This is a genomic window from Candidatus Pantoea communis (assembly GCF_011752685.1).
Lineage (GTDB): Bacteria > Pseudomonadota > Gammaproteobacteria > Enterobacterales > Enterobacteriaceae > Pantoea > Pantoea communis.
Map to the genome: position 1 here is coordinate 57,672 of NZ_VWXC01000020.1, position 51,125 is coordinate 108,796.

Sequence of the window (51,125 nt, forward strand, 5' to 3'; positions counted from 1 at the left end):
GGCGGCGTCAGATGGGAACTACTTTACGTACTGCCAGACGTGCTTTGGTATGCGGTCAAACAGTTTGCCTGCGGCGAGTTCGGCCTTTCGATGGTCATAAGCCGACGTCATCGCAAATTCTTCATCGGGGTTACCGGTGTAGCTAAGGTGCTCGAAAACCTTCTCCAGCGTTTCCAAGTTCTGGTATCGCCGAAACTTCAGAAGCCATTCGGTACGGTTCATCCACATTCCATAGGTTAATTAAGCGTCAGCGAAGGGACCGGATAATGAGGTAATCCGGAAATAAACTGGCAATAAACTGATTTACTTTACTTTTTCGATAAGCAGCGTCTGTACTCAGCGGTAAATAATTCAACAGCCGCCGCGGAAAACATCAGCTGACTGCCGTAAGATTTGACCGCCAACGGCAGGGCAATGCCCCGGAGAAGTTTTCCGGAACTGGCGGCCTGCCAGAGCGCCAGGGGCGCGATACCGGCATGACGGGCAAATGCTTCCAGTGACATGAGCGGCTCACCGGCATCCGGAACCGGAGGTTCAGATGAACGCATCTGCCACTGCTTTAGGAAGGCGACAGCCTCATCCTGAAGGAACATTACGGCAGCGCCGCGCACCTGACGACGTCGAGGGAGATTAAAGCCTGCCAGCATCCCGTCCGTGCACGTTGCCTGCAGCAGGTCGCCAGGCCGGATGCCGAGCATCTCGGCAAAGAGATCCAGTCGAATATACATGTCTTACCTCTTTCTGGTGTATGTAAGGCAGTCCATCGCGGGTCCCGGGCATAAATGCTGCGGTGACTGAGAATAATCCTGGAGGGAGAGTATAGATGCCACAGGTGGAACCGCCAGACCAGCACGTGAATGTCACACAACGTAACAAGACTTCAGTTGTTAGGCAGACAGCACAAGCCGTAAACAACGCCAGCACACAGCAGGGGGCGCAAAGTACTACGAGGTGCAAGGCAGGTGGACCCGCCATAATCCCTGCTTAAAATTTCGTCGTCCATTGTTTAAATTACTGTGGCTGAATATTCAAATCAGCTACGAATACTCCCGCCTCTTCAGTTAATAACTCATTGATATTTAGTTTATTTTAAGAATAAATATCACCACGGCGGTAGGAGCCAAATCCGTACAAGTAAAACATTGCAGTATGGCTGGTAAAGACTGCCTATCAGGAGGGTGATTGTTGTGCTGGATGTCTCCGTCCCGATTGCGACCCTGACGTGAGTACACAGTCGTCGCAGGTATTTGCACGATGTGGAGTGCCGAAGTAATAAATACTACGTTTTGAGTGAGCGTGAAGAAGCCTCCAGAAAGCCCGCACTTATACGACGACGGGCAAAGCGGTCAGGCTGAGGCGTACCGCAGCGGTGCGAGGAAAGAACAGCCTGAGCGGCATGGGCGTCATGAAGTAAAGGTTCTGGCGGAACTGCCGATACTTATCATACGGCCGGCGACTCCACTCGCCGGACCGCTTTGATGAATCCATTTTCCCGGCCCTAAGCCGGGATTTTTTTGCTTAGGGTTAATGAGCCTTGCCGGATGCACGTTTAATCGCCTGCTGCAGCACCTGTTCACTGACCACGCCCGGGATGAAGGTGGTGTTGTCTGCCGTGGCATTTTCAGCCGGCATCACGATAATGCCCGGCGTACCCGTCAGCCCCAGCATCTCCGCCAGCGCGTCGTTGTTTTCGATCAGACGATCGGAGGCGGCACTGTCATCTCCTGAAGCATCCCCTGCACCGGCGGCCGCAGCCACCTTCTCAATGTCTTCCGCCGTCAGCTTGCCTTCGTTGTGGCCGGTACGGTAAATCCCGTTGTGGTACTCCATATAGGCATCCGCGCCCTGCTTCCTGTAAATACCCAGCCCGCGGTGCGAGGCCTGCGTTGATTCCGGATAGCGGGCGGCAAAAATGGTCCAGTCGCGGAAGGCAAAGCGAACACCGGCGTTAGCGGCCATCACTTTTTCCATCACCGGCGCCATCATGCTGCAGGCGATGCATTCATAGTCAAAGAACTCAGTCACAATGACCTTCGAATCCCCCGGCCCTTTAACCGGCACGCCACCTAGCTGCATCAGCAGACGGTGCGCCTTCAGCGCGGACTGCACGTAAGCCTGCTGCGGCTGCGCCTGCTGGCGCGCCTGCAGCTTTTTGCTCACCTCAATCAGTACGTCGGGGTGCGCCACCAGGTAGTCGGCTGCAATTTCGCCGATGCGGGCCTGCTGTGCCGGGGTAAAGTCTGGAATCTCCGCCGCATTTGATGCTGCTGAGGGCAAAGCGGTGCTCATGGCCAGCGCAAGGGCGGCCATCTTCAGGGTATGTTTCATGATTAATCTCGTATGCCTGCGTTGTGCAGGTTGAAAGTGAGGCGGTCGCACAGGGCGTGCCGCAGTCATTAACGTTCTTTCTGGATATGGCGGGTGATCTCTGGCGCCGGCAGCTCCCTGTCCGGCTCGCGCCCGCGCGGTTCCGGGGGAAGCGTAATTTGGCTCTGCCGTTCGATTTCGCGGGCAACATCTGCCAGCGCTGAAGCCCGAATATCCGGTTGCGCAGTTTTATCTGCGGTACGCGCGGGGGTAAGTTCTTCCTGAATCCGGCGGATCACGCTAGCCGGGACCGCACCGTCACTGCCGGCGGTAGCGGTTAACCTGATGCTCTCCGGTATGCCACCGGCTGACAGCGCACTGAGCACTGCGCGTAAGGCCGCATCCGCGGACACTTCCGGCGTGTCCGATAAAGCCTTAGAGGCCTGACGGATAAGCGCGCTATAGTCCGGCGAAGATTCGCCCGGCAGGCGTGGCAGCTTCTCCTGCATAACCTCTGCCACGCGTGCAACAAGCTGCGCGGTGAGCGCTATCTTATCCATTCCGTCATGGGAAGGGGGCGCGACTGGCAGACTGATTTTATCCATCAGGCCCCCGTTGCTGACAGACCTTAGCGCTTCACGCAGGGCATCCCGCTCATCCTGGTGTTTCTCTGTGCGCGGCAGAACGATAAGCATTTCCTGAAGCTCTGCTTTGACCAGGCCCAACAGCGTCGAATCCGTACGGCGCAATTGATCTGGCTGACCACCCGCCACCTTCAGCAGCTGCACGGACGGCGGCTGCCGCCCTTTAACGAGCAGAACCCCTGACTCCGGCTTTTCTCGCGCGGCCGTGAGCCCCTGCGCGAGGTCGCTGACCAGCAAAACCTCGCCATTGCGGCTTTTCTGCAGCATGGATGCCTGCGCGCCTTCCGTGGTCAGCTGGCGCGCAGGGCCCGGCGTGATGGTGCCCTTTCCGTGATGCAGCGGAACCAGCGTGACCCCGGCAGCCTTGCCGTTCGCATCATAAGCCGGCAGCGCCAGGTGCGGCTCCGGATACTTACGCGTGGGCGGGATGATGCGCGCCGAGATCGGCATCCCGCCGAGCCCGTTACCGTTGAGAAAGGCACGGCCGATGGCGGTTTTCCCCACCGGCTGCCCCATCGCCCAGATGGCCCTGGCCTGTTTACGCTCCGCCTCCGGCGACAGGGCATCATGGGCGGTTTTGAAGCCTTTTTCCTCCCGGACCAGCGCCTCTTTCCAGCGCTGAACGTTGTCGGTGTAAACCTGCACGTGCTCTTTCGCCCTCGACAGGCTGATATAAAACGCGCGCATGCCGCTCATCACGCCGCGCCGGCCCGTCGCACTTTCCAGCGCGATAACAAAGCGGCTGCTCGCCGCCTGCGCGCCGTGGCCGGTCACGGCCCACGCGTAATCAATGTGGCGGTCCGCCTGCGTGTCGCCGGGCGATATCACCTTTTCACCCGCGGCGCCCTGCAGCACGACCTCACCGTTGTCGCGCAGCGCCGAAACCCGGTACTGATCGTGCGCCGCGTGGCCCGCCTGCCGCTGGGTTTTGTTCATGCGGATGCTGTCGCCGGTGCGCAGCTCCAGCGTTTCCTTGCGGAAAACCTCAATTTCAGTGGCGTTCAGTTCGGCCGGCGAGTAGTAACGCATCCGCCCGTCCTCGTCCCGCAGCAGCACGTTCTGCGTGCCGCGGTCCACGCCGGTGACGCTCAGGTAGCGATCGCCGCTCAGCACCACCTGACCGGCCTGCCACGACTCAATGCGGTTAAAGTCGTGGCGTCCGCCGCTGATGCGCTCCAGCACCGGTACGGTAACGGGTTTTTCGCCCAGCTCCTTCGCCTCCACCATGGCCTGGTGAATGCCGGCGTTCACCGCGCGCCGGTCGTCGTTGAGCGACACCACGATAAGCGTCTCCGACCGCGCGGCGGGCGTGCGGCTCATGTAATCGGCCACGATAAAATCAATGACGCCGGGTGCCTGCCCGCCGTCGGGGCCGGGCAGCGGCTGACCGCTCTCATCTTTCGGCGGCGGCGGGACCTCCGTCACCGATCGCGCAGGCGCCTGCGCCCCCGCCTGCCGCGGCACCACCGACGGCGATACGCGGTCGATCTTCTCCAGCGCCGCGGCGGCCTTGTTCTCGATGACGCTGTACACCGCGCCGCGCAGGTCGTCGCTGAGCTGGCGCTTAATTTCCTTCATCACCGCGACGTCGATCGGGCTGCGCTCCTGCAGCAGGCGGAACGGGGCGCCGCTTTCCGGCGACTCAAGCTGGGCAACGTCACCCACCATCACCGCCCGGCCGTTGCCTGCCGCGATGGCGCGCAGCGCCTCCGCCGTGTCCTGGTTGCCGAGCATGGAGGCCTCGTCGATCAGGAACAGCGTGTTGGCATAGCTGACCTTTTCGCCCGCGGCGGTGCGCTGCTGCCAGTCAACGAGGAAAGACTTCATGGTCTGGCCCTCGATGCCGATGCTGCGCATCTCTTTGACCGCACGGTGCGTGGGACCTAAACCTCTGACGGCCGGGCGCACGCTATCCGGCAGTGTGTCGATCGCGGTCTTCACGGCATCGAACTGGGTGGTTTTCCCCACCCCCGCATAGCCCTGCACCGCGGTGAAGCGGTCGGTGCTCTGCAGAATAAGCCCGGAGGCCGCGCGCTGGCCGGCGGTAAGGCTGGCAGACAGCACGGTGGAGGGATCTGCCAGCAGGGGCGTCTGCGTGTTTTTACCCGCCTCCACCTCCCGGATGATGGCCTTCTCCATTTCCCACGTGGCGCGGGCCACGTAGCGCACCTCGCCGCCGTAGAGCACCTTAATCAGGTCGCCCGCCTGCTCCAGCCGGGTGATTTCGCCGCGGACCCCCTGCAGACTGCCGAGGAACTCCGCCGCCTTTTCGGTAAGCTGTGCAAACGGAAACGCCACCTCGCGCATGTTGGCCACCGCGCGCGACACCGCCTTCTGCGCGTCATGCTGCAGACCGGCCTTCAGCGCGTCTATCGCCTCACCGGCCTCTTCGCGTCCGCCGAGCTGGCGGACCAGCTCCAGGGCCGTGCGGTTGCCGCGCAGGCGGCCGAGCTTCTCTTCCGCGCGGCTCAGCGCCTCGCCGGTGTAGATTTCGGCCTGGCTTCCGGACTGCGACAGCGCGTTCATCATGTTGGCGGACAGGTCACGGGCGCCGAGCGAGGCCAGAACCGTACCGGACTCCGCGTCCCGGCTGCCCGGCGCGCTGACGTAGTCGTGGGAGACGTACAGCGGCGCGTCCGCGCTGAGACGAAGGGGGCGCTTCTGGCCTGCGCGCTGTACCGTGAGCACGCCGCTTTCCACCGCCGTGACCGTCAGGCGATCGCGCGCTTTCAGCCCCGCCTCTTTATCAGCCGCCAGCGCGAACAGCTGCTCGCCCTGCGCCACGCTCAGGGTTTCGCGCGTGAACAGGCGCCAGTCGCCGTTCAGGGACGCCATCTTCACCCGGCTCAGCACGCCGTCGCCGTCAATCAGGGACAGCATGCGCGTGTCCGCATGCACGCGGTCGATGACGTAGTGGCGCGTTTCCTCCTTCTCCGTGCGGTCTTCCAGCACCATCCCCGGACGGTACGTGCCCGGAAGCCGGCGCGCTTTTGCCGTGGCAAACACCGGCGTGCGCGCCTCAATGTCCACCGTGTCGCGCCCGAGCTTGCCGGCGTTCTGCAGCGCGTCGCGGATCACGCCGGTGAGCTGCTGCTGCTCGCGGACTCCCACCACCACGGCGGTGACCGGAGTCTCACCTCCGCTGAGTTCCGCGTAGCGGTCGGCCAGCACCTGATAGCGCTCGCGCTTATCCTGAATGCTCAGCACCTGTGCAGACATCTCCGCCGCCGGCGTGGTCAGCGTCAGGCGCTCCGCGCCCGCTGAGGCCAGTACGGAGAGGGCGTTTGCATTTGACTGCCGGCCGGCGCTGTCCAGAAACAGCAGCTGCGCGTTCTTCTCCCGCGCCTCGCCGGTCAGTACCAGCATCTCTTTGAGGCCGAGCTTTTCCGCCCCTTCGACGATGAGCGTGCTCTGCACCCCGAGGCTGAACGTGCTGTCCAGCACGCGGCTGCGCGACAGCAGGTCGTTCTTCAGCAGCGGGGATTTGCCCAGGCTCAGGGCGCGCTCCGCGGAGCTGGTCAGCACCTTCACGTCACGGCCCTGTTCTCGTGACATTGTCACCAGCTCCTCGGTGGTTTCGCGCAGCCGCTGCAGGGAAGCGGGCGCATTCAGGATAGCCACCGGCGCCCGGGCGGCTTTTTCCAGATGCGGCGCCGGCGTTTTAGAAAACACGCGCAGGTTCGCGACCTTATTTTCCTTCAGGATGTCGGCCGTCAGCGACTGCACGGAGAGTTCATCGAGCAGATGAATGTGCGAGGTAAACACGCCTTTCTCCCCGTCCAGCGGCGTCAGCAGGTCTTCACCGATGGCCTGGTCGATGGCCCGGCGCAGCTCAGGCAGCGCCTGCTGTGTCTCCCCCGCCTCATGGGCGGTGAGCAGCAGATCTCCGTAGGTAAACCGGGTCCGGCTGTCGCTCAGCACCGAAATCGCGGTGCGCACCGCGTCCATGGCTTCCGTTAAGGCGGGTTCGGCTTCTCCCGGGGCGGGAAGCCGGGCTTCGCGGACCTTTGCCTCGCTGATGACGGCGCCGATATCAAAACCGACGTCGTCCATCTGACGCTGCCAGCGCTCCTGCAGGCGCGCCCGGCCGTCAGCGGTTTCGGGCTTCACGATCGGCGCTTCGTTATCCTGCATTGCCGGCGAAGCGGACGATGCAGGCTCCGCGTTCAGCATCGCTTTATCCTGTACGGACGGCGCTGAGGTCCCTTCCCCTGCGGTCGCTGGCGCATTCTCCGCTGCCGCTGCTGAGCGGTCCGGAACCGGTAGATCCCTCGCCGGGGACAGCTCAGGCTGCGGGCGGACAGGCGCGGGCTCCTCGCCGCCGTAACGACTGATATCCTGCTTGCGCTGGCGGGTATCGAGCGCCGCCACGTCGCGGCTTTTCAGCGAAGCGCCTTCACCCGCGCCCGCCACAATCTCACGATGCCGTGACGAAAACTCTTCAATTACCTCACGTGAGAAACCTTTTACTTCCCACAAATCATGGCGTCCGCCGGTCAGCTCTGTTTCATAACCCAGGCTCTCCGTTTTCCCCTTCATCAGATTGCGGTAAATTTTTCCAAAAGTGACCTGATGCCGGTAGACCGTTTCAATGAATCCCGCGCCGTGAATAGCATCGGTGGCCAGTGCCTTCCACTTGCCGTCCAGCTCCGTGACGTTGGCCATGACGACGTGGGTATGCACGTCAGGATCGAGATTCCGAGACGTATCATGCGTGAAAAGCGCAGCCACCATTTTGCCGGTTGTCGCTATGCGGGTAACGCCCTCCTTTGTATCCCGCGCGCTGACCGTCTGCTCCATGATGACCATGGTTTCACGGACGGACTGAAGATGGGCATCAAGAAGGCGTTTATCTCCGCCGGCAAGGATAAGCATCGAGATGCTTTTGGGCGCCGAAAAGGTAAAGTCGTGGCCCGGGCGGTGCACGTGCGCGCCCTGCACCTCTTTACCGAGCTTCACGCCGTTCGGCAGGCTGCCGTGCAGAATGCCCGTGAACGTATCGAGGTCAACCGGCCCCTCAAGGCCCAGCTCCCGCGCGCCCTCGCCCAGCCACTGCGTGGGCATGTCATCCAGGAAGTAATAGTTATCTTTGCTGCTGTAATAGCCGGCAGCGTCGGCGGCGGAGGCCACCGGAGCAACGGTCATCATCGTTCATACCCTCCCGGGTCAAGGCTGTCACTCATCTCCTGGTACGCCTCGTAGTCGTCGCGGTGTCGCAGGATGTTCTTTTCGTCGTCGGCCATGCGCGCGTTGGCATCGCCGCGCTGAGCGGCACGCTCGTCCTCGCGCTGCTGTTCGGTTTTCCGCGGGCTGATGTGCCGCACGGTAAGGCGGCCGCCGTCCTCTTTTTCTATCTGCATGTGCAGCTCCGGGGCTTCCCCCTGCGCCGCCCCCTCCTGCGGAGCGGCCTCCCCGGCGGCGCCTTCACCGCCTTCCGGTACGCCGGCTCGATGCTTACGGCGTGCCAGCATCTCGAGCGCGCTCGGACCGGCTGGTTTTGACTTCATGACGGGGCGTATTACGGGACGTATTGCAGCGACCGGCGGCACTTCAGCAGGGGAGGACGCCGTAACCGGTACCGGCCGGGGGACTGGCGTTTCGGCTGATGCATCAGAAGCGGGCGGATTTGCCAGCGGGGGCTCTGCGGCCACCCTGTTCACCGGTGCCGGCACCAGGCGCAGCGGGGACGGACGCACGCTGGAGGCAGGCGGCGTCTCACTGACTGACTCTGATGCAGGCGGTACGGTAATATCGGGTGCAGCGGTAGCGGGCACTGCAGGCTGGTCTGGGACCACGGACAGCCTCGCCTCTCGTACTGCAGCCGGTTCCGGTTTCATCGCGGGGGCGCCAGTTATTGCCGGCGCGGCAGACGATGAGGCAGATGCAGGTTCAACCGGTGCGGGCTCGGGGTTGCGGTCATCCTCCTCCATCAGCTCCTCTCCGGTCGGGAACGTAATGTCCGCCGCCCGGGCGCTGCGCTCGTTGCTCTCAATGATGCGCTCGAGCTCCGGGCTCAGCCGGTCGCGGAAGTCGCGATCCATCAGCGCAGGGTGATACTTCTTCTGTTTCCGGTACTTCAGGCTCAGCTTCACCACCGGATATTCGCCCGGCAGGCGCACGTAAAAGCGCAGGTTGGGCATCTTCATAATCTGGTCGTAGTCCACGGTGGGCTCGTTGACCTTGTCCTTACTGATGGAGATACCGTCACGCACCTGGTCAAGGCCGTAGCTGTTCTGCTCGCGCGCCTCGCGCCGGCGCTGATGTCCCAGCTCCTCTTCCACCATTTTGGCCACCTCTGCGCTCGGCGAGCGACCGTAGGCACGGGTGTTGAGCAGGTCAAAGATGGCCTTGGCCATTTCGCGGCCGTAGATGTGCACCAGCTGCGGGATGTTCTGGATCCCCAGCACGAAGCAGCCGCCGAACTTGCGCGCTTCGGCCAGCGTTTCGTTGAACTCCGGTATCTTCTGCAGGCTGGCTATCTCATCGCCGATGAACCACACGCGGCGTTCGCTGTTTTCCCCCATGCTCTGCAGCAGCAGCGTGGCCAGCGACAGCCACATCGATATCAGCGGGCGCACCGCCTTGCGGTGGCGGGCCGTGGTGGAGATAAACAGCCAGCTGCTGTCGTACTGCGCATCGGTCATCCACTCGCGGATGCTGAACTCCGGCTTGCCTTCCTTATCCAGCCCCTGCAGGTAGCGCAGCGACTTGGCGTAGTTGGTCAGCACCGAGCGGATGGAGATGGCGGTTTTCTCGATTTTCTCCTCGACCAGGTTGGCCGACGGGGTGTTTTTCAGAAACTCGCGCAGGCTTTTCAGGTCGATGGAGAGGCAGGTCTTCAGGAACGTCTCGATGCTGCGGTCGGGTCGTGAAGCAAACTGCATGGCCGTGTCGCTGAAGATGGTGCGCGATGAGGACACCCAGAACGGGTCAGAATCGCCCTCGACCGGCATCAGCGCGGCCGTCATGTTCTCGTAGTCCACCACGTCCTGCGCCTCGCGCCACAGCACCCAGTTTTCACAGCGCTTGTCGTGCGCGTTCAGAATTTTATCCACGCGCTCGTCGTAGTGCGTTTCGATAAAGGTTCCGCCGGAGTCGTAAACAATCGCGCGGTCGCCGCGCCGGCGGATGTAGTCCAGCAGCCAGCGGATGAGCGTGGACTTGCCCACGCCGATGGTGCCGTGGATCAGAAAGTTCATGACCTCGGCGTTCTTCACCATGTTCAGGCCGCCTATCTGCAGGTCGGACTTCTCGCCGGCCTTTTTCAGCAGCCGGTTGACCTCCTTCGGCTTATCAGTGAGCGTCATGCCGGAGATAAACTCGTCCTCGCTTTCCTTCTTACCGATACGGCCCACGTACCAGGCAATGAGGCACCAGAGCAGGCTGGCGGTTATGCCGCACGTGGTCGCGATAAAGCGCAGGTTCGCCAGAAACTGGCGGCCCATCTCCTGCATCCACGGGTTGGCCAGCAGCTGCGCCGGGGTGAGTTTAATGCTGCACAGCCGCGCGCCCGTTCCGCAGTGCCAGAGGATGTCCCACGTGGCTTCTGCCGCACGCTGGGACAGGCCCAGCAGCGAATGAGTGGGCCACGCCGCCCAGTACCAGAAGCCGTTACGCAGCACGTCATCGGGCGTGGTCAGCCAGAACAGCGCGCCGGTGGCCACCACGAACAGCAGCAGCATCCAGTGGAATATCCAGTTGCTGACCTGGGCAAACATGCGCAGCCGGTAGGCCGTCATCTGGCCACCCTGCGTCAGGTATTTAGGGGTAAAACTCATGGGAAACTCCGGAAAGCGCGCAGGCGCAGCCCGCCCTGAAGTCCGGGCAGGCTGTGGCAGAAGGAGACAGTGGCTGAGGGGCCGCTCGGGCCCCGGAGATTACTTCAGGGTGCCCGTTACCGCAGGGCGGCTCAGAAACTTACGGCGCTGCAGCCAGACGCCGGCCATCAGGGGAAGGCCGCAGGTAAAGCACAGCAGGTTCCAGCAAACAATCGTGAGGGACGAGAGCACGCCGCCCGCTGTCAGGACCAGCAGTACCAGCAGCGCGGTGATGATGCCCGGAGGCACCATATCGTTCTGTACCATGCGGGAAGCGAGATCGAACGCAAACAGATGGCTTTCGGTCATGATGGTTTTGACGATATCAGTCCCGAACTGCCACAGCACGACCGCGCTCCAGGCAAAAAACAGCGTAAACCAGACAATAAGGGTGCGTGCCGCACCGGTGAACGTGAGCATGGGAATATCCTTCAGTGAGTTAAGAACAGGGGGTTAAGTACAGCTGTTACAACGCGATCCCCGGCGCGCTCCTGGCGCAGCAAACCGCACGCGGAGCGTGATAAAGAAAACGTCAGGGAAATCAGAGCCACGCTTCCGCTACCCCGTGCACCGGGGAGGAAGCTTAAAAAGGCGTCCCGTGAGGGAGGAGGGGCAGCACCCGTGGTGGTGGTGATGCTGCCCCCGATGTCCGGTGCCCGGGGGGCACAGACGGGGGTCGGCAGGCACCCCCGTTGTCAGGAGAGATTGTTATTTCCCCTTAAGGCGCCTGCCGCCGGTTTTAAGGCCGGTGAATAAGTAATACCAGGGAATTCAGCGTTCTGCAAGCTGCCATACGCGTCTGATAGCGGCAATCAGCGCAGCGGCAATGGCTACCCCGCACGCGCTCATACTCAGCACGTACAGGAACACCCCTGCGAGGATAAACCGGCAGAAATCACCGGAACTGGCCGCCCGCGGCGCGGCGTCAAAATGCCTGAGCCCGTCCACAAAGTGTCCCGGCAGCCAGCTGTCGGTGACGTCCACAAGCAGCACGGTAAATACGGCGCCCGCGAGCATGATGTTCAGGGCCCCGGGCAGCGAGGCTGCCAGCCGGACGATATCTCTGCGCATAAGGCCTCCTGGCATTACCCGGTCGGTTACATGATGCCGGCAACGGATTTCGCCAGCTGCGCTTCCAGCACCGGCTTCGCCTCTTCAAACTTCAGGTTGACCTTGTTAGCGTTGGAGACCACGCGGGTCTGGTACTTCATGCGGTCGCCCGCTTCGCTGCTGGTCTGTACTTTCACACCCGAGGTGCCCTGACGCAGCGCCGCGACGTTATCCGTGGTCACGGTGGCCTTGCTGCGTTCGGAAATCTGCAGATCGGTCACCATCGTAAAGTTAACGTCCTCCACCATCGCATCCGCTGCCATACCGGCCAGTCCGGCTGCCAGACCTACGCCGAGAATAGCGCCGCCTGAAGAGCTGTTGTAGGCGGTGATGCCGGCGCCCAGCGCGGCGCCAGTAGCAGCACCCTCATAGCCGGTCGACAGGAATCCCTGCGCCTGGCGTAAATCCATCTTCTCGGCCTTTAAAACATTCGCCTGAATCCAGTAGTAAGCGGCATCCGGATTAGCCGTCACAGTGTAGCCCTTGGCGCGCAGGTCCTGCGCCAGCAGCGGCTCCAGGTCGCTCATGTCCTTGTCGGAAGTGTTGCGCACCTGCAGGTATACGGTTTTCTGACTGGACGGCTCCAGCCAGACGGTCTGGCTCATCTGGGTTTTGACGTCAAGGTTGCGTTTTTTGATGGCGGTGCTCATGGCACCACAGCCGGAAAGCATCAGAGAGGCGGCAGCAATCGCTGCCACGAAGGCATGGCGGTATTTCATGGACATATCCTTGTTTGAAAGAAAAAACGGGACAGGCGCGCCCCGGGGCACGCTGTTTTAATCAGGGATTTTGAGAGAAACCCTTCCGTCAGAGTGCCGGAAGGGGTATCGGCGGGAGCCGCGAGAACTTAAATTTTTTTAACGAGTTTAGCGAATTTACTAATCGCGCCGGCGATACCGTAGCGAGTTAACTCTGAGCTGATAATGGCCTGCATAATTAAGTAACTAATTAAAAGAAAAAATGGCGCGGCATAAAATAATTGCGGGAGCAGAGCTGATGAAACAGCAAATAAACCATTGGCCACGATCATTACTTTACATGTGTTTTTATAGGTCCTACTTAACTTCTGCACCAGTATCGACTGCATTCTCACTTGTATTGGCAAGGAGGTTAAAAGCATGAAAGGAGTGTACATCATAGCCATAATTGCAATTGACAGAAGTAAAGTAAATCCGCCAAATGCTAGTGTAAGACCCTGATAATGAATGATAGGATTGACCCACACATCATCTGGAGGAACAAAGCTAAAAATGATGTGCGCGAGCGACAATGCATAAAGGGACAAACACGACAAAGGAAAAATGGCACTCAGTTTAATTGCATCGAATGCAGAAGGAACTAAATTCTCCCCAGATGCAAATTTTCCAAATAAAAAATCTGCATCTTTCTTAATATCTTCATACATCATCGCTAGCATCCTCCTTACTTACCCGGCACGCCGCCTAAGCTCTTTTATTTTTCTGTCAAAATCTTCCCCCAGATTATCTCTGGGTTTCTGACCTTGTTCATTTAGCTCTTTATCATGACCAGCTTTGAAACTCCCTTTAGCTAAATCATTCTCATGTCTGAGTATATCACTGGATGCCTGAACAGTGGTTTTATTTTCAGCGATTTTACCGTCGTTTTCCCTGACAGTTTCCATCAGGCCAGATCTTTGTGCTGCAACCTTGTTGGCCACATTAGTTTCAATGCCAGCACCCGACGCCTTCTCACCCACGCGTACTGAACCACTCCGGAAATCATCGCTCATAGCCTGTGAAGGCGCATCTGCCGGAACGGTGAGATTACGCTCATTACGTGGAATGTTTGCCTCCGAAGCGCTTACTCTGGCTGATCTATCTGTCTCCGGTTGCCCGGTTGAATTCGCCACCGTAAGTATGGCCCCTCCACTGACTGGCCCCTGTGACTCGCCTCCTTCTGCTATACGACTGCCTGACGGAATGCTATGACTGACCAGGCCCGGAGCACCTGAAGAGCTTTCCTGACGCTGCTCACGTACGCTGCCGTTGCTGACATTACCGGTGTATTCACCTGCCGGAACGCCGGAACCTGCCCCGAGTGAACCGCCCGGCATCGGGCTGTTACCGCTCTGAAGTGTGCCCGGCGCGTCCAGGGAACGGGTCGGCTGCAGAGGCTGGCTGTTCACCTGGTCTGTACGCGCACCGTAGTTGCGCATAATTTCCGGCTCAAGCCGCTCGTGCATAAACTCGGTGGCTGCACCCTGCGCGCTGCGCACGTTGGTCAGGATGTTCTGCGCGTCGCTGCCATACTTCGCCGTGGTCCAGTCCACAAACTCCTGGTTGTAGTTGGCGTCCAGGCTCGCACTCTGCGTCTGCGACAGCGTGGCCATGCGGCTGAACTCCTGGCTGCGCGTGCTGCTTTCGGTGTACTGATGGTACTGGCTTTTCGCATCGTTGAGCGTCGCTGCAAACTGCTGAGCCTGCGAGTTAGACTGATTGTCGGTGTGGCTGCCGGACTCGCTCAGGCGGGTCGACGTCACCATATCCATGCCCTGACGGAAGTCGCGCGCCTCCTGGCTGCTCTGGTCATGACGGTTGTCACGGCCCTCTGCGTGATTGTCCTGCGTGCCGTGCGAGCTACCAGTTGTATGGCGAAGATCGGCACTGATGTTTCCCTCACCTCCAGCGCTGAGTCCCGTGGCCCATTTGCCAAGCTTACCTGCCAGTTGATCGCCGGAGTCAAATTTAACGTAACCCTTAACGCCTGTACCCGCGCTGCCCTGACTGGTGATATCCATCAGCTGGTTATACGCCTGCTGTTCAGAAACGTTGTGCGACTTCGCATAGCTTTCCACCGCAGACTGCATTTTGCTGACGCCACGGCTCACGCTCGTTGCCACGCTGCTGTCGCTGCCCTGCGTCACGCTGTCGCTGTTGCCGCTCTGCTGCGTCAGCTGGTTCATCTGCTGGAAGCCGCTGGTCACGCTGTGGTTATAGCCATCGAGCGAACTCTGCGCCTGCTGCTGCGCCTGACGCGCCTGCTCGGAGAATCCGCTGCTGGCAAGCGAGCTCAGCCGCATGCTCACCGGCAGGTTGGATATCGCCTGGCTGGTATCCACTACCGTGTGGCCGTCCGCCGTCTGCGTCATCATGGCATTATTGCCGGTCTGGATGCTCTGTGCACCCGATCGGCGGGTCATGTTGGTGTCAAACTTGTTGGCGTTAACGTTATCCATCGACATGTTGTTGAACGACCAGTTGCCGTCGGCGGTTGTTGAAGCCTGCCCGCCGGTGGCAAACGCCGCCGAACTCATCACGCTGCCCACGGCCTGCGAAGCCACCGACGCCGCACCCTTGGTCAGGAAGAACGCCAGCACCGGAATGGACATACTCAGATAGCCCGCGATGTTGGCCGCGTCCGAGTGCTGCAGCGCTACCTGGTCCTGATTGGCCAGCACCAGCGGCGTCGCCCCGGTTTTGGTCTGCAGATAGAAGTTGGCCAGCGAGTTAAGGATGGCGAACATCACCGGCCACATCGTGAAGTAAATGAACCCGCCCGCGTACAGCTTCAGCGTTTTCAGCCCGAAGATATCGTGATTCACCAGCGCCAGCGCAATCACCAGCGGGAACAGCGCAATCAGGACCAGCATCATCAGGGACTGGAACATCGGCAGCGTGCGTGCGGCAATCACCCCGCCCGCGCCCCAGCTGATGCGCTGCTTGGTCAGGCTCGACTCGGTCGCGAGGTTCAGCAGGTTGGCGGTATCGGACGACCGGGCCGCAAAGCCTTTCCACCCGTCTCGGATGGCCGCGTTGGTGATGTTGTTGCGCATGATCTGCGAGGCGCTGAGCCCGCCCGCGTAAAAGAAGTTGTAACTCTCGTCCATCGCGTTGCCGAGCAGGGTATCCCCGCTCACGCGGTTGCCGAAGACGCGCGTGGCCAGCGCGTGCCACGTCGTACCGCCGATGCGCACGTCCGCCCCGATGAGATTTTTGATCACCGCCGCTGCCTGCTGGCAGGTGATAAACTGACGACCGCTGCCGGTGTCCTGATACAGGCCGCGCAGCGGGCTCGGATTGTCGGTAATCAGCGTCAGCGGATCGGTGCTGTTGAGCAGCTGCGACACGGTATACTTGTTGTTAAGCAGGATGTCGCCCACCACGCAGTTCTCGACGTAGTCGGTCAGCATCTGCGACAGCTGCGGGTTCTGCGAGCGGAAGTCCGTGGTCTGCGCCACGATCTGTGAGCCGAACAGCATGCCGGACTTCGTGTAGGTCAGTGAGTCCGGTCGCGAGAAGCTGTACTCATAGAGGCGCGCCACCCCGAACTCCGTGGATGTGGACAGCCCGGCAATAAAGGCAAGCCCTGCCGGCACGTTGTCCACCTCGTACACCGCCGCCGGGTCCGTGACGTCAACTATCTGCACGCTGCGCTTGGGCACAAGCAGTACCGACGTTATCACGAAGAAGATGGCCAGCCACTGCAAAAATACCATCGGGTTGCGCGATTTGATAAAGCTGAACATCACGCCCAGTACGCCAAACAGCCCGACGATACGCTTCAGCGTGTCATACGTATCGCTGCCGATGACGGTAACGACGCCGTTGCACACCTGCCGCCACATGTCACCGCCGTAAATGGTCCAGACCTCAGTCATTGCCGGTACCCCACTGATAGTTGCCCTGATAGGATGTTGAGATAATGGTCGACACCTGCTGTTGCAGGTACTGCATGTTGCGATCGATGCCGTCCAGCGCGTTCTGGTCGGCGGTCGACTGCAGCTTCATCTGCGCCAGCAGGGAGGTCGCGGCCTGCACGTTGTTGCGCAGCTCGCCGGCGGCCTGCTCCGGGAAGTTTTTACCCGCCAGCGACTGACTCGCCTGCTTCACCAGCTCCTGCAGGTACTGGATCATCATGTCCTGCGCGATGAAGTCTGCGACCTGAATCAGGTAGGTCGGGCTCATGCCCATGCTGCGTGAGTTGGTCAGGTACTTGAGCACCGGCACCGAGGTGGTGTTGATAAAGCCCTTTTCCCTGTCTGACAGGCCGGTGTCGGCGCTGAGCTTGCTGTCGATGGAAATCATGATGTTGCGCACCTGGGTGACCAGCGCCACGTCGCTGCTGACCGTGACGTCTGCGGGCATGGGCCCGAGGCACAGGTCCTGCTCGTCGCAGCTGTATATTTTTGCGGTACCGCCGCGCATCAGGACGTTGATGATGTCGCGGTTATCGACCAGCGGGGTCAGGATGGTGACCTGCCCGTCCTTGTTGAAGATGATGGAGCCCACCACGCTCATCACCAGCTCCTTCAGCTGCCGGTTGCCGTCAAACAGGTGGTTGCGGCCCAGCGCGTCCCAGATGAGGTTTTTGTTCTTCAGCACCTGGTCCTTTTGCGCATCGGAAGCCTTACTGGTGACACTGTCACCCTGCCCGCCCACCGTGCAGCCCTGACGGGAGGCCGCCCAGTCAGAAAAGATGTTGCTCTCGCCGGCGATGTCCTGGCAGATTTTCTGGTTGGACACCTGCGATACCGGCCAGAGGCCGCCGATAATGCCCTGTGCCGCCTGACAGGAGCTCATGTTCATGGAGTTCACGTCCGAGGCGAGCTTCTGCAGGAAGTCTTTGGCCTGCTTGAGCTCCGGTACCATGGTCTGAAGGGCAAGGTCGAAGGCATAGCCGGCGGCGTTGCTCATAATCTGTTTGACGAACCGCTGCAGCTCGGCGCCGTTGATAAAGGAAAACGCCCCGAGGTAGGCGTCGATGCCGCCGCAGCCGGCGTTCAGCGAGGGGACCTGCATCGAGATAAGCTGCACCTGCTTGACGGGGTTGCGCAGGTAAACCGAACCGCCGGTGATGTACCCCGCGGCCTGCCCCTGCCACGCCTGCGCTTTCGAAACGTTGCCGTCAAAGCCGAGGCTGCCAAAGTAGCCGTTAAGGTCGCCCTGCACGTCGGCCAGCGCCGGGCTGCTGATGGCCATCGCCGTGGCGGCGGCCAGAAGGAACTGCCTGAGTTTCATGTGTCAGAACTCCGTAGCGGGCAGAGGTTGAGCTGCCCGCGCTGAATGAGATAAACAGCCTGCGGTTATTTCGCCTGATGCAACGTCACGACATGGCGTTCGCGGCTGGCGTAACGAAACTCAGCGATCGCCGTGAAGGCATCCGGGGAAACGGTCAGATCGTCATGCCGTTGCGGACTGCCCGGAACAAGGGATTCCTGTGAGAAGATAAACAGGCTGACGCCCTGCTCCCGGAGTTCGCGGAGCAGCGTGCTGAACGCGTGGCTGGCATGCTGCGGAAAAAAGCCATCGAGGATGAGGACCTTCTTTCTGCTGGCGGCCAGCCGCGCGATGATGTCTGCCTGCTCCGCTTTAAACGCCTCCGGCGACAGCAACTCATAGCTGAAAAAATCAGCCTTAAGCTGTGTGGCCACACAGCGTGCAACGGTCGTCTTGCCGGCGCCGGTCTCGCCCTGCACGTAAACGTGCCCTTTCCGCTTGCGCCAGAGTCTGGCCAGCACGCTTGCGTGTTCTTCCACGCTCAGCTGAAGCATTTTTTCCGTGGTCAGTGTGAAAACAGGGGGATGCATGTTGTTTTCCATTTCAGTCCGTCTCAGTGGGGGTGCGTGTTGCCGGGGTGGTAAGGGCCGCGTTCATCCATAAATCCGTGCCGGCGCAGCGTGATGCTGACCAGCGCGCCGCAGCCAAAGCCGCCGGCCAGGGCAAACAGAAACAGCAGCGGATAAAGCTGCAGCCCGCTCAGCAGCAGCGCATCGGTGCCGTAAGCGATGCCTGCAGGCAGGCCCGTCAGGTCGCAGGCAAGCCAGGCGTAAATCCCGGCCGCCGCCAGCATTGAGGCGCAGACGAGCAGAAGCGCCGTCTCGGTTCGCGAGAGCGATAAAGGGTGTTCCGTCATGATTTTTTCCGTATGCGGCAGGGCCGCGTGCTTTACTGCGGGGTCAGCGAGGCGCTGCTCGGTACCGGCCCCAGCGTATCGGGCGGCAGGTGATCAATGTCCGCCTCGATCATCTGTGCGAGGCGCTGGCTGAGGGTGCTCATGTCCGTATCGCCCTGATAGAGCGGGTAGGCCATGTTGGTGTTAACGTTAACCATAAAGGTGGTCGGCGTGGCGATGGGCAGCCCGTTGCCGAAGAACGTCAGAATTTCGCCGGCGATAGGCTCGTTCGGCCCGGCCTTGCGCGGAATGAGCGCCACCGGGAAGGACGTGTCGCCGTAGCCGTCCAGCGTGTACGGATACACCTTCACGCCCGCTTCATCCGCCCATGCTCTGAGCTTCGGATCGAACTTCGCACTGTACTGGCAGCCGCGCTGCATAAACACCACCACCGCATAGTCGTTGAGGTTCACGCGCCGGCCGTCGGTCAGCGTCATCAGGTTCGGCGGCCTGGCAGGGGCGGTGCGCACCGGTGCGGCACCGGGCAGGCCGAAGTCGGGCAGCTGCGCGCCCTGCAGCCCCTTTGCCTGCTCCAGCGCCGCGATGTCATCGGCCACGGAGGCCTGTGCCAGCACTGGCAGCAGCACCGCAGCCGCCAGCAAGACCTTAAGCCTCATGATGACCTCCGGGCCCGCGGCGCGCGCGGCGGTGCGCCATGAATTCCGTGACAATGCCCAGCGCCATCAGGGCAAAACACGCCACCGACACGACGATCAGCACGTCATAGGTCAGGCTCACGGAGTAAGCCAGCAGCTGGCGCACGCAGTTGAGGATGATGCCCGCCATAAACAGCGTGACAATAAGGGGGAGTCTGTTCATTACGTTTATCCTTGTGCACGGCGACGCAGCGCCCACGTCGCCAGGCTTACGGTGAGAGAAAGCAGCACGCCACACTCATACAGTGACAGCAGCGTGCCGTCAGTCCGCGCCGCCCACGCCTCTGCGCTGAGCGGTGACTTAATGCAGGGCGCAGGCGCACCCTGAGGAAGTGTAGTCGCGGACGGGGTCTGCGAAGCGCAGTCCCACACCTGCCCCGGCGGCGCGTTACGCACCAGATTTTCAGCGGCGTTAAGAAGCATCCTGCCGGCGCTGCCCGCATTGTGTGACATCAGTAAAAACAGCAGAAAGAACAGCAGCGCCGGGTGGATAACCAGCGTCTGCAGCAGCAGGTTCGGCAGGCCCCGGGCAGCGCGCAGCCGCCCGTGCCAGACGGGTGAAAACGTCAGCATCACTCAGTCCTCAGAAGTTAGGTTTAAAGCCGGTGGCCACGTTGAGAAAGCGCTTTGCCAGATCGTCCTGCGTCATAAAGCCGTAGGCGAGCGGGCGGAAGCTTTTTGACTTCGGGTCAACCAGGAACAGCGCCGGGAAGTGGGTGATGCCCATGCGCGCGCTCTGCCCGCCGTCCTGACGACTCTCAGGCACCTGCGGCGACACCGTGCCGTCCACGCTCACCGGTATCAGCGAGACGTGGCGCAGGCGGGCAAAGTCCGCCACCACCCCCGCCATCTGCGCGTCTATCGGGTCCCCGCCCCGGTAGAAGTAGAACAGACCGTACTGTCCGGCGAGTTCGCTGATGGCCTGCGTCTGCTCCTCCTGGTCACGGGCCTGCTGCAGCGGCGCGGTGCTGTTGTAGTGCGGGTGCTCGAGGTTGTAATCGAGGTCCGGGTGGTCAAGCTGCGCCACCGCGAACGACTGGCTGAACATCGAGGCCCGGTCGGTCCAGAACTTCTGCCAGCGCAGGAAGGTGGCCGTGTTCTCCGCTGACGGGTGCAGGATGGCGTTGTTCAGCGCCTCCTTCGTGTAGCCTTTCAGCACGTCAGCCTGCTCCGAGGGCGACAGCCGGCTGAAGTCCGGCACCCGCGGCGAGGGCTGCGGCTTCGGCGCGGGCGGGTCCGGCTTTTTCTTCGGTTCGTTGTACCAGTGCCAGCCGGTGAACGGGTCGGCCGGCGTCACCACGGCGTCGGCGGGCGGCGCGTCGTCCGCCACCGCCTGACAGGTGGCCGCCATCAGCAGGCAGGCCAGCAGCGTCTGCTTCATTATTTTCCTCCCGTCTGGGCGTTAACCTGCGCGGCGATGCGATCTTTCGCCTGCTTCACCATGGTGGCGGAGTCAGGGATTTTCTGGTTGGCCACGAGGTCGCTGTAAAAGTCCTGGAAGTTAATCAGGTCAAAGTTGATGGCCTGCAGCTCGGGCACCGTAATGCCCCGGCAGTTGGGCGAGTCACCGCTGCCAAAGCTCACGTGCAGCTGGTCGCGTCGGCCCTGCTCCTGGATGATGCGGGCGAGCTTGCCGCCGAACACGCAGTAGGCCTGCTTTTTCTGCACGCACACCCCGAGCACCGCGCGGTTGCAGGCTTCACCGACCAGCACCGTGACTTTCTTCGCTTTAGCTTTGCCGATGGCCATCTCGTCGCTGTTGCAGTTGGCGAGCCCCGCGCTGTTACCCCAGCCGGTGTCAACGCAGCAGTTGGAGAATCCGGCCATCGCCTTACGGCAGTAGAGGGCCTGTCCGGTAAACGCCTTAACGTTCACCTGGTCGGCCTTCACGTCGTCGCCCGCCGAGGCCAGCCCGGCGAGTTTGGCCACCGCGGTATCAAAGCCGCTGTCGCCCGCCCCGTTCGTTTCATCACAGCTGCCGGACTGGCAGATATAGTCTCCGCCGCACAGCAGGCCCTGCGAGCTGTAGGTGGTCTGACACTGGTACGTATCCTGCTCGTGCAGGCAGGTGCTGCCTTCCGCCTGCGTGCAGTTGCGGGCTGCGACGGTGCAGTTTTTGTTAGCCATCAGGGTGCTGCAGTTGCCGGCTGAACTCACCGGCACGATGTAAGCGTCCGAATACTGCCAGCAGCTCTGCGTCTGGGAATAAGTCTGCCCGTCAGACGTCATGGAGCGGGTTCCGCCCGGATCTGTGCATACGCTCCCGGCGGTCGCCGTCGCTGAAGACTTATCAAAGCCACAGCTTTCCGTCCAGGTGGTGGCGGCCTGTTTATCCGATACGATGACCTGATAGGTGACATCCAGATGAAAAACGGTCGTGCCATCCCGCAGATAACCAACCAGCGTCGTGGTGGGTTTTGAATGGTTGCTGCCTGACTGCCCCTGCGGGGTGATAACGGCCGTGTAAGTCTGCCCGGCGTTAACCGTCAGCCCCGTAACGTTCAGGGATACGGCACCCGATCCGTATTGCAGACCCACGCTGTTATTCAGCATGTCCACAGCGTAATTAAAACCCGTGCTGTAGGACGGTGCAGGCGTATAAACCAGCTGCGTGCTGCCGCTGAGAAGCGTGGCCGTCTCAGGGAAGGTGAAACTGACCTGCAGCCGGTCTTCACTGCCTATGCGGGAGGCGTCCGTCAGGGTGAGGCTAAGCGTTCGGGTCTCGGTATGGCTGGAACCGGTCACGATAACGCTGCCGGTACGCGCACACGTCTGCACCTGCGCCACGTCGCGGTCGCAGCTGTAGTTCTCAAACACCGACTTTGACACCACTTTAGTGGTGCACTGCGTGTTGGTGCCGTCCACGATGGTGCTGCTGTTCGCCTCGGCGTTTTTACCGTTCTGAATAAAGTCGGCGTTCGGGTCAATGGTTACCGCCGGATTCTTCGTGGACGAGTCGGTGATGGCCTGCCCGGCCTCGTTCTGACTGAGTTCGGTCTGGCCCTTGTCGCTGATGCCGCCGTCACCACCCTGCACGCCGCCGTAGTAGCCGCTCTGCGAGGGGCTCGACGTATAGCCCGGGATAACGGATGACGGATCGGTATTTTTCGCCGCCGCCGTTCCCTGCCCCTTGCTGCTGCCCGCAAGGCTCGCCCCGGCGCTGTAAGCATCGCTGGCCGCATCGGCGTGAGCATGCTGCGCCACGAGGAGCGCCAGGAATGGGATAAGCCACTTCATCGCGCTTCCTCCGTGCCCTGCAGCATCTGCGCGGCCGTTCCGGCGCAGTCACCGCGCTGCTTCACCTCTTCCAGCGCCTGCTGCACCGGCAGGCTGCCGTAAAGTACGTCAAACTTCCCGCCGCAGGTGACGACCAGCGCGGGCACGGCCTTAATGCCGTACTGCTGGTACAGGGTGGGGTCAATCTGCACGCCCGCCTGCTTGTCCTTTTTGGACAGCTCAAACATCTTTTCCGCGGTCTGGCGGAAGTCATTGTTCAGCAGGCCGCGCAGCGTGGCCGGAATGCCGAAACGGCGCGCATCCGCGAGCATCGGCAGCAGCCCCTCTTCCGGAATGCCCAGGCTCACGAAGTACACCGCGCGCGGCGCCGGGCGGCTCGCGCTGTTCTGGTCTGCCTGCGCGGCGGCAATCTCATTCTGCATCTGCGCCACCCGCGCCTGCTGCGCGTCGGGCAGGGTAATGTTCGTGCCCTGCAGCTGGCTTTTGAACAGTTCAAGCTCGCGCTGCTGCTGTTTCATGTACGTCATGTCGCTGCCGGAAATCACGGTCTGCTCTGCCGCCTGCGCGGACGCGCAGAGCAGCGCGGCGCTGAGGGCCAGCGCCGTAGTCAGTGGAATATTCATGCTGAGTCCTTACAGGTAAACGCAGTTGCGCTTGCGCCACATCAGGTAGCCGAAGTTCTTCTTCGACGACGGGGAGTTGTGCACCGATCCCCACAGCTGCGTGGTGGTGCCGAACGGGTGACAGTCCGAGGGTTCGGGGTACATGTTCACCATCTGATAACGCCAGCGGGACTTAGGTATGATCGGGGACGGATATTCGTAGCATACGGCCACGTCCGCCCCGACCGTCTCCATCACCAGTCCCTCCCGGTGCAGCTTGAAGGCCATGCGCTCGCTGACCAGCAGCGAAGCCTCCAGCGGGGAAAACTCGTTGCTGGTAAAGCCCGTGAACGGGTACATCGAGCCCTGCGCACCGGCGCACCAGAACAGCGGGTCCAGCGGCACGCCCGCGGTGGAGGCGATGGAGTCCGCCGCGCAGGCGCCCTGCGCCAGTAGGTTGCTGAACAGCGCCACCTCCGGGTTTAAAATCATCGCCAGCGTGCTGTCGTTCCAGAGCGGGTCCACCTCGGAGAGGTAGGCAATGTCCATGTCGCCGGTCTGCATGCAGCCTTCGCTGGTGATGATGTTGAGCCAGTAAATCAGGGGGTACTTGTACCAGTGCACGTGATAGAAGCTCCCGGGCGTCGGCGCGTCGCTCTGCCCCCCGCGCCCGGTGCCGGTGCGTCCGAGGCCAATTTTGAAACCGCCCATGTTCACCATCACGCCCGGCTCGCGGGTCACGTCGGTGAGCGCCAGCGGCTCCCAGAAGCCGATGGCCAGCCCCAGCCGATAAAAAATACCGTAGGGGCACAGCTGAATCGGCGAGGCCGGGTTCGGCGTGTCCGGATGGGCGCCGGATGCCAGCTGGATGCTGCCGAGCGTCATGGGAAACAGGCACTTCCAGCACACGTCGCTGATGGGGTTCACCCAGCGGCCGTCGCCGGCGTTGCTGGTTGCCGCCATCACCGGTTTTGCCATGATGGCCGCCGTCAGCAGGCACATTATCAGGAGAAAGCGCCTCATGCGTCCGGCCCCCCGGCATCAGGTCTGAGCCATACGCACACCGGGCCGTCGTCCGTGTCGTGGATGCTGCCGGTAAACCAGCCCTCGCCCGCCGGGCCCGAAGGCTGCCACGCACTGCAGTTGCCGGTGTTCCGGTAGTCCGACATCATCCAGTCCGGAACGTCGTTTTCCATCCAGGTAGTCGCCGCCTGCAGATGATGCGCGTTAAGCCAGGCCTCAAACTCGCTAGGCTGTGGGTATTCATTGCCGTCTGTCGGCAGAAAAAAGGCCGGATGCGTCCAGCCGCCCCAGCGATCGCGCACGACCGTCTGAGCCGATATTTCAGCGGGGTGTGTCATAAGAGGAAATTCCGTGGTTGCGGCAGCGGGGCTGCCGGGGTCAGACGTTAATCAGGCCTGCCTGCGGGGGGCAGGCTGAGGCGTACCGCAGCGGACGCGAGGAACGAACAGCCTGCGCGACGCGGGGAGGGAACGGAGTGAGTATCAGTCAGTAATGCGGAAGAAAAAACACCAGTACACAGGCGGATGCCAGGGTAACGATAATGGCCATGATAAATTCCAGCACCACGTTAACGCGATCTTTGCGCCACCGCGCGTGCCAGAATGCCGCGTCTCCGTTCTGCATGGCCGCGTTGCGCCGCTCTTTACGACGCAGCCCGCGGAAATCCGCCACCGCACGCCACCACAGCGTGGCCACCACCAGGCCCAGCACAATGAGCAGCGCGTAGTGTGTCAGCGAAAAACTGAATTCCCAGTGCCATTCCTTATCGTACATTCCATGATCCTCCCCTATCCGATGATGCGCCAGTGCGTATGTTACCCGTTAGCAGTATCGCCTGCCGGAGATTCGGCAGGGAAGGTACGGAAGGCCCAGCCGCTGTCGTCAGCATGCGACGCTCCGTCTGCGTCGCCTTTCTCAAGTCTGTCTGCCACTTCTGACAGATAAAATGAAAGCATCGCTGCGGTGGTGTGCCGGGTGCCCTGCAGCAGGATGGCCACGCGCGCCTGGCTGTCGGGCATCAGGACGTATTTAAACCCGCGGCGCCACGCGCCGGGGCGGGTATTACTGCCGTACTCATCCATAAACACGGACGGTCCCGTTTCGGTGATCCGTGAGGCAATGTACCACATCAGGCCCGGCGGAAGCCCCGCGTCAGCGAGACAGTCACAGCTGAAATTCCCCGCACCATTGCGCGACAGTTCGCCGGACGCCGCCCGCAACGCTGCCGGAATATCGCTCGTGAGTGAGCCAGGCGGCCCGCACCACATCAGGCTTATCTGCGTGAGCGGCCACGCGTGCCGGAACCATCTGTCGGTCACGCCGAGGCGCTGCAGCTTCGCGTTGTATTCCCCTCCGGCCTTTTCCATGCCATTCCGGTGAAGGGGCTGTTCTTCAGGAGGGACCTTTTGACGACCGCGCGAACTTTCAAGTAGAAAGTTAATAAGATTAATTAACCCTCCCCCTGCCAACACGGCTATTACGGACAAAACGCCTGTTTCGGTGTATGTCATATTCTGCTCCTCACTCCGTTGACCCGCGGTCAGTCGGCGGATTCACCTCACGCCTGATGACATACCAGCCCGCCGCCTCTGCGCCGCGCTGACACCAGTCCGCCCAGCTGCCCGCGTAACCGTCTCTCGCCGCCTGCAGCAGGAAATCTTCCAGATCGGCCTCACTCCGCTGCGGCGAAATATGGCGTGAGCGCGCTTTTACAATTGCCGCCCCTGCCAGCGCGCGCGTGTCGTGCGGCAACGCCACTTTTTCCCCTGCATCGGTGCCGAAGGTAAACCCTTCCGCCTCTATGGCGGCCGCGAAGGCGGCCAGCAGCTGCTGCCAGTAGGCGGTCTGCTCATGCGCGAGTGCGAGTGCGGCCATTGCCGGACTGCCAAACGGTGCCGGCGCGGGCGACGGGATGCCGTGCATGACGGGGCCGGAAAGTTTAACCCTGCATCGTTTGCATGGGCGGAGAGGCAGAAGATGAAGTATTACCCGGGCGATGACACAGGCCAGAACGAACAGGACGATCATCAGGGCATAGCCCGGAATACCTCCACCGTTTTCGCTGGTCTGGCAGTGATCTGACATGCATTCGCTCAGGTAATAATCATGACCCGCCGTCTGAGTCTGTACGACTGCCTCCCTGCTGAAGTGCGTCTGCGGCGCGGGCGCGCTCCGGACCGGGTGCGCAGCTGGCTCTGCGTCTGGCTGGGTGGAGCGTACTGGAGAAAACGTCCCGTCAATAACCAGGTGTGGCACCCGCTCATTCTGCATGAGGCACCCCGGTCAGGACCGTCATGCCGAACTGGCGCATCACCTCACCCACGTCTTTGTCCGTGAGCGACGCCAGCACGATAGCCGACCGGACCTCTCCGCTGCACGCCAGCAGCGTCTGCAGCGCCGCGCGTAAAATCATCGACTCCGAGTACAGCGGGAACTCTGCGGTCATGCGGCGCAGCCCGGATTTGTCGTCGTCATCCAGACGCACCTGCGCGTTGTGACGTTTTACCTTCTGCGGGGCCGTCTGCCCCCGTGCGTTGTGACTCATTTCAGCGCCACCTCCTCCACCTTCAGCATCCTGTCGGCGCGCGTGATGCGCACCGGCGTGTGCTCAAAGCCGAATTTTGTTGTTAACGTGCCGTACTGGTCGAAGTACACCGGCTCGTCCAGCGTGATGCTGCTGTCGTGCACGTTGCCCTTCACCAGAATGACCTTAAAGTTCTGCTGCCCGGCGAGCTGCGGCTTCAGCCACGCCATCTGCTGCGGGTTGTCGCCGTCAATGAAGTACAGCGTCTCGCTGAAGGCGACCTTATCCAGCGGGTTAACCTTATCGCCCGCCCGCGCGATGACGTTGCCGCGCATGTCCCGGACGGTCTCGCGCACCGTGAAGGTCGGGTCATACAGAAACGCGCGGTCCGTTTTCGCCGGCGTCAGCCCGGCCACCGGTGCCGGCCTGACGGCGTGGGCTTTCACCCGCGCCTCCGCCTCACGCTGCAGCCGGTCCATTTCGCCGCTGTCCTTCATGCCCTGCAGACGCTGGCCGATAAAGGTCAGCAGGTCGGGCTCGGCAATCGGAAACAGATGCCCGACAGTGCCCAGCTCTTTCGCCTGCGCGGGATAAACAACCGCTGTAGCGAGCAGAACAACCGCTGTGGCGAGCCGCCTCATGGCGCCGCCTGCATCTGGCGGGCAATGTCGGCCTGAATCACCGGGGTGATGTCGGTGACGCCGGCCACCACCGCGCCCTTCACCAGGATGACGCCGCCGTGCGCGGCCTGCCAGTCCGACAGGCTCGCGTCCAGCGACGAGCCGAAGCGCTTCGTGAGCGCCTCCAGCTTTTCCTTATCCAGCGCAGACTGCGCCGTCTGCTGGCGGAAGGTGTCGATGGTGCCTTTCATATCAAACACCACGTAGTCCGGCTGCACCGCCTGCGCAACCAGCGCGCTGATGCCCGCGCTGAGCGTGATGACCAGCGCGGCAAACGCCGTCAGCCGGACGTCACGACGGCGCAGCAGGCCAGGGGAAGCCTTCACGGTGACCCCGTCACGTACGCTCCGTTCGCTCAGATCAGGCTGTTCGCTCATCGTTTCGCCCTCCACAGTGGATAGGGCGTGTTTGTCTTCCTGCATGGTTGATTCCTCTTTTAAGCGGGGGTCAGGCCGGCCCAGCGCTCCAGCTCCAGCATCTCGGCCTGATACATGCGGGGTTCGCAGGCCAGCAGGTATGCGGCCTCCTCGCTGGTTGCCCCGGCCTTCTGCGCCTCGGTCATCCACTCGTAGTCCTCGCCCGTGGTGCTGAACATTGCGCGCGTGACCGGGTCAACGAAGACGCGGTAAAACGAACTCTGTTCGCCCATGGATATCATCACGGAGCTGAAGCCCGTCAGACGTGCCTTGGCGAAACCGCGGATAATCTGCGTTTCCATCTCGGTAAACTGGTCCGGACTGGCGTTGAGGTAGGTCTTGAAGGCTTTGGCTTCCTGCAGCAGCGTAATTTTGGTGCCGCTGTTATCCCAGGCCGCGGCGGCGGCGGACGGTGCCGGCTTGTCAGGCAGACCGGTAAAGTCCTTGATGCCCTGCGTGATGGTGACAAACGCACCGCGGTGACGGCGCACCGTGCGGTAGCCGGTTTCAATAAATCGCGCGGCGTGCGGGTTCTGCCCGCTGAACAGGCGCCAGGCCTCGTCAATGATGGCCACCTTCTTGAGGCTGCGCGGCGAGTGGTACATCTTCTCCTGAATCGCCAGAATCAGGGAGTACAGCACTGCGGACAGCAGGTGAGGTCGTTTTTCGAGGCCGAGGAGTTCCAGTACCGTAAAGCGCGTTTCCCCGTCGAGCGTCGGGCTGTCCGAGTTAAAGTACTCACCGTCGCTGCCCCACGTGCACCAGCGGTCCAGCAGCAGCACCAGCTCGTTGATGCGGCTCATGATGGTAGGCTGCTGCCCGTATTCGTCCCGCACCGCCCCGGATTTCATGTACAGCACGACGTCATCGATGCGCGCCCTGTTCTGCTTCTCCTCGTACGCCGCCACCACGCCTTTCTGCAGGATGGCTTCGCTGACCTCGTCCAGGTTGCCCTGCGGGCTCGCCAGTACGGTCAGCAGGCCGGTAATGCCCTCCGCCGACTCGGCGATGTCCGTTACGTTGGCAAACGGATTGAAGCGCAGCGTCTCGCCGTCCAGATACGAGCCGCCTGCCTGACGGCAGTAGTTTTTATAGCTGCCACCCATGTCGATAACCCAGGCAAAACCCTGTGCGTTCAGTACCTCGCGCAGGATCCCCTGAATCAGGAAGCTCTTGCCCGCGCCCGACGTGCCCGTCACGCCGATGTTGAAGTTGGTCGAACCGTTTTCCTCATCGAACATGTCAAAAAACGCCAGCTGATTACGGTAGGTGGCCAGCGGTATGCCGCGCGGCGACATCTGACGCTCGGCCACCACCGGCATCAGGTTCACGGCGTTAAAGCTCTTGCAGCGCAGGGTGGCGTTCATGTGCTTCATGTCGTCCCACAGCCCCTCCTGCATCAGGAACGGCAGCGACGTCAGCCAGTTACGGAGCTGCTGGTAGCGCGGCGTTGACATCTCCAGGTCATTTTTGCGGAACACGTTAATGGCCGAGAGTTCACAGCGCTGCTGCTCGCTGTCGCTGTCGGGCGTGAACAGCGTGAGGTTGAGATTAAAGCTGCACATGGCAATTTCGTTGCTGGCCAGCCCCATGCGCAGGTCGCGCCACTCCTCGTAGGTGCGCTGCGTGTTGGGGAACAGCTTGCCGTAGGAGGAGTTGGCCTTCTTGCCCATGTCCTGCTCCTTACGAAACGCTTCGTTCTGGCTGCTGACCTGGTCTTCCACGCAGATGGTCCAGCTCAGCAGGAACGGACAGGGAATACCGAGATCGGGAAAGCGCATGTTCTGCAGGTTGTCGGCCGCCTGCCAGAGCGCGAACTGCTTCGGCACCTTGGTGAGCTGCATGTTCACGATGCGCGTGCTGGCCACCGCGGACGTCGTGCCATCATCAACGGCCCGGTCGCCGGGCTGGCGTGCGGTGATGAGCCGCAGGTGGTCCGGATGGACCTCCATCTCGGTACTGGTGTCCACGCACTGGCGGTGCAGCTCCTGCTCCGGGTTCCAGTGTTCGCTGGCCGCGCTGACCTGCCCGGGGCGGTAGTTGAGCTGCTCGCGGATGACGGACAGAAACTCCGTCGGCCCCACGCGGCGGGTATCCATGGACGCCGACATCAGCGACACGCGGACGGTTTCACGAAGGTGTGTCACGGCGTCCATCGACTTAATGCCACCCGTGCCGAGGTGCGCATACACCAGGAACACGCGGTAGTTGCGCAGATACAGCGGATATTCACGCTCGTTGGCCAGCCCCTTCAGCGCCGAGCGCTCCCAGAAGGCTTTGGTAATGGCGTTCAGGCGCGGCGCCATGTCGCCCTTCCACATGTCGCGGCTCAGCCCGTGCTCCAGCATGTCGCCCACGCACTTGCTGGCTACCATCAGCACCGTGACCGGCGTCTTGCGGGGCAGCTTTTTGCGCAGCAGGTCGTCCAGCGCCTGCACCACCTGCTGGTTGGCGCCGGCGAGCGGAGCCACCTCCAGCATAAAGCCCACCGAGCGGTTATTAATGAAGAGATCGGACTTCTCGTCGAACTCGCGCCACGGCAGAAGGCTGGTGAGCGAAGGATAGCTGAAGCTCTCCTGCAGCTTCTGACGGGCAAGCTTTGCGCCACCCTCGTCCCGGCTGCTGCTGAGAATACCGGCGAGGTGATCGATAACGTTACTGATCATCGCCATCCTCCTGACAATTGTCCTCAGTACGGAAGCGGTATACAGAACCCAGCGTCTCCGGATACAGAATGGCTGACTCAGCGTCACGAAGCGGAGCGGACTTTCCGGCACCGGGAGTGCCAGGCGCAATGAAATGCCCATAAGGAGGTACATCTACTATCAGCAGCCCGGGCCGGCCCCGGTGATGCAGTGCGGCCGCAGACGCTGCGGACGCCGGCTGCCCATGCGCAGCGCAGAAAGAAAATCGCTTTTTCATTATTCCCCCTCGCTGATGACGCGGAAGTCTTCATCCCAGCGCGATTTCTGCTTCACAAACTCGACCACGGCGGGCTGATGGAAACTGTCCTGCTCGTCGACCCACGGCGCTATCCACAGGCGCTGCGTGGCGTCCGGGATGCGGCGGGCGTCCACCTGTCCCGGTCCGCTGTAGTCCCCCGGCACCACCGGTGCCGCTGTACGAACCGGCACCGTGTACGCGCGGAGGCTGTCTGCGCTCAGCGCCTGGCCGGAGACAGGTCGGGGTGTCAGCGACGCCGCGCTCACGGGGCGGTAAGGGTTAACGGCGGGCTTCACGTTGCCGGGCGTCGCCAGCGCCTCAGCCGCAGGCTTTGGGCCGGCCTCCTTCTGCGCGGTCAGGTCGTCCAGGCTTTTACCTTTCGATGCCAGTTTGCTGGCATCGGACATCGACAGGCACTGGTCGGTGGCGGTTTTATTGCAGTCAAAGTCAGAGTTCATGCCGGCGCAGCCGGTGAGCGCAGCGCACAACAGTGCGCACGCAAAAAGTTTTTGCATGGGGTGATCCTCAGTGGCGGCCGGGCCGCCACGCTAATTAAGATGAATGGAACGGTGATAATGCCGGGTACTGCGGGATGCCCTGGTGAAGGCACAGTGATGCTTATATCGGACGGGAATGACTCAGCAGAGCTGATGCAGCATCAGCGTTATCCCGGCGGTGAAGCAGGCCAGTACGCTGAAAAATGCGAGTCGCTGAAAGCTCATCTGCATAAGGCCTCCTGCGGCTGGCTGTCAGCGGCAAGATATTGCTGAATCGCCTCGATTTCAGTGAGCAACGCCGCCAGCTGGCAGCTGCTCGCCTGCGTCTTCCACGCTTTCCGGTAACGGAGCTGCAGCGCGCAGAGGCGGATACGCTGTTCCCTGCGGGTACGTTTATTCATGGCTGCCCCCTGAAGTGAAGGTGAACTCATGACGCTCAGGTTTTATCACCGCCTTCACCTCTTTTTCCAGAGGTTAAGGCGGAACATTTCCAGCAGACAGAGGCTTGCGGGACCCAGCAGCGCGAGTATCCAGAACAGCCACTCCGTGTCGCAGCCCAGCGCAAAAGCATACAGGGCAACCGGCACGGCGTACCAGAACGGGTGCACCCGGTGCGCCCGCGCCGGACGGCGGGCCAGACTGCGCTGACGCAGGCGGGCGATGCGGCGGCGGGTAAGTTGTTCACTGCAGGTACGTCTATCCATGGCTGCTCCCGTTACCCACACAAGGTGAATGACAGCCCGTCCGGTACGCGGCCATCATGCGCATCCGCCTCAGGTGGCGATGCCGCCGCTTTTCCACTGATGTATTCATCTGGCCCCCCGGAACATCATCTGAAAAAAAGTGAGAAGCCAGCATATAACCGACGAAAATACCGACGGATAAACCGGCCAGCCGGGGTCCGTCACAGGCAGCTGCCAGTTCCAGAACGCCACAAAGAACCAGCATACCGGCAGCAATGCCCATACAAATGCCATGATGCCGGCAATCATGACCTGTTCAATGCAGTCAGTGCGCCACTGCCACCAGATGACGCCGGCGGAAATCACCAGGGACAGACGCCAGAATGGCCAGCCGGGGAAACCCACCGTCCCCGAGCGCATCCCCCAGGCGACGATAGCCGTATTGATGATCAGCAGCAGGGATATGGAATAAAACGCCGGCCGCTGATACGTTTTGATGCGGCCTATAAATGTCCGGATCATGCTGCCTTCCCGCGCGCGGTAAGGTGAAAGCGCAGGTGGCTTTCCACCGGCACGCGCACCTGCCGGGCGGGTCAGGCTGCGCTGCCGGCGATTTTCTGCTGGAGTGTTCATATATATTTCCCCTAATACTGGCGGTTCATATAGACCATGAACCAGCACAGAACCGTTGAGACGGTGGCCGTAACGCTCAGACATTCAGGATTCGGGGCAGTCAGCTGCCAGTTCCAGAACGCCACAAAGAGCCAGATCGCTGGCAGCAGCGTCCAGGTGCCTGCCATGATGCCGGCAATAAACACCGCTTCATCCTGGTCATCGTCGTTTCGCATCATCATCGCGGCCACGGCCGAGAAAATCACGGAGAACCGCCATAGTGGCCAGCCGGGGTGGTGCGCTAATCCCGAATGCATCAGCCAGGCAACTACGGCGGTATTGATGACCAGCAGCGTGGTCACAGCATAAAACCCCGGGCGCTGACACTTTTTCACGCGCTCCTTGAATGTCCGGATCATGCTGCCTCCCCGCGTGCGGTGATGTGAAAGCGCATGTGGCTTTCCACCGGCACGCGCACCTGTCGGTTTATCAGGGTCAGCAGCAGAACGGCGCGCTTCATGCCGTCCGGCTCGCACCATACCGCCTCCAGTCCCTCAAAGGCCCCGTCCTCGATCATCACGCGGTCGCCGTCCAGCGGCGCATCCGTGTCGAGCGGGACGCCCTCCCAGCCGGCCTCCAGCTGCGAGATGACGTGGTCGGGCACCACCGACGGCAGGCCGCCAAAGCTGATGAGAGTGGATATCCCCCGCGTGCCCTTGATGGAAGTGGTGTGCACCACCTCCGGATCGAAGCGTACAAACAGGTAGCCCGGAAAGAGCGGCTGCGGCGTCACGCCGCGCACCCTGCCGTTGCGCAGGCGGACGCGGGAGAACACCGGCAGCAGGCAGGTGACGCCCTGTTCAGTAAGATGCTGCTGTGCGTACTTTTCCTGCGCCCACTTCGTCTGTGCCACGTACCAGTTTTCCATCTCTCACTCCTGTCAGTTAATGGTGTCGCCGAGGCGCAGCTGGCTGGCCTGACGCAGAACTTCATCGGGGTTTAACACCAGGGCGCTGTTGACGCCGCCGCTGACCGGCTGGTTCGCCGCGGTCTGCTGGACCACCGGCTGCGGCGCCTCTTTCTTCGCCTTCTCAGCCTCGGCGTCCTCGATGGTTTCCAGCCGGAAGCCCTGCTGGAACACCACGGTCACGGCGTTACCGGCCCCGATATCAATCACCGGGTGATACTGCTCGGCGCGCTTGATCCAGTACTGGCTCAGCGTGTCCGCCGCCTTGCTGGCGCCTCCGCCGATGCCCTGTTTGAAGATGTCACCCGCGCCTACTGACGCGCTGCCGCCGAGTCCCACCGTCGGCGTGGCGACGGACTTGATGCCCTCACCGAAGCCGGACAGCAGGCCGGCCGCCCCGGCGTTGGCGATGATGGCGCCGTTACGCATCACCGGCTTGCCGCGGATGCCCACCTTGCCCTGGAAGGACACGTGGCCGTCGAACGGCATGTCGATGTGCTTGCCGTTCTTCAGGATGCAGCTGATGTTTTTGGTACGCACCTCGCCGCGCTCGCTGGAGATATCGCCGTACATTTCCCCGGTGACGCGGCACTGGTCCATATTCCAGGTCTTTCCGTTGGGCATGGAGACGTCCCCGAGCAGGGTAATGACCACCGGCGAGGTGTTCTGCTGACCGGTCACGCTGGCATTGGCGTCGGCGCCCTCAATCATCACCGCCTCGGAGAAGGAGCCGGAGGGAATCCAGGGCAGCTTCGTCTTTTTGTCGGTGAGCGAGGCGTAGGTGAAGGTGTCGCGGTTCAGGCCGCCCGGACGCACCGTGCCGGCGCCGGGGTAGAAGCCCTGCCCCTGCGGCTGTCCCTGCGCGGGATAGAACTGTGCGCCCTGTCCCGCAGCCGATCCGCTGCCCGGATTATTGATGCTCCACTGCGCCGGTCCGGACGGTCCGCCGGAAACCGGGCCGCCAGCAGGCGGTGTTGCCGCCGGTGGCGTCACGGTCGTGCCGTTCGGCGCCCTGTTTCCCTGTGACTGCTGCGTCTGCAGCTGCGCGATGGCGTCAGCCATCGTGCTGAGCTGCTTTTTCAGCTCGTCGTTCTGGTTTTTCAGCGAGCTGGTCAGCTCGCCGAGGTTCCGCTCAAGGCCCGCGGTCTTGTTCTGCTGCTGCTGCAGCGCGGAGGTGGCCACGCCCTCGGTAAAGGAGGTGGTAATCAGGCCGCCGGTCAGGTTCGGCGCTGTCGTCGGTGCAGGGCGGTTCAGCTCCGCCTGATGGTGCGAGTAGGCCCAGATGCCGCCGCCCACCGCCAGCATGACCGCAGCGGACACGCCGGCAATCACCCACTGGCGGCGGCGCGTGGCGGTATTGATGTTGCTCATGACCCGCCCTCCGCGTCAGTGGAGAAAATCACCCACACGAAGCCCTCGCCGTTTGCATACAGGGTGCGGGTCGACAGCATCACGCCGCGCACGCCTTTCTGCCAGAACTGCTTTTCGCTGAGCGCGCGCGTGACGTAGCCGGTGTTTTTCATGCGGTAGCGCATCACCCGCAGGTGCGAGCCGGCAAGCTGGCGCTCCGGCGTCAGCAACACCCCTGCGGGCGGATTATACGCCGGGCCGCGCGAGGCCTTCACCTCGGTGTAGTTATCCGGTACGTCGCCGTTGACGACGCTGCGGGCCACGCTCACCAGCGTTTTCTGGAAGGGCTGACTCTCCTCCCACGCTTTCGCGTCCGGGTTGGAATTCAGCGGCACGTCTGCCGGGATCAGGTGCAGCGTGCGGCCGTTGCCGGGTTTGGGGGAAACGTCTATCGAGACGCCGACGCCCCCGGCGGTCTCCAGGAAGATGGTAAAGTCCTGCCCGGTGAGGGGCGTAATCAGCAGCGCGCCATCGGCGGTGTTGGCCTTCGTATAGGCGTTTTCGGGACCGGTGATGCCGGTAATCAGCTCCCCGTCGATGATGATTTTATTGGGGCTGGTGTTGCTCATCTGCGCCTTCAGGTGCGCGTTGTTTTCAAACGGCGTACCGGCCGGTCCGGGCACGGCGGCCTGCGCGGCGGCAGGCAGCAGCGCCAGCGCGCCGGCAACGGCGATGGCGGAAAGGGTCATTTTCATGGGTTCAGTCCTGTTGCGGGCGGCGTTCAGGTTGGGTCCAGGGCACCTCGGGGAAGGCCGTCAGGCGGATAAGGCCGTCCACGTAGTGCACGCTGAGCCGGTAGGCTTTGTGCGCATCCGGAAGCGAAGTCTTCAGGTTGCCGTTGATGGTGCTGGCGCTCAGCGTGCCCTGGGCGATGACGTCGCCGGTGGTGGTGTCGGTCATTTCGTCATCGATGCGGAACACGGAGGAGACGCCGTTCTTTTTGATGTACTCGGCTTCGGCGGCAAGCTGCTTTTTCATGTCGTCACGGTTTTCAGCGGGAACAAAGCGCAGCAGGGCGGCGTGCTGGCTGTCCACGGTTTCCGGTGTGACGGAGAGGCGGAGGTTAATGAAAGAGCGCACCAGCATGCCGTTTAAGGCCGCGTCTCCGGAGGCGGAACCGGAGGTGAACGGGCGGTCAAAAATCATCGGGGTAGTGATGGTCCTCTGCGTTTTAGCAAAGTGCCACGCCAGCGCGCCCGTGACGACGGTGCTGGCGGCGAGAATAAACACGAGCAGCGAAAGCGCGCACAGGGCCAGAATGATTACCCGGTTGCGCCCCTCCCGGACCTGATACTTCATAGCGTTATCCTTTTAATAAGCGCCACCCGGAGGCGGCGCGCGGGTTACTGCATCCAGTGCCGGTTGCCCGAATCGGGCACGCGACGGAACTGCAGCCGGAGCAGCGCGGTGGGCAGGTACCAGTAAAGAAGGTTCATGAGCCACCAGGTGCCCTGCCCCTTCTTCAGGTGGCGAACCAGCAGCCAGAGCGCGGCGGCCACAATCAGCATCACGATGAACATGTCGCAGAAAAAGCCGATGACGCCGCACGCAAGGATGAGCACGGCCTCCTCGGTGGGGAGTCCGGCAAGGCGCTTCTGCTCATTGAGGGTTTCCGGGAACTGGTACTGAAGCGATTCCCTGTCCATAACGGGGTCAGCCGGCGAGGCTGAAGAAGACGCGGGTGATAACGATGAGGAACGGGATGCCGCCGACCAGAATCATGGGGTTACGTACCTTGATGTAGGCACCAATGGAAAGGATGATTTCGGCGATGTACAGCCCCCACTCGACGGTGCTGCCGTGGCCGAAGGTATCTTTAGCGTCCCCCTTCTGGCTGGCCAGCAGGTCTTCGGCGCGGACCAGGTGCGGCAGCGCGAAGGCCAGGATGGCCAGCGCCATCAGCAGCACGTTCGCGCGGTGGCGCGAAAGCAGGCTAAAGGCGCGACGGGTGATGCCGATATGTCCCTGTGGCGCCGCCTCGCTGAGCGCCGGGCAGGCTCCCGCAGACCCCTGCACCTGTGCCGGGTGTGACGTGACAACTTTCATGTGTAAAACCCTCGATTTGAGTTAAAGAAATGTCAGTGTGCGTAAACAGACGTAACGCGTCGTAAGTGTACATTTTCTCAAAAAAAAAAAATCTGTGACGCATGTCACACTTTTAAGGACTCTCATGCATTTTTTTAGGATTAATCCTGAAAGGGCGTGGCGTACGCTTGCTGCCTGTCCAGGGTGAGCCTCGAAAGGGGGTAATAACGCATGAAAGTAAAAGAAAAGATGGGCGACGGGCGCGGACGACCGCGTAAATATGCCCGCGGTGAAATGCAGTACCGGAAACTGTGGCTGCCGGAAAATCTGCTGATGGAATTACGCGTGGCGGCGCGCGTCCGGCGATTTACCACCAACGATGAAATCATCAGCCGGTTAATAACGTCGATGCAGTTTTCACCCCGCCGTCACGTCATAAAAACGGATGAGGGACAGCGGCTGGTTGCGCTGGCCAGAATGTTCGATGAGTTTATTCAGTCGCGTCTGGATATTATCCGGGCGGAGTTTCAGCAGAATGAAATGAGACAGGCAGAAAAGAAACCGTTCGCCCCCGGAAAAAATACGGCCTTCAGCAGCAGCTTTCCGGAGAATTTACGGCGTGACATGGAAATCAGCGCCCGCTTTAACCGCCGCAGCGTGAACATGGAAATACAGCAGCGCCTGCTGGCCTCGCTGAATTATTTAACGGAGCAGCAGCTGCCGGAGAACGAAGAGGTCAGAAGGCTGCGCGAGCTGGCCATATTATTTGACGAGTTTATTCTGGAAAAAGTGGTGGTGGCCGAGAATCCGCTCACGGGTAAACAGCAGGAGTCCTGATTAAAAAAACACCTGATTATTTTCATTAAAATTAATAAATAGTCTGCTCATCCACTCCCTTTATTTTCCACAGCAGAGATTGAAACCAGAGGCATTGCCGCCGCAGCGGGAGTATTCACGCACGGCGGCCATGAGAAATAACTATATAGTAAACTCATTGGGTCATGAGAAGGTGAATAAGATTAACCTTCCTGAGTAACGATACTGTTATCCAGAAGCTTTGCCTGAAATTTTTGACAAGCAGGATGGCTTACACAGACTCAACGTCAATGCTATAAAAGTTCCAGCCTTAAAGAGTAATTCACCCCACTCTTCACCTCACCTGAAAAAGCCATATCGTTTTATTTCACCGAATAATCACGGTTACGGAGTGAATGAATCAGAGAGAGCTCAAAAAAAAACATCCTGTGCAACTGGATTAAAGCCACCATCAAGGGCACTCATCAGCCAGAGCAGCGGATGGTGCATAATCCGGTAGTGTTACGCTACCGGATTTAAAATCTTATACAGAGAAAGTCACTCTTCAAGAATAAAGTGCTTGCTCTCGGCTTTATCTTCAACCGTGCTCATTCCTGTCAGGTTCTGGTCAATCATCTCTTCCAGCGCCTGCGGCCCGGACTCACCGCGCAGATGCAGATACATTTCAGTGAGCATGGCCATCATGATGCTGGTTCCCTCACGGGTGCCCGCCACGCGGCGTATTAAATCCCGGTTAAATTCTTCCATGTCGAATTTATTCCCCTCGCCCTGGTGTTTTTTCACCATCAGACCGATGCCGACGAGTTCATTCACAACGGAGGAAAAGTTAACCTCTCCGTGACTGGCACCATTTTGCAGTTCAATCTGCACGAGTTCCTGCACTTCCCTTTCCGTTTTTTCTTTAAAGTAGATGTTCCTGCGCGCCATGCGGATATTCCTTGTGAGCCGGGATTATTTCAATCCTGCCGGGTATGTTTAATTTTAAGTATTTTAATCAGGGAGCAATGCTGAGCGACTGCATTCCGGTATAATCTCGTTTACCGTATTATTTACTCCGGTTTTTGTGTGTGTCAATCCGGCACTGTGTAATTTATCCGGAAGGTGTGTGAATCCGGCACTGTGAGGGTGGCCGGTGTGTGTTAATCCGGCACTTCAGCACGTTTTTATGTGTGTTAATCCGGCACTGTAGTATGTTTTTATGTGTGTTAATCCGGCACCATGGCTGCTTTTTATGTGTGTCAATCCGGCACCATGCCACGCCAGTTATAAACTAAACTGTTGATTAAATTTGATAACCACAATTAACACACACTACAGTGCCGTTTGCAGTGCCGGATTGACACACCAAACGGCACCGCATTAACACACAATCAGGCACTGCACTGACACACAATCCGGCACTAAAGAGTGTGTCAATTAGCACACTATTTAATTCGTACCCGCTAAATACAGCTCAGATTGCAAACTAAGCATATGTTTTTAAACCACTTAACTGCAAGATAACATCTTGCGTGGGGTGTGATGAAATCTTACTCCTCAAAAGCGGCTGGTTAAATAACGCTATCTTCCTGAATTCTTTATATCCGTGACGAAGTTAATCAGAACCCCGTCAGCGCATCGTGCGCGCCTGTAACGAATTATCTTGCCAGGGATGATCTGAGCGCGTATTTTTCACACCAACCCGCCTGGCGCTTTATGCGCATGCACGTGAGATTATCAGAATGAAATGGTTTGCTGTTCTCGGCCTTGCCGCTGTATTCAGCGCACAGGCCGCACCCGAAATGTGTTTTACAAAAGCCGGTCAGGATTTTGGTATTGATCCGCGCCTGCTGATGGCGCATTCAATACAGGAGTCTCGCATGCGTAATAACGCACTGAATACGAAGAGCAGCGGCGGAACGCATGACGTGTGTAATATGCAGATCAACAGCTCTCACTTTAATCAGCTGAAAAGCTTCAATATTACACGGGAAAGGTTACTCAAAGATCCCTGCATCTGCATTTACACCGGCGCATGGATCGAGGCCCGTAACTTCAGGCAGTACGGCAGGAACTGGGACAGCGTCGGGATGTATAACACCGGACCCAGTCCGAAGCTGATAAAACAGCGACGTGAATATGCGTCCATTATTAAAAGTATTTACCGCGTGCTGATCGCCCGCGATGAGGTTTACGCTGAGATGTCACAGCAGAATAAAAAAACGCCCGCGCCGGAAAGCTTTCTCAGCGCGGACGTTAACTCCGTTTCAAAATAGCCCCGGCTACCGGGGCTGACCGTTATGATTTCAGCTTTGCGAACTCCTCCGCCATTTTCCACAGCGCCTGATTCAGCTTAATATCGCCATCAATACCGGTTACCGGTCGTGTGGTGGTTCTTTTTCCCTTCGCCGTTCTGCCGGAAACGCCGCCCTTAATCAGATTCTCCTGCACGATATTAAATGCGGTCCACAGGTCGGTGCCTCTGTCATACCAAGCGCGCGGCTGAATAATTCGCTCAGCGGATACCGGCGGCTCTTTTCCGTCATATTTATACTCCAGCGCCAGCTGCCCCAGCAGGCGGCGTTCTTCGCTGTTTACCTGAATTGCTTTCATGGTGCCGATATTATTTTCTACCTTATCGAACACGCCCAGCACCTCATAAGCGCCTTCGATAACCTGCGATACAATATCCCCTTTATGCGGCACGCTGATTTCACCGAACGATTTCCAGCACACCAGGCCATTACTGCACACCTCACGGAAAATACCGGGGATCATTTTATAACTGCTGGAGCCATCATGGCTGTTCAGTAATAAGATTTCGGGCACCTCTTCGCCGCCGTTATTATTTCCACGGCGCAGGCGGATCATGTGCTTGGTAAACTCACGACGCTCAGGATCGCGCACGCGCGACTGACTGGCATAAAAAGGTTCAAACCCTTCTTCACGCAGTTTATCCAGCAGCGTAATGGTAGGGATATAAGTGTAACGATCTGAACGCGAATCGTGTTTCTCTTCGGAAAATGCACTCGGCACGACGCGCATTAATTCGTCATTGCTCAGCGGGTTGTTTTTACGGACGGAAACGGGAGCGGCGTAGCGGGTTGATAAACGTACCATAGTAATATTCCTTAAATAAATGAGAATGAAAAAAATCAGTTCTGTAACCTGGCTTATTGCCCTGCGTCGTAGTATTCGCGGACAATAACCAATCCGGTGTCATATTCCTGGACGGCAACGGGATACCCGTTGCGGACGTAAATCTTCATGGCCTCAGGCTCCGGGGTGGGCTCCTCAATCAGCGTCATTTCGGCAAATCGCGCCCAGTGCACGCCCGCCACGCCGGTAAACTCACCGTTTGCGCGGATCCAGCTGTACAGATCCGAAAATTCAGCCGGGCTCAGGTCGCTGTTATCCTCGCCCTTCACCCGTGTTTCGGTAGATTCGGCAGCGGCGGTTCTGACGTTCTGTGTGTTCATGCTGGTCCTCCTGTTTTCGGTTGCTGAAACCATGTTTCGGTGAGTTCGTTGCGGCGAAGGGCAAAGGAGCATCGACGAAGAGAGGGCATAAAGGGGCGACGGCAAAAAGTTTTTGCGGCACCTGGCAAAAACTTTTTGCCGGCGTGCATTTCACCCCTTTCTGCACGAACCGGCGGTGCTACGAAAAGCCCTCCGCAACGGGCTGGCCGGAACATGCGCAACCGGAGGGGAGATGAGCACGAACACACCCCGGACGGCTCTGCCGGTCCGGTCCTCAGCGGCCACGTCTTTTTGTGGCCAGTGAACGCGCGGGCGTCCGCCCGCTGCAGGGGTTGACCTCAGCCATCAGACCCTAGCCGCAAGCCCGGAACGCGTCCCTTTGCGGTCCGGCGGAGCTTACCGGCTATGCCGGTTAGCGCAGTAGGGCTCGACGACCCGGCTTGCCGGGAAGCCGAAGGTGGCCATGCTCCGTGACCTTATGGGATTAATGATTCAGAGGAGCAGCAGGAAGAAAGGAGAGAAGACGCAGAGAAGACCAGACCCCGGGAGAAAGCGCAGGCGAAGGGAGCGAGGCGGTGCGTCAGCACCGGGTTTCCCCGGCCCGCAGGGTCATCCGCCTTATGCTTTACAGCGCCGTTCGTGCGTTATGCGGATTTCCTGCCATCCGAAAATGGCCAGTTGTGATCGCGGCATCATCGTCTGTCCGTTCCGGTGCTATAGTTAGCATCGGGAACACCGGAAGTTTCCTCAAGGTAAGCTGCAAAACCGCCCGGCACTCCCGGAGCGGGCGGTGAAAGGAGGCAGGGGGTCTCCTCCCCTGCCTTTTTTCGCTTTAGTCGATAACGTTCCGGTTATACACCACCTTCCAGTCATGGTATGCCGCGCAGTCGCGCAGCGAGTCGATGCGCACCACGTTCTCCGCCACGCCATTCATCATCAGCACGCGCTCAATGCCCGCAAACCAGCTTTCCTCCGGATTGAGCGGGAACCACAGGTTACTGTTAATCCCGCTCAGCAGCGGATCGTTGCACACGTGAATGCCCCGCCCGTATCCGGTTTCGCTGCCGGTCACTGTAAGCTCGCCGCGCAGCTCGCGCGTCACGGCGCAGCGCGCCAGCTCTGTCACCACGTCATCCCAGCACCACTCTCTGTCTTCCGGCACCGGCAGCTCGACGCAGCGCAGATGCTTGCTGCCCGCCCGGGCAGTGCGCTGCGCGAGACCCAGCACGGACGGTTCGTTACTTTCGCCGTCCGCACCGGTGAGCCAGAACCCGTTGTAATAAAAGGCCTCATCGCCGTTGTCCAGGCGGATAAAGCAGAATTCGCCCAGCGCACGCGCGATGTCGGCCTGCGTCACGTTGTGCTGCGTTGCCTCCGGGGACAGGATATTTTGTACGCTCATGACTGCACCTCCAGCTGCTGGCGCACGGCGCGCATGAAGTGCGGCCAGTTGCTGAACGTCATTTTCGGGACGCGTACGCTGCGACCGCTGTTAAAGCCTTTTACAAACGCCTGCGCCTGTGCGACGATTTGCGGGTCAAAATTCATATAACTCTCCTGAGCTTTTGGTTTTGATAAGGCCGCCAGCAGGTACTGGCGACCGTAGAGAAGGCAGGGGCAACCCTGCCTTTTTTACGTCTGTACGTTACCGGGCTCCCGGCGAAGGCTGATGTTGGTCAGGCGCGCCGCCAGTGCGCCGCTCGCCCGCCCCCAGGCCACCTCACCCCGGCTGCCGAACTGCGCGTGCACGATATGGCTCGCCACAATCCACGCCCGGAACGAAGACAGCGGCAGAGCAATGTCCTGGACGGTATCGGCAATCTGCTGCGCCATATCGTGCAGCGTGAACCACAGATGCTCCTGCTCCTCGCTAGCGCTGAGGCGGTGCTTTCCCAGCTCCGTCAGGGCCGCCAGACTTTCTGCCAGCCCCGGCGTCAGGCCCGGGATTTCTGAGTGATTGGCCGCCAGCGTGGCGGCGGTAAACTGTTCTTTCATCGTGTTACCCCTTTAATCTGTTTCCGGCGCATCTGCCGGCTTAGTGCACGTTCGCCACGTGCATCGCATATCCCGCTTTCAGCAGCAGGCGCAGGTCACCCATTGCCGACTGCCACGCTGCTTCGCCATCGATACCCGGCAGTCCGTGTACCAGTGCCTGACTGACGCCCGGAATGCCCTGGCCGTTTACCCATGTTTTGGGAGATTCTGGCGTGGCGGTGTTGACGTTGACGTTGTGTGTGTTCATGGCATTTCTCCTGCTGAGGTGGGTTGTCATGTTTCGGTCGATCCAGTCGCGGCGAAGGGCAAAGGAGCATCGACGAAGAGAGGGCATAAAGGGGCGACGGCAAAAAGTTTTTGCGGCACCAGGCAAAAAGTTTTTACCGGCGTGCATTTCACCCCTTTCTGCACGAACCGGCGGTGCTACGAAAAGCCCTCCGCGCCTGGAATGGCCGGGACAGCGCCACCGCGTGCGAAAACGGCATGAACACACCCCGGACGGCTCTGCCGGTCCGGGCCTCAGCGGCCACGGCTTTATGTGGCCAGTGAACGCGCGGGCGCACGCCCGCTGCAGGGGTTGACCTCAGCCATCAGACCCTAGCCGTCAGGCCCGGAACGCGTCCCTTTGCGGTCCGGCGGAGCTTACCGGCTATGCCGGTTAGCGCAGTAGGGCTCGACGACCCGGCTTGCCGGGAAGCCGAAGGGGGCCATGTCCCGGAAGTTTTTGTGGCTTCTGAGTAGAGTTTTGACGTTGAAAACGTTCATTTTTTTCAGGAAGAATAACAGGCTGTCAGCGAAATCCGGGCGAACAGCGGCGGTGCCTGACTGACTGCACAATGCAATTTACCGGCTAAAAAAACGGCTGAAAACTTTCTTATTTTTCCTGATAAATTGATTTTCAGGTTGCCGGCAGCCACCGTGAACGGCGCCTGAGGCGCGTTTCACGAGGCCGGCGCCCCGGCGGCTGGGATTTTTTGCGCCCGTTCATGCGGCGGCTGACAGAGCAAAAAAAAGCGCTATAATTCAACACGACACAAACCTCATTGTTGCATTTTCTTCCTCGTTTCAGGACGAAACTAAAGCCGTTCGCGACGTTCCGGTTTTATTCAGAAGTGCCCCGGATTGTGGGGCTTTTTTTAATTCCGGGCATCCCTTCCCCCGGGTCTGTCAGCGCTTCAGCGCTTCACCGACTTTTCTGAGAGCTTCATGCTCTGATTGCCACAGGCTCGCCGCGTAACCTTCTCCGCCCTGAGCTTCCTCTAACCGCATGAAACCCCAGGCCACGCGCAGCACCTGCTCCAGCGCGGCGGCGGACACGCTCACTTCACGCACCTGCTCCTCCTCATTGCGCAGGTTGTTCAGCATCTCACGCACACGATCCTGGCCAACACCGTATTCAAAGTGATACCCCTCATCACCAATGGCGCTGAGCACCTGCCCGCCTCGTCCTCCGTTATCTCCATACATTCGCCACAGTCCATCACATCGGCTTTTGTCCAGACCAGAACGGCGACTGACTCCTCCGGGCCGAAATCATCGGCCAGATTTTTACAAATATCGATAACGCTGCCGTGCATCATTTATTCCTCCGGTGGGGGCGGCGACGCCGCCCCGTCAGTTTATTAATCAGTCCAGCGCGGCAAAAATCGCGGCGGCTTCGGGGTGGGTAAAGGCGTAGTCGGTCAGCTGGCGGTAGCGGCGGCAGTAAAGCGCGCACAGCTCCGTGTCATCATGGCGGTCATACATCCAGCTGCGGTGGTTCAGCACCAGTGAGGTGATCACGATGCCCGCGGCCTCGCTGCTCAGGCGCACTTCGCTGTGATTTGCCGGATTAACGAAACGCCAGGTTTCCTCTGCTGCGGGCTTCATGAAGCCGCCGCCGGACGGTAGCAGCGCGAAATCCCACGCGCCACCGTCGTAGTTCGCCAGATAACGATCGGCGTAGAGGTACACGTTGTTTTCGGCACGCATAAAATCGTCGCCGAAGAGCGCGGGCAGGAAACGCAGTCGCACGTAGCCGTCAGGGACGCGCGCGGACTCAAAAGCAGGGGTGGCAATATTCATCAGAAATCTCCGCAGTCAGGGTGGTAAACCGTTCCGGCCTGTGCCGTGACTGAATGACAGCCCGGCGAAAAGCGGAGTGTTCATGAGCACCGCCGGAAGCCGCAGCGCAAGTGAGCACGAGGCGGGATTACGCACGGCGGTGACGCGAAGCATGAGCGGAGACGCAACGGAAGTAAGCGCGCTGAGGCGAGTGCGAACGGGTGAGGACGGTGAGCTTGCGCCTCTTGAACACGCAGCGGCCGGGCTAAAGTGAAGTCACGGCACCGGCCGCAGACCGCACGGTTTTTATTCCCCCCGCCGCAGGCGGCATCAGTGAGGCGCGCAGCAACTTCCTTTTCGTCTTGTCCACATCCGGGGTGCATATCCGCCCCGGAACCCTGTGGATAAAAACGGCCCTGCCGTACGCCGGCAGGGATGCAGACAGATGTTCTTTTTTTAATCAATCATGCCCTCAGGTGTTTCTGTATCACGGCCGCGCGGCGGTACAGTTCAACCAGGTCGTTATCGATCCCCTCAATCAGCAGGTCCGTCATGCGCTGCTCGCGGCTGGCACCCTGCCAGAGGTGGCGCGCAATCATGTCCCGCAGGCGCAGATGAAATTCGTACAGCGATTCCTCCAGGTCGGCGACGTCGCCCGCCAGGGTATCGTTATCAGGGTGCATAGTGTGATCGTTCATCGGGTTATCTCCGTTCATCAGGCCGCGCGGGCGTCACGGCGGGCATACAGGCGGCGCAGGCCGGCCGCATGGTACTGCTCCATCAGCTCGATACCAATCCAGCGGCGCCCGCACGCCTGGGCGGCCACGCAGGTAGAGCCGGAACCAGCAAACGGGTCCAGGACAATGGCGCCGGGCTGCGTGAAGGTCTCAATCAGCGGTCGCAACGCACTGACCGGCTTTTCGGTCGGGTGATGGCGGTTGCCGGTGTACTCCCATGGCATCACGTCGGGCAGCGGCTTCGCCGGCAGCGCCGGGCGCCCTTTGGCCAGCACGTAGGCGCTTTCGTGCTGGTAGCCGACGAATGCCGACTTTGAGGCGTAAGGCTTGGTGAACACGATGTGGCCCACCACGCGGAACCCCGCCGCCTTCCACGCCTGCATAAAAATGTCTATCCGGTTCCAGCCGTAGAAGCTCACCGCCAGGCTGTTGTCTTTCAGCACCCGGAACATTTCGTTGCTCGCCGGCTGGACCCACTCGCTGTTCACGTCGTTGGCAATTGAGCGGCCGGAACGGTCCTTAAAGCCGACGAGGTACGGCGGATCGGTGAGAATGAAATCAATGCTCTTGTCCGGAAAACCGCCCATAATCCGTACGCTGTCGCCGTGCATGAATCGAGACATAGTGATGCTCCTGTGTATGAAGGGGGCACCGGTAGTGGTGCCGTGACCTCCACACAGACGGGCGAACAGCGGAGCAAACAGGGGCGGATGCGCAAGCCGCACGCGCCGCCGGAGCGGACTGAATGTCCCGCGCACGGCGGGGAACGGGTGAGCAGTCCGGCGACAGCTTCCCTTATATGTCGGGAAATATCTAAACTGACTTTGCAGGTCTGGCGAGGTCCGTGCAGCAGGTGAAGCTTCCGGGGCGTATGAGCCCGTAAACAAGCGAGTGCGCGCGGACTGAGCCACTCATCATTAGCCCGGACAGTTGTCTGAACCCAAATTCGTATCGTAAGGAGGGGCACCATGAGTCAGCCGGATTTGCAGTGCATTGGTATTGATGTGGCAAAGGCCACGCTGGACGTGGCTGCTACAGACGAGATAATTCCTTTCACCGTCAGTAATGACACTGCAGGTTTTGAGGTAATTACTAACAAAATCAGCGGACTAAATATTTCTTTGATTCTGATGGAGGCCACCGGAGGTCTGGAGGCGCAGGTTGCAGCGCGTCTGCAGTCAGAAGGCTTTGACGTGGTTATTATCAACCCGCGACAGGCACGCGATTTTGCCCGTGCTATGGGTCATCTGGCGAAAACGGACCGGCTGGATGCCGCCTTGCTGGCACAACTTGCGCGCGTAATTGACAACCACCCTGACCGCAACCGTTATATCCGGCTGATGCCGGACGCGGCCAGAAAGGCCCTTACGGCACTGGTCGTAAGACGCCGTCAGCTGAATCAGATGCTCGTTGCGGAACGTAACCGGCTTTATCCCTCCCACCCTGATAGCTGTGATAGCATCAGCCGGGTCATGCCGGCCCTCGAGGCAGAGCTTGCCCTTGTGACGCGCATGATGAATCGTCAGGTGCGGCAGCATTTCCGAGAGCAGGCCCGCCTGCTGACCAGCGTCAAGGGCGTAGCGGAAATCACTGCCGCCACCCTGCTGGCCGAACTGCCGGAGCTGGGCACCCTGACCCGCAGGGAAATCAGCACGCTTGTCGGTGTCGCCCCCGTTAACAGGGACTCAGGAAAAATGCGGGGAAGACGAACGATTTTTGGCGGAAGGGCGGGCGTACGGTGCACGCTTTACATGGCGGTGATAACCGCCATTCAGTTTAACCCGGCAATCAGGGCCTTTTATGTCAGGTTAGTTGAAGCCGGAAAGGCGAAAAAGGTGGCGCTGGTTGCCTGCATGCGTAAGCTGCTGACCATCCTGAACGCCATGGTCAAAAGCGGGGCGCACTGGGAGGATGATTTCATGCCATCCCCGACAATTTAGTGAGTTAATAACTCAGTCCGGTTCTGAAACGAATGTCATCAGAGCTGTTTTGATGCCACTCTGAAAAAGTTCTGCAGCGCCATCAGTGCTCTACCGGTCATGGCTATCTCCGATACCATCACGGCGTCATGCTGTTTCAGCCAGGCCAGGAAGACGGGGTCACTCATGAAGGGGCTGAACGTACCATAAGCCAGCTTCAGATGCGTCAGGTTGTTGGCCCACACGTCCAGAGAACGATACTCGCCCTCACTCAGTTGCGTAAGTAACTCATCCGTTTGCGCTTTGATTTCTGTAATGCGCCGGTACTTTTCATGCATGCGTTTCCGGACCTCTAAGTGATTGTTTTTGCAGCTGACGTACAGCCTGTTCGCCACTCAGCGGCGTGTGCTCACGTGAGGACGGCAGCAGTGAATCCCGGTTCAATACAGCCGCCCTCTTCTCACAGGCCTTATACCCTGAAGGCCTCGACCATTCCGCGTAAAGCGTGTGCCTGCGCAGACAGTGACTGTGAGGCAGACGAGGATTCCTCAACCAGCGCAGCGTTATTCTGGGTCACCCCGTCCATCTGACTGACGGCAATGCTGACCTGGGAGATACCCTGCATCTGCTCGGATGAAGCCAGTGAAATATTATCCATGGACTCTGCCAGCTCGCCCACCATACTGACAATTTTCATTATGCTGTGCCCTGCATCTGCTGCTGCGACTACGCCGCTGTCAACGACACTTACTGCCTCCGCCATTAGTTGTTTGATGTCATGCGCGGCATTCGCACTACGCTGTGCGAGCGTCCTGACCTCCCCCGCCACAACGGCAAATCCCCGCCCTTCTTCACCTGCCCGTGCGGCCTCCACTGCGGCGTTTAAGGCCAGAATATTTGTCTGGAAGGCGATGCTTTCAATTACAGATGTAATATCCCGCACCTTCGCGGCGCTAACTGATATGGCATTCATTGTGTCTGACATGCGCTGTACATCAGTGCCGCCTGAACGGGCAACCTGCGCTGCTTCACGGGCTGAACCAGCTGTCTGCTGTGCGCCCGCAGTATTGCTTTTCACTGTAGCGGTAAGCTGCTCCATGCTGGCGGCCGTTTCCTGCAGCGCGGCCGCCTGCTGCTCGGTACGCGAAGAGAGTTCAGTATTCCCCTGTGAAATTTCATCCGCAGCCAGCGCCACGGAGCCGGCGGAATCCTTTATCTGAGAGATAAGCCCCCGCAGGTTTGCCTGCATACCATCCAGTGAAGCCAGCAGGCTTGTTTTATCATTGCGCCGCAGAATGACCTGACTCGTCAGGTCGCCAGAAGCAATTGCTGCTGCGAGTATTTCAGCATCTTTTGGTTCCCCGCCTAACTGGCGCATCAGCGCCCTGACTATCATAAAAATGGTCAGAAAAGAGAACAGGACTGAAAGAGTTGTGAGTGAGAGAAGCACAACGGAAGCCTCACGTACAGATGCGCTGTTAACAGCTACCGTATCCCGGCTGAGCTTATTTTGCACATCGGTCAGCCCGTCAAGGGCATCAGACAGGGCCTGCTGAGCCGGGCGAGCCGTATTCAGCAGATAGTCAGCGGCTTTTTCTGACTGGTTGTTGTCCATCCCCATTTTTCCTGCAACTGTCAGCGTATTCAGAGCGAAACTGTCTGAGGACAGAATACGGTCTAACGCTGATTTTCCTTCAGGAGAAGCGTTATGCATCATGCTGGTAACAAGCTGATCGCGTTGCTGAAGATACTTTTCATGTAAATCACTGACCTTTTGCCATTCATTTTTCTCCTGCTCAGGGTCTTTGAGCAAAACGATGTCTCTGACTGAAACTGCCATGTTATTAACAGCAGCACGCATGTTCAGGACAAGCGTAAGGCGCCTCATTTTATAATTTACCGTATCTTCCATGCCTTGCCGTGACTTACTGAGCACATGAAGAGACAGGCCGGTGCAGATTAAAAAGCAGATAACCAAAAGGCCGTAGCCTGAGAAAAGACGAAACGATATTTTCATTTTTTTTCCTGGTGGGCGGGAGAACAACTCCTTTATCGGCCTGTAACCAGATACTAATAGCTTTGATGAGTTACGAACTGTTACTACCTCTCTCTGCACAGTTGCTTGTTTGCGAGGCCACCCGGCTACCGTGAGGGCACGGCACTTTACGCCCGCCGTTTTCCTGCCACAGGACGGAAGACGGCATGAAGGCGGAGCACAGCGACAACCTTTTTCATTCCTGCAGTGATGCCGCCGTGACCGGCGACATCAGAGGATCTGCAGTTGCACTTCGGGCAGTGCTATTTCCCCTCCCCCCTCCAACAAGACGGTATCGATGGCCATCTCCAGATGCCACCAGTTAAATCCCTCATTTGCATCATGATGGCCTTCGGCATACTCCATGGCCGCCGCAATCTCATCCGGCGTCATTGCCGGGTTAATACCGAGAAAGTCCTCTGCCAGCCAGAATGTGCCGCAGCACAGCTCATCATCGGCCAGGGGATCAAGCCGCGCCCTGAATTCACGTACGGTCATTGTTCTCATTACCTGTCCGGCGGGTTGTCCCGCCGCCTCCGGTTTTCTGATCATCAGACAGGGTCTTTTTCGACCCGTGCGGCAGGGATGGTGTCGGCGCAGTGGCGCAGGAAATACCAGCTGAGACTCGTATCCGCATCGAGCGAGGCATCGGCCAGAGCGATTGTGTCCAGCACCTCGTCGGGCGTCAGCTCCGGTGCCACGTCTTCGAAATCATCAGCTACCCACAGGTGCACCACGCAGGGTGTATCGGGTTCAAAGCGCAGCAGCTGTTGGGCCAGCTGGCCAGTGGTGAGAGGTTGATTCATGGTCACTCCGGTCTGCAGGTTGCACGGCGCAGCCCGACAGGCGGAGGGAGGTTGCATGTATTTTTTGTATGTTTTAATACGAATATGACTGCGCTCATGAAAATCGGCCGGCAGCCGAAGATATGATGTACACAACAGACAACTGCGAGTCACTACTCATGGCCAGAGCCCTGCCCCCGACCTATCTTCCCGTTTCCCCTTCCTGCCTGGCAGAAAAGCTCCGCGAAATTGCGGACATGCTGGAAGTCCGC

57 protein-coding genes are annotated in these 51,125 nt (G+C 60.0%); 3 read left to right on the forward strand and 54 right to left on the reverse strand.

Going from position 1 to position 51,125, the window contains the following annotated elements:
• Window positions 1–18 precede the first annotated feature (18 nt).
• The 39 genes from F3J37_RS21870 to F3J37_RS22060 all read right to left on the reverse strand — a co-directional run bounded on the left by F3J37_RS21870 (window position 19) and on the right by F3J37_RS22060 (window position 37,086).
• Window positions 19–222 (reverse strand): Hha/YmoA family nucleoid-associated regulatory protein, encoded by a 204-nt coding sequence (locus F3J37_RS21870; protein ID WP_166935767.1) that lies wholly within the window; start codon window positions 220–222, stop codon window positions 19–21.
• Window positions 223–308: 86 nt separating this feature from the next.
• Entirely contained in the window at window positions 309–728 is a 420-nt protein-coding gene (locus tag F3J37_RS21875) for a hypothetical protein (RefSeq protein WP_166935768.1), read from the reverse strand.
• A 796-nt stretch (window positions 729–1,524) separates the two neighbouring features.
• Window positions 1,525–2,328, reverse strand: a complete 804-nt coding sequence (locus F3J37_RS21880) for a DsbA family protein (protein WP_166935770.1) — start codon at window positions 2,326–2,328, stop codon at window positions 1,525–1,527.
• 68 nt (window positions 2,329–2,396) lie between these two features.
• Window positions 2,397–8,099, reverse strand: coding sequence for a MobF family relaxase (gene mobF / locus F3J37_RS21885; protein ID WP_166935772.1), 5,703 nt, complete (start codon window positions 8,097–8,099; stop codon window positions 2,397–2,399).
• Window positions 8,096–10,729, reverse strand: coding sequence for a type IV conjugative transfer system coupling protein TraD (traD, locus tag F3J37_RS21890; RefSeq protein ID WP_166935774.1), 2,634 nt, complete (start codon window positions 10,727–10,729; stop codon window positions 8,096–8,098). Before traD ends, mobF begins: the two co-directional genes overlap by 4 nt.
• A 99-nt stretch (window positions 10,730–10,828) precedes the next feature.
• Window positions 10,829–11,188 carry a hypothetical protein gene (locus F3J37_RS21895; protein WP_166935776.1) on the reverse strand — a complete coding sequence of 120 codons (360 nt, stop codon included), beginning with the start codon at window positions 11,186–11,188 and terminating at the stop codon, window positions 10,829–10,831.
• A 351-nt stretch (window positions 11,189–11,539) separates the two neighbouring features.
• Complete coding sequence (locus tag F3J37_RS21900; protein WP_166935778.1) at window positions 11,540–11,839, reverse strand: hypothetical protein; 300 nt, start codon at window positions 11,837–11,839, stop codon at window positions 11,540–11,542.
• A gap of 26 nt (window positions 11,840–11,865) precedes the next feature.
• Complete coding sequence (gene traT / locus F3J37_RS21905) at window positions 11,866–12,597, reverse strand: complement resistance protein TraT (RefSeq protein ID WP_100701704.1); 732 nt, start codon at window positions 12,595–12,597, stop codon at window positions 11,866–11,868.
• A gap of 128 nt (window positions 12,598–12,725) precedes the next feature.
• A complete protein-coding gene (locus F3J37_RS21910) occupies window positions 12,726–13,286 on the reverse strand; it encodes a hypothetical protein (protein WP_166935780.1) in 561 nt (186 codons plus the stop codon).
• 18 nt (window positions 13,287–13,304) lie between these two features.
• A complete protein-coding gene (gene traG / locus F3J37_RS21915) occupies window positions 13,305–16,496 on the reverse strand; it encodes a conjugal transfer mating-pair stabilization protein TraG (protein ID WP_166935782.1) in 3,192 nt (1,063 codons plus the stop codon).
• Entirely contained in the window at window positions 16,489–17,856 is a 1,368-nt protein-coding gene (gene traH, locus F3J37_RS21920) for a conjugal transfer pilus assembly protein TraH (protein ID WP_166935784.1), read from the reverse strand. Before traH ends, traG begins: the two co-directional genes overlap by 8 nt.
• A gap of 65 nt (window positions 17,857–17,921) precedes the next feature.
• Window positions 17,922–18,437: an ATP-binding protein gene (locus tag F3J37_RS21925; RefSeq protein WP_166935786.1), complete on the reverse strand. Its 516-nt coding sequence runs from the start codon at window positions 18,435–18,437 to the stop codon at window positions 17,922–17,924.
• A gap of 11 nt (window positions 18,438–18,448) precedes the next feature.
• A complete protein-coding gene (locus F3J37_RS21930; RefSeq protein ID WP_166935788.1) occupies window positions 18,449–18,751 on the reverse strand; it encodes a hypothetical protein in 303 nt (100 codons plus the stop codon).
• Window positions 18,752–18,783: 32 nt separating this feature from the next.
• Window positions 18,784–19,407, reverse strand: coding sequence for an F-type conjugal transfer protein TrbB (gene trbB / locus F3J37_RS21935; protein WP_166935790.1), 624 nt, complete (start codon window positions 19,405–19,407; stop codon window positions 18,784–18,786).
• Window positions 19,397–19,609 carry a hypothetical protein gene (locus F3J37_RS21940; protein WP_166935792.1) on the reverse strand — a complete coding sequence of 71 codons (213 nt, stop codon included), beginning with the start codon at window positions 19,607–19,609 and terminating at the stop codon, window positions 19,397–19,399. Before F3J37_RS21940 ends, trbB begins: the two co-directional genes overlap by 11 nt.
• Before the next feature lie 5 nt (window positions 19,610–19,614).
• Window positions 19,615–20,019 carry a hypothetical protein gene (locus F3J37_RS21945; protein WP_166935794.1) on the reverse strand — a complete coding sequence of 135 codons (405 nt, stop codon included), beginning with the start codon at window positions 20,017–20,019 and terminating at the stop codon, window positions 19,615–19,617.
• A gap of 10 nt (window positions 20,020–20,029) precedes the next feature.
• A complete protein-coding gene (traF, locus tag F3J37_RS21950; RefSeq protein WP_034822879.1) occupies window positions 20,030–20,827 on the reverse strand; it encodes a type-F conjugative transfer system pilin assembly protein TraF in 798 nt (265 codons plus the stop codon).
• Complete coding sequence (gene traN, locus F3J37_RS21955) at window positions 20,827–22,683, reverse strand: type-F conjugative transfer system mating-pair stabilization protein TraN (RefSeq protein ID WP_166935796.1); 1,857 nt, start codon at window positions 22,681–22,683, stop codon at window positions 20,827–20,829. The genes traF and traN overlap by 1 nt, the downstream gene beginning before the upstream one ends.
• On the reverse strand, window positions 22,680–23,306 hold the full coding sequence (trbC, locus tag F3J37_RS21960) for a type-F conjugative transfer system pilin assembly protein TrbC (RefSeq protein ID WP_166935798.1): 627 nt from the start codon (window positions 23,304–23,306) through the stop codon (window positions 22,680–22,682). Before trbC ends, traN begins: the two co-directional genes overlap by 4 nt.
• 9 nt (window positions 23,307–23,315) lie before the next feature.
• Window positions 23,316–24,308, reverse strand: a complete 993-nt coding sequence (gene traU, locus F3J37_RS21965) for a conjugal transfer pilus assembly protein TraU (RefSeq protein ID WP_166935800.1) — start codon at window positions 24,306–24,308, stop codon at window positions 23,316–23,318.
• The gene (locus F3J37_RS21970) at window positions 24,305–24,646 is read right to left on the reverse strand and encodes a hypothetical protein (protein WP_166935802.1); all 342 of its coding nucleotides are present in this window, start codon (window positions 24,644–24,646) and stop codon (window positions 24,305–24,307) included. Before F3J37_RS21970 ends, traU begins: the two co-directional genes overlap by 4 nt.
• A gap of 148 nt (window positions 24,647–24,794) precedes the next feature.
• Window positions 24,795–25,082, reverse strand: coding sequence for a hypothetical protein (locus tag F3J37_RS21975; protein WP_166935804.1), 288 nt, complete (start codon window positions 25,080–25,082; stop codon window positions 24,795–24,797).
• A 41-nt stretch (window positions 25,083–25,123) separates the two neighbouring features.
• On the reverse strand, window positions 25,124–25,819 hold the full coding sequence (locus F3J37_RS21980; RefSeq protein ID WP_166935806.1) for a hypothetical protein: 696 nt from the start codon (window positions 25,817–25,819) through the stop codon (window positions 25,124–25,126).
• A 10-nt stretch (window positions 25,820–25,829) separates the two neighbouring features.
• Window positions 25,830–26,393 carry a hypothetical protein gene (locus tag F3J37_RS21985; protein ID WP_166935808.1) on the reverse strand — a complete coding sequence of 188 codons (564 nt, stop codon included), beginning with the start codon at window positions 26,391–26,393 and terminating at the stop codon, window positions 25,830–25,832.
• A gap of 175 nt (window positions 26,394–26,568) precedes the next feature.
• Window positions 26,569–26,853 (reverse strand): hypothetical protein, encoded by a 285-nt coding sequence (locus F3J37_RS21990; protein ID WP_166935810.1) that lies wholly within the window; start codon window positions 26,851–26,853, stop codon window positions 26,569–26,571.
• On the reverse strand, window positions 26,850–27,473 hold the full coding sequence (gene traW, locus F3J37_RS21995) for a type-F conjugative transfer system protein TraW (RefSeq protein ID WP_166935812.1): 624 nt from the start codon (window positions 27,471–27,473) through the stop codon (window positions 26,850–26,852). Before traW ends, F3J37_RS21990 begins: the two co-directional genes overlap by 4 nt.
• Window positions 27,470–27,934: a type-F conjugative transfer system protein TrbI gene (gene trbI, locus F3J37_RS22000; RefSeq protein ID WP_240154158.1), complete on the reverse strand. Its 465-nt coding sequence runs from the start codon at window positions 27,932–27,934 to the stop codon at window positions 27,470–27,472. Before trbI ends, traW begins: the two co-directional genes overlap by 4 nt.
• A 14-nt stretch (window positions 27,935–27,948) precedes the next feature.
• Complete coding sequence (traC, locus tag F3J37_RS22005; protein ID WP_166935814.1) at window positions 27,949–30,594, reverse strand: type IV secretion system protein TraC; 2,646 nt, start codon at window positions 30,592–30,594, stop codon at window positions 27,949–27,951.
• A gap of 255 nt (window positions 30,595–30,849) precedes the next feature.
• Window positions 30,850–31,386, reverse strand: a complete 537-nt coding sequence (gene traV / locus F3J37_RS22010; protein WP_166935816.1) for a type IV conjugative transfer system lipoprotein TraV — start codon at window positions 31,384–31,386, stop codon at window positions 30,850–30,852.
• Between the two features lie 203 nt (window positions 31,387–31,589).
• Complete coding sequence (locus F3J37_RS22015) at window positions 31,590–31,769, reverse strand: hypothetical protein (RefSeq protein WP_166935818.1); 180 nt, start codon at window positions 31,767–31,769, stop codon at window positions 31,590–31,592.
• 54 nt (window positions 31,770–31,823) lie between these two features.
• A complete protein-coding gene (locus tag F3J37_RS22020) occupies window positions 31,824–32,072 on the reverse strand; it encodes a hypothetical protein (RefSeq protein WP_166935820.1) in 249 nt (82 codons plus the stop codon).
• Window positions 32,073–32,177: 105 nt separating this feature from the next.
• Window positions 32,178–32,684 (reverse strand): hypothetical protein, encoded by a 507-nt coding sequence (locus F3J37_RS22025; protein WP_166935823.1) that lies wholly within the window; start codon window positions 32,682–32,684, stop codon window positions 32,178–32,180.
• Window positions 32,685–32,695: 11 nt separating this feature from the next.
• Window positions 32,696–33,082, reverse strand: a complete 387-nt coding sequence (locus tag F3J37_RS22030) for a hypothetical protein (RefSeq protein WP_166935825.1) — start codon at window positions 33,080–33,082, stop codon at window positions 32,696–32,698.
• The gene (gene rfaH / locus F3J37_RS22035) at window positions 33,079–33,591 is read right to left on the reverse strand and encodes a transcription/translation regulatory transformer protein RfaH (RefSeq protein WP_166935826.1); all 513 of its coding nucleotides are present in this window, start codon (window positions 33,589–33,591) and stop codon (window positions 33,079–33,081) included. Before rfaH ends, F3J37_RS22030 begins: the two co-directional genes overlap by 4 nt.
• 12 nt (window positions 33,592–33,603) lie before the next feature.
• Entirely contained in the window at window positions 33,604–35,001 is a 1,398-nt protein-coding gene (traB, locus tag F3J37_RS22040) for an F-type conjugal transfer pilus assembly protein TraB (protein WP_166935828.1), read from the reverse strand.
• The gene (gene traK, locus F3J37_RS22045) at window positions 34,998–35,735 is read right to left on the reverse strand and encodes an F-type conjugal transfer protein TraK (protein WP_166935830.1); all 738 of its coding nucleotides are present in this window, start codon (window positions 35,733–35,735) and stop codon (window positions 34,998–35,000) included. Before traK ends, traB begins: the two co-directional genes overlap by 4 nt.
• A gap of 4 nt (window positions 35,736–35,739) precedes the next feature.
• Complete coding sequence (locus F3J37_RS22050; protein ID WP_034822826.1) at window positions 35,740–36,339, reverse strand: TraE/TraK family type IV conjugative transfer system protein; 600 nt, start codon at window positions 36,337–36,339, stop codon at window positions 35,740–35,742.
• 44 nt (window positions 36,340–36,383) lie between these two features.
• Window positions 36,384–36,686, reverse strand: a complete 303-nt coding sequence (gene traL / locus F3J37_RS22055; protein WP_034822825.1) for a type IV conjugative transfer system protein TraL — start codon at window positions 36,684–36,686, stop codon at window positions 36,384–36,386.
• Between the two features lie 7 nt (window positions 36,687–36,693).
• A complete protein-coding gene (locus F3J37_RS22060) occupies window positions 36,694–37,086 on the reverse strand; it encodes a type IV conjugative transfer system pilin TraA (protein ID WP_166935832.1) in 393 nt (130 codons plus the stop codon).
• Between the two features lie 210 nt (window positions 37,087–37,296).
• On the opposite strand from F3J37_RS22060, the gene F3J37_RS22065 reads away from it, so the two are divergent.
• Complete coding sequence (locus tag F3J37_RS22065) at window positions 37,297–37,902, forward strand: hypothetical protein (RefSeq protein ID WP_166935834.1); 606 nt, start codon at window positions 37,297–37,299, stop codon at window positions 37,900–37,902.
• A gap of 516 nt (window positions 37,903–38,418) precedes the next feature.
• On the opposite strand, the gene F3J37_RS22070 is transcribed toward F3J37_RS22065, so the two are convergent.
• Window positions 38,419–38,808 carry a relaxosome protein TraM gene (locus F3J37_RS22070; protein WP_166935836.1) on the reverse strand — a complete coding sequence of 130 codons (390 nt, stop codon included), beginning with the start codon at window positions 38,806–38,808 and terminating at the stop codon, window positions 38,419–38,421.
• Between the two features lie 794 nt (window positions 38,809–39,602).
• Here F3J37_RS22070 and F3J37_RS22075 point away from each other — a divergent pair.
• A complete protein-coding gene (locus F3J37_RS22075) occupies window positions 39,603–40,136 on the forward strand; it encodes a lytic transglycosylase domain-containing protein (RefSeq protein ID WP_166935838.1) in 534 nt (177 codons plus the stop codon).
• 22 nt (window positions 40,137–40,158) lie between these two features.
• Here F3J37_RS22075 and F3J37_RS22080 read toward each other — a convergent pair whose 3' ends face one another.
• The 10 genes from F3J37_RS22080 to F3J37_RS22130 form a co-directional block, all read right to left on the reverse strand.
• Window positions 40,159–40,980: a DUF932 domain-containing protein gene (locus F3J37_RS22080; protein ID WP_166935840.1), complete on the reverse strand. Its 822-nt coding sequence runs from the start codon at window positions 40,978–40,980 to the stop codon at window positions 40,159–40,161.
• 53 nt (window positions 40,981–41,033) lie between these two features.
• A complete protein-coding gene (locus tag F3J37_RS22085) occupies window positions 41,034–41,339 on the reverse strand; it encodes a hypothetical protein (protein WP_166935842.1) in 306 nt (101 codons plus the stop codon).
• Between the two features lie 832 nt (window positions 41,340–42,171).
• Window positions 42,172–42,741, reverse strand: a complete 570-nt coding sequence (locus F3J37_RS22090; RefSeq protein ID WP_166935844.1) for a hypothetical protein — start codon at window positions 42,739–42,741, stop codon at window positions 42,172–42,174.
• Entirely contained in the window at window positions 42,738–42,887 is a 150-nt protein-coding gene (locus F3J37_RS22095; protein WP_166935846.1) for a succinate dehydrogenase flavoprotein subunit, read from the reverse strand. The genes F3J37_RS22090 and F3J37_RS22095 overlap by 4 nt, the downstream gene beginning before the upstream one ends.
• An 84-nt stretch (window positions 42,888–42,971) precedes the next feature.
• Window positions 42,972–43,334: a hypothetical protein gene (locus F3J37_RS22100; RefSeq protein WP_166935848.1), complete on the reverse strand. Its 363-nt coding sequence runs from the start codon at window positions 43,332–43,334 to the stop codon at window positions 42,972–42,974.
• Window positions 43,335–43,374: 40 nt separating this feature from the next.
• Complete coding sequence (locus tag F3J37_RS22105; RefSeq protein ID WP_166935684.1) at window positions 43,375–43,581, reverse strand: hypothetical protein; 207 nt, start codon at window positions 43,579–43,581, stop codon at window positions 43,375–43,377.
• A 920-nt stretch (window positions 43,582–44,501) separates the two neighbouring features.
• Window positions 44,502–44,801: a hypothetical protein gene (locus F3J37_RS22110; protein ID WP_166935686.1), complete on the reverse strand. Its 300-nt coding sequence runs from the start codon at window positions 44,799–44,801 to the stop codon at window positions 44,502–44,504.
• A 159-nt stretch (window positions 44,802–44,960) separates the two neighbouring features.
• On the reverse strand, window positions 44,961–45,398 hold the full coding sequence (locus tag F3J37_RS22120; RefSeq protein ID WP_166935852.1) for an antirestriction protein: 438 nt from the start codon (window positions 45,396–45,398) through the stop codon (window positions 44,961–44,963).
• A 443-nt stretch (window positions 45,399–45,841) separates the two neighbouring features.
• Complete coding sequence (locus F3J37_RS22125; RefSeq protein WP_166935854.1) at window positions 45,842–46,075, reverse strand: YubE family protein; 234 nt, start codon at window positions 46,073–46,075, stop codon at window positions 45,842–45,844.
• A gap of 17 nt (window positions 46,076–46,092) precedes the next feature.
• A complete protein-coding gene (locus tag F3J37_RS22130; protein WP_166935856.1) occupies window positions 46,093–46,737 on the reverse strand; it encodes a DNA methyltransferase in 645 nt (214 codons plus the stop codon).
• A gap of 345 nt (window positions 46,738–47,082) precedes the next feature.
• Between F3J37_RS22130 and F3J37_RS22135 the strand changes: the two genes are divergently transcribed.
• A complete protein-coding gene (locus F3J37_RS22135; RefSeq protein ID WP_166935858.1) occupies window positions 47,083–48,054 on the forward strand; it encodes an IS110 family transposase in 972 nt (323 codons plus the stop codon).
• Window positions 48,055–48,092: 38 nt separating this feature from the next.
• Here the strand turns inward: F3J37_RS22135 and F3J37_RS22140 are convergent, their stop codons facing one another.
• From F3J37_RS22140 to F3J37_RS22155, 4 genes are all read right to left on the reverse strand, one after another.
• Window positions 48,093–48,371, reverse strand: coding sequence for a hypothetical protein (locus tag F3J37_RS22140; RefSeq protein ID WP_034829416.1), 279 nt, complete (start codon window positions 48,369–48,371; stop codon window positions 48,093–48,095).
• A gap of 131 nt (window positions 48,372–48,502) precedes the next feature.
• Window positions 48,503–50,050, reverse strand: a complete 1,548-nt coding sequence (locus tag F3J37_RS22145) for a methyl-accepting chemotaxis protein (protein WP_166935860.1) — start codon at window positions 50,048–50,050, stop codon at window positions 48,503–48,505.
• A 249-nt stretch (window positions 50,051–50,299) separates the two neighbouring features.
• On the reverse strand, window positions 50,300–50,575 hold the full coding sequence (locus tag F3J37_RS22150) for a hypothetical protein (protein ID WP_240154159.1): 276 nt from the start codon (window positions 50,573–50,575) through the stop codon (window positions 50,300–50,302).
• 44 nt (window positions 50,576–50,619) lie between these two features.
• A complete protein-coding gene (locus tag F3J37_RS22155; protein ID WP_166935862.1) occupies window positions 50,620–50,874 on the reverse strand; it encodes a hypothetical protein in 255 nt (84 codons plus the stop codon).
• Window positions 50,875–51,125: the final 251 nt, after the last annotated feature.

Coding starts and splice junctions, on each gene's coding strand:
- traW (WP_166935812.1), bottom strand. CDS start 27,473: ATGAGGCGGCTCGCCACAGCGGTTGTTCTGCTCGCTACAGCGGTTGTT.
- F3J37_RS22020 (WP_166935820.1), bottom strand. CDS start 32,072: ATGGATAGACGTACCTGCAGTGAACAACTTACCCGCCGCCGCATCGCC.
- traF (WP_034822879.1), bottom strand. CDS start 20,827: ATGAAGCAGACGCTGCTGGCCTGCCTGCTGATGGCGGCCACCTGTCAG.
- F3J37_RS22065 (WP_166935834.1), top strand. CDS start 37,297: ATGAAAGTAAAAGAAAAGATGGGCGACGGGCGCGGACGACCGCGTAAA.
- F3J37_RS21985 (WP_166935808.1), bottom strand. CDS start 26,393: ATGTCAGATCACTGCCAGACCAGCGAAAACGGTGGAGGTATTCCGGGC.
- traC (WP_166935814.1), bottom strand. CDS start 30,594: ATGATCAGTAACGTTATCGATCACCTCGCCGGTATTCTCAGCAGCAGC.
- F3J37_RS22150 (WP_240154159.1), bottom strand. CDS start 50,575: ATGAGAACAATGACCGTACGTGAATTCAGGGCGCGGCTTGATCCCCTG.
- F3J37_RS21970 (WP_166935802.1), bottom strand. CDS start 24,646: ATGACACACCCCGCTGAAATATCGGCTCAGACGGTCGTGCGCGATCGC.
- F3J37_RS21880 (WP_166935770.1), bottom strand. CDS start 2,328: ATGAAACATACCCTGAAGATGGCCGCCCTTGCGCTGGCCATGAGCACC.
- traL (WP_034822825.1), bottom strand. CDS start 36,686: ATGGACAGGGAATCGCTTCAGTACCAGTTCCCGGAAACCCTCAATGAG.
- traU (WP_166935800.1), bottom strand. CDS start 24,308: ATGAGGCGCTTTCTCCTGATAATGTGCCTGCTGACGGCGGCCATCATG.
- F3J37_RS21975 (WP_166935804.1), bottom strand. CDS start 25,082: ATGTACGATAAGGAATGGCACTGGGAATTCAGTTTTTCGCTGACACAC.
- mobF (WP_166935772.1), bottom strand. CDS start 8,099: ATGATGACCGTTGCTCCGGTGGCCTCCGCCGCCGACGCTGCCGGCTAT.
- F3J37_RS21900 (WP_166935778.1), bottom strand. CDS start 11,839: ATGCGCAGAGATATCGTCCGGCTGGCAGCCTCGCTGCCCGGGGCCCTG.
- F3J37_RS22080 (WP_166935840.1), bottom strand. CDS start 40,980: ATGGTACGTTTATCAACCCGCTACGCCGCTCCCGTTTCCGTCCGTAAA.
- F3J37_RS22135 (WP_166935858.1), top strand. CDS start 47,083: ATGAGTCAGCCGGATTTGCAGTGCATTGGTATTGATGTGGCAAAGGCC.
- traB (WP_166935828.1), bottom strand. CDS start 35,001: ATGAGCAACATCAATACCGCCACGCGCCGCCGCCAGTGGGTGATTGCC.
- rfaH (WP_166935826.1), bottom strand. CDS start 33,591: ATGGAAAACTGGTACGTGGCACAGACGAAGTGGGCGCAGGAAAAGTAC.
- traT (WP_100701704.1), bottom strand. CDS start 12,597: ATGAAATACCGCCATGCCTTCGTGGCAGCGATTGCTGCCGCCTCTCTG.
- F3J37_RS22130 (WP_166935856.1), bottom strand. CDS start 46,737: ATGTCTCGATTCATGCACGGCGACAGCGTACGGATTATGGGCGGTTTT.
- trbI (WP_240154158.1), bottom strand. CDS start 27,934: ATGCAGGAAGACAAACACGCCCTATCCACTGTGGAGGGCGAAACGATG.
- F3J37_RS22030 (WP_166935825.1), bottom strand. CDS start 33,082: ATGATCCGGACATTCAAGGAGCGCGTGAAAAAGTGTCAGCGCCCGGGG.
- F3J37_RS22120 (WP_166935852.1), bottom strand. CDS start 45,398: ATGAATATTGCCACCCCTGCTTTTGAGTCCGCGCGCGTCCCTGACGGC.
- F3J37_RS22085 (WP_166935842.1), bottom strand. CDS start 41,339: ATGAACACACAGAACGTCAGAACCGCCGCTGCCGAATCTACCGAAACA.
- F3J37_RS22105 (WP_166935684.1), bottom strand. CDS start 43,581: ATGAACACACACAACGTCAACGTCAACACCGCCACGCCAGAATCTCCC.
- F3J37_RS21930 (WP_166935788.1), bottom strand. CDS start 18,751: ATGACGGAACACCCTTTATCGCTCTCGCGAACCGAGACGGCGCTTCTG.
- trbB (WP_166935790.1), bottom strand. CDS start 19,407: ATGAGGCTTAAGGTCTTGCTGGCGGCTGCGGTGCTGCTGCCAGTGCTG.
- F3J37_RS22155 (WP_166935862.1), bottom strand. CDS start 50,874: ATGAATCAACCTCTCACCACTGGCCAGCTGGCCCAACAGCTGCTGCGC.
- F3J37_RS21990 (WP_166935810.1), bottom strand. CDS start 26,853: ATGAGTCACAACGCACGGGGGCAGACGGCCCCGCAGAAGGTAAAACGT.
- F3J37_RS22090 (WP_166935844.1), bottom strand. CDS start 42,741: ATGAGCGTACAAAATATCCTGTCCCCGGAGGCAACGCAGCACAACGTG.
- F3J37_RS21945 (WP_166935794.1), bottom strand. CDS start 20,019: ATGCTGACGTTTTCACCCGTCTGGCACGGGCGGCTGCGCGCTGCCCGG.
- F3J37_RS22110 (WP_166935686.1), bottom strand. CDS start 44,801: ATGTATGGAGATAACGGAGGACGAGGCGGGCAGGTGCTCAGCGCCATT.
- F3J37_RS21980 (WP_166935806.1), bottom strand. CDS start 25,819: ATGACATACACCGAAACAGGCGTTTTGTCCGTAATAGCCGTGTTGGCA.
- traD (WP_166935774.1), bottom strand. CDS start 10,729: ATGAGTTTTACCCCTAAATACCTGACGCAGGGTGGCCAGATGACGGCC.
- F3J37_RS22025 (WP_166935823.1), bottom strand. CDS start 32,684: ATGAACACTCCAGCAGAAAATCGCCGGCAGCGCAGCCTGACCCGCCCG.
- F3J37_RS21910 (WP_166935780.1), bottom strand. CDS start 13,286: ATGATGTATGAAGATATTAAGAAAGATGCAGATTTTTTATTTGGAAAA.
- F3J37_RS22050 (WP_034822826.1), bottom strand. CDS start 36,339: ATGAAGTATCAGGTCCGGGAGGGGCGCAACCGGGTAATCATTCTGGCC.
- F3J37_RS22015 (WP_166935818.1), bottom strand. CDS start 31,769: ATGAATAAACGTACCCGCAGGGAACAGCGTATCCGCCTCTGCGCGCTG.
- F3J37_RS21940 (WP_166935792.1), bottom strand. CDS start 19,609: ATGAACAGACTCCCCCTTATTGTCACGCTGTTTATGGCGGGCATCATC.
- F3J37_RS22075 (WP_166935838.1), top strand. CDS start 39,603: ATGAAATGGTTTGCTGTTCTCGGCCTTGCCGCTGTATTCAGCGCACAG.
- F3J37_RS22070 (WP_166935836.1), bottom strand. CDS start 38,808: ATGGCGCGCAGGAACATCTACTTTAAAGAAAAAACGGAAAGGGAAGTG.
- F3J37_RS21870 (WP_166935767.1), bottom strand. CDS start 222: ATGAACCGTACCGAATGGCTTCTGAAGTTTCGGCGATACCAGAACTTG.
- F3J37_RS22100 (WP_166935848.1), bottom strand. CDS start 43,334: ATGAAAGAACAGTTTACCGCCGCCACGCTGGCGGCCAATCACTCAGAA.
- traV (WP_166935816.1), bottom strand. CDS start 31,386: ATGCAAAAACTTTTTGCGTGCGCACTGTTGTGCGCTGCGCTCACCGGC.
- F3J37_RS22125 (WP_166935854.1), bottom strand. CDS start 46,075: ATGAACGATCACACTATGCACCCTGATAACGATACCCTGGCGGGCGAC.
- F3J37_RS21895 (WP_166935776.1), bottom strand. CDS start 11,188: ATGCTCACGTTCACCGGTGCGGCACGCACCCTTATTGTCTGGTTTACG.
- F3J37_RS21875 (WP_166935768.1), bottom strand. CDS start 728: ATGTATATTCGACTGGATCTCTTTGCCGAGATGCTCGGCATCCGGCCT.
- traN (WP_166935796.1), bottom strand. CDS start 22,683: ATGAAGTGGCTTATCCCATTCCTGGCGCTCCTCGTGGCGCAGCATGCT.
- F3J37_RS21925 (WP_166935786.1), bottom strand. CDS start 18,437: ATGGAAAACAACATGCATCCCCCTGTTTTCACACTGACCACGGAAAAA.
- F3J37_RS22145 (WP_166935860.1), bottom strand. CDS start 50,050: ATGAAAATATCGTTTCGTCTTTTCTCAGGCTACGGCCTTTTGGTTATC.
- traH (WP_166935784.1), bottom strand. CDS start 17,856: ATGAAACTCAGGCAGTTCCTTCTGGCCGCCGCCACGGCGATGGCCATC.
- traG (WP_166935782.1), bottom strand. CDS start 16,496: ATGACTGAGGTCTGGACCATTTACGGCGGTGACATGTGGCGGCAGGTG.
- F3J37_RS22060 (WP_166935832.1), bottom strand. CDS start 37,086: ATGAAAGTTGTCACGTCACACCCGGCACAGGTGCAGGGGTCTGCGGGA.
- F3J37_RS22095 (WP_166935846.1), bottom strand. CDS start 42,887: ATGAATTTTGACCCGCAAATCGTCGCACAGGCGCAGGCGTTTGTAAAA.
- trbC (WP_166935798.1), bottom strand. CDS start 23,306: ATGAATATTCCACTGACTACGGCGCTGGCCCTCAGCGCCGCGCTGCTC.
- F3J37_RS22140 (WP_034829416.1), bottom strand. CDS start 48,371: ATGCATGAAAAGTACCGGCGCATTACAGAAATCAAAGCGCAAACGGAT.
- traK (WP_166935830.1), bottom strand. CDS start 35,735: ATGAAAATGACCCTTTCCGCCATCGCCGTTGCCGGCGCGCTGGCGCTG.